Origin of the sequence: Micromonospora sp. NPDC049523, assembly GCF_040676775.1 — a bacterium.
In the GTDB taxonomy this organism is placed as follows: domain Bacteria; phylum Actinomycetota; class Actinomycetes; order Mycobacteriales; family Micromonosporaceae; genus Micromonospora_G.
Map to the genome: position 1 here is coordinate 1 of NZ_JBFAPP010000024.1, position 57,671 is coordinate 57,671.

Sequence of the window (57,671 nt, forward strand, 5' to 3'; positions counted from 1 at the left end):
GCGGCGGTGGTGGTGGCGGGTAAGGGTGAGGACGCCCGGCTGGTGGGTTATGTGTCGCCGGCGCCGGGTGAGGTGCCGTCGGGGCGGTTGTTGCGTTCGTATCTGGCGGAGTTGTTGCCGGGGTACATGGTTCCGGGGCAGGTGGTGGTGTTGGACGCGTTGCCGTTGAACACCGCCGGGAAGATCGACCGACGCAACCTCCCCACCGAACTACCCGACGCCGACGCCCGCGAGCACGTTCCACCCTCCACCGAAGTCGAGGAACTGGTCGCGGCGACCTGGGGTGAGGTGCTCGGGCGGGAACGGGTCGGCGCGCTGGACGACTTCTTCGACCTCGGCGGCCACTCCCTGCTCGCCACCCGAGCCGTCGCGCGGCTCGGCGCGGCACTGGAAATGGAAATACCGATCCGCACACTGTTCGTCCACTCGACCGTGGAAGCCTTCGCGGCGGTGCTCGAAGAACTGCTCGTCGCCGACCTCGAACAGCTCTCCGACGACGAGGTCGTCCGGATGCTCGACGGGGGCGTGAACCCGTGACCGACCTCGAGAGCCAGGTGAACAACGACTCGGCGCCGGTGCTGACCCCAGTGGCGCGAGCGCGTACGGAGCGGCTGTCGGAGCAGCGCCGGGCCCTGCTCGCACAGCGGCTACGCAGGGGAGCCGGGGCAGCGGTACGGGCACCGGAGATCCCGCGGCTGCCGGACGGCGTCGAACCACCCATCTCGTTCGGGCAGGAACGCCTCTGGTTCATGGAGCAGCTCGAGCCCGGCACGGACGCGTACGTCATGCGCGGCGCGGTACGGCTACAGGGAGAGCTGCACCTCGACGCCCTACAGCACGCCCTGGAAGACGTCGTCGAACGCCACGACACTCTCCGTACCCGCTTCCCGGTCGACGAGAGCGGACGGGTGTCGGCCGTCGTGGTGGACCGCGTGCAGGTGCCGTTCCGCGTCGTACCGCTCGATCCGGACGCCGGCCAGGACCCACTCGAACAGGCGCAGACCCTGACCACCCGGGACTGCGGATCGTTCGACCTGACCGTGGCGCCGCTGCTGCGGGCGATGGTGGTGCAGCTCGGCCCCGACGACCACGTGGTACACGTCGCGATGCACCACATCGTCGGCGACGGGTGGTCCTGGCCGGTGTTCTTCGCCGACTGGGCCGCGCTCTACGCGGCCCGGCTCGACCGGGCACCGGCCCCCGTACCGTTGCCGATCCAGTACGGCGACTACGCGGCGTGGCAGCGGGAACGCCTCGCCGGGCCGGCGGCGGAACGGGATCTGGCGTACTGGCGGCAGGCGTTGCAGGGCGTGCCGCCGCTGGACCTGCCCATCGACCGTCCCCGCCCGGCGCAGCCGGGGTGGCGCGGCGACGGCCACCAGGTCCGCTTCCCGGACGAACTGGTCGAGGCGCTCAGGTCGCTCGGCCGGGAGCACGGCGCGACGCTGTTCATGACGTTGCTCGCCGGGCTGCACGTGCTGCTGCACCGGTTGAGCGGCCAGCGGGACTTCGCCGTCGGTTCACCGGTCGCGGGCAGGGTCCGCCCCGAACTGGAACGGCTGGTCGGCCCGTTCGTGAACATGCTGCCGCTACGCGCCGATCTCCGTACGGAGTTGACGTTCGCGCAGCTGCTGACGCAGACGCGGGACCGGGTGCTGGAGGCGCTGAGCCACCAGGAGCTGCCGTTCGAACGTCTCGTGCAGGAGCTGAACGTCGAACGGGACACCAGCCGCTCGCCGATCTTCCAGGTGCTGTTCGGCATGCACAACACCGGCGGGTCGGCCGGGGAGTGGCCCGACGGCCTGGTCCGGCAGCCGTTCGGCAGCCCGGTCACCACCACCAAACACGACCTGTCGCTGTACGTGGACGAGCACCCCGACGGCGTACGCGGCACCTTCGGTTACCGCACCGAACTGTTCGACGCCGACACCGTCGCCCGGTTCGCCGAGCACTACCGCCGGTTGCTCGCCGCGGCGGCGGCCCGACCGGACACACCCCTGGCCGACCTGGACCTGATGACCGAGGCGGAACGGTTGGCCGTACTCGGTCTGGGGACCGGGGCACCCGCACCGCAACCCGCCGACGGCACGCTCGCGGACGTGATCGCGCCGCACGTCGCCACGACCCCGGACGCACCCGCGATCGTCTACGACGGTGTCGCCACCAGCTACCGGGACCTCGATGCCGGGGCGAACCGGATGGCGGCCTGGCTGCGCGGTCAGGGCGTGAGCCGGGGCGCGCTGGTCGGGGTCTGTCTGGAGCAGTCGGCCGAACTGGCGATGGCGTTGCTGGGTGTGCTGCGGGCCGGTGCGGCGTACGTACCGCTGGACCCGGAACAGCCCCCGGCCCGGCTGGGCACGATCATGGCCGACGCCCGACCGGCGCTGGTGCTGACCACGTCGGACCTGGTGGACCGGTTCGAGTCCGTCGCCACCGTCCAACTGGACGAGGTACGCGACGAGATCGCCGCGTGCAGCCCGGTCGCGCCGGAACCGGTCGCGGAGCCGGACGACCTCGCCTACGTGATCTTCACGTCCGGTTCGACCGGGCGCCCGAAGGGCGTGGCGGTGGCCCACCGGCAACTGCGCAACTACCTCGACGGGGTGGCCGATCGGATCGAGGTGGTGCCCGGGGCCCGCTGGGCGCTGCTCCAGTCGCTGTCGTTCGACTTCGCGGTGACCGTCTTCTACCTCGGGCTGGCCAGCGGCGGTGCGGTGCATCTCGTGCCGCGCCGGTGCACCGGCGACGAACTCGCCGACTACCTTCGCGAACAGCGCATCGACTACCTCAAGATGACCCCCTCGCACCTCGCCGCGCTGGCGGTGGAGGTGCCGTCCGAGCGGCTGGTACCGGCGAAGGCGCTGCTCCTCGGCGGGGAGGCGTCCCGGCTGGACTGGGCTGCCGGGCTGGCCGCCGGGCCGGCAGCGGTGATCAACCACTACGGGCCGACCGAGGCGACCGTCGGCGTCACCACCTACCGGGTCGAGGCGTCCGACACCGGCACCGGCACCACGCCGATCGGGAAGCCGCTGCCGCACGCCCGGGTGTACGTACTCGACGAGCGGATGCGACCGGTGCCGGTCGGTGTGCCGGGCGAGCTGTACCTCGGTGGCGACCGGTTGGCCCGGGGCTACCTCGGCCAGCCGGGACTGACCGCGGAGCGGTTCCGGCCAGACCCGTACGCGGCCGAGCCGGGGGCCAGGATGTACGGCACCGGTGACCTGGCCAGGTGGCGCCCGGACGGGCAGCTGGAGTTCCTCGGCCGGCGCGACGGGCAGATCAAACTGCGCGGCTACCGGGTCGAGCTGGGCGAGGTCGAGGCCGCGCTGGTCGACTGCCCGGGGGTGAGCGCGGCGGTCGCGATGCTGCGCGGTGACCGGCTCGTCGGCTACCTGCAACGCGAGGCCGCGGACGACCACACCGGCTCGACCCCGACCGACCCGGACCCGGGTACGCTGCGCCGGCTGCTCGCCGGCACCCTGCCCGAGTACATGATCCCCAACCAGTTCGTCTGGCTGGACCGGCTGCCGTTGCAGGACCACGGCAAGGTGGACCGCCGGGCGCTGCCCGAACCGGTGGCCGCGACCGCCGCCTCCGGACTCGAACACGTCCCACCGGACGGGCCGGTCGAGACCACCATCGCGCAGGTGTGGCAGGAGGTGCTCGAGGTCGAGCGGGTCGGTGCACTGGACGACTTCTTCGACCTCGGTGGGCACTCCCTGCTCGCCACCCAGGTGGTGGCCCGGCTGCGGCGTACGCTCAGCACCGAGCGGCCGATCAGCGTGATGGACCTGTTCCGGTGCCGTACGGTGCGCGAACTCGCCCTGCTCGCCACCGGTGAATCCGGGCAACCGGCCGACCGGCTGCTGCACGAACTGAGCCGAGCGCCCCGCGGGGCCCGGATCCGTTCGTACGTCTGCGTCCCGTACGGCGGTGCGAACGCGGTGGTGTACCAGCCACTGGCCGACGCGCTCCCGGACGGCCACAGCCTGTACGCGGTCGCCGTACCCGGACACGACATCGGGCTGGCCGAGGAGATCGAGCCGATCGAGGTGACCGCGCAACGGCTCACCGAGGAGATCCTGAACACGATCACCGGCCCGCTGGTCGTGTACGGACACTGCGGTCCCGGTGGGGCGCTGGCGGTGGAGGTCGCCCGCCGGCTGGAGGAGGCCGGTCGGGAACTGGACGCCCTCTACCTCGGCGGGATCTTCCCCTTCGCCCGACCCGTCGGCGGGGTACTCGGCCGGCTCACCCGGCTCCGCCTCGGTGAACGGCTGCGCGGCGACCGGGTCTACGCGAACTGGCTGCAGGGCATGGGCGCCGACCTCGGCGCGCTCGACGCCGAGCAGCAGCGGTTCCTGATCCGGGCGATGCGCCACGACGGTGAAGCCGCCGAGAACTACTTCACCGAACTGCTGCACCAGCACGCCACCCCGCTGCGTACGCCGATCATCAGCATCGTCGGCGACCGCGACCCCGGTACGGAGTACCACCAGGAGCGGTACCGGGAATGGCACTTCCTCAGCGGCACCACCGCCCTGGTGGTGTTGCAGGAGGCCGGGCACTACTTCGCCAAGTTCCGCGCCGACGAGGTCGCCGACATCATCACCGCCGTGGACCGGGAGCTCGAACAGCCCGTCGCGGCGTACAACCCGGACCTGTCGTGGCAGGTCACCGCGGTTTCCAAGGGTGCCGAGCCGACGGCCGCGGCAACGACGGAACAGCCGGGGATGGGTCGCTTCCTGACCGTCGCCGCCGGGCAGCTCGTCTCCGGGATCGGGTCGGCGCTGACCACCTTCGCGGTGCCGCTCTGGACCTACCTGGAGACCGGGTCCCTGATCCGGTTCGCGCTGTTCGCGGTGTTGGGGCAGGTGCCGGGCATCCTGGCCGCCCCGGTCGCCGGTGCGATCATCGACCGCAGTGACCGCCGTCGGGCGATGCTCGCCGGTGACTTCGCCGCACTGACCGCCATCGCCTCGTTCGCCGCCCTCTACTGGACCGACCAGCTCCAGCCGTGGCACATCTACACCTTCGTCGGGTGGCTGTCGGTCGCGTTGACCTTCCAACGGTTGGCGTACATGTCCGCGGTGCCGCAGCTCGTACCCAAGCGCTACCTCGGCCACGCGAACGGCATGGTCCAACTCGGCGGCGGTGTCGCCCAGTTCCTCGTACCGCTGGTCGCGGTCGGCCTGATCGCCACCATCGGCCTGGGCGGCATCCTCCTGATCGACCTGGGCAGTTACCTGTTCGCGATCACCGTGCTGGTGCTGGTCAAGTTCCCCCGCGCGATGGCCCGCCGACGCCGGGAGAGCCTGCTCGCCGAGATCACCGGCGGCCTGCGGTACACCGTGCAGCACCGCAGCTTCCGGGCCATGGTGCTCTTCTTCGCCGCGTTCAACCTCTTCCTCGCGCCGCTGTTCCTGCTGCTCTCCCCGCTCGTGCTGGCGTTCGCCCCGCTGGAGTCGGTGGCGCAGGTGTCGCTGGCGGGCGGGGTCGGTGCGGTCGTCGGTGGCCTGATCATGACCGCGTGGGGCGGCCCCCGGCACCGGCGGATGCGCGGCATGCTGCTGCTGACGTTCGCGTTCGCCGCCGGTGGTCTGGTCACCGGTCTGCGCCCCAGCGTGGCGGTCGTCGCCGCGGGCGCCCTCGGGATGTCGCTGTCGCTGTCGGTCATCAACGGGATCTGGCTGACCATCATCCAGACCAAGGTGCCGCAGCGACTGCACGCCCGGGTCATCGCCCTGAACATGGTCATCGCGCTGTCGACCATGCCGCTCGGTCAGGCGGTCATCGCTCCGCTGCTGGTGCCGCGCTTCGAGCCGCTGCTGCTGCCTGGTGGCTCGCTCGCCGACAGCGTCGGGCAGGTGCTCGGTGTCGGGCCCGGTCGGGGCACCGGCCTGCTCTACATCCTGCTCGCCGTCTGTATCGCCGTGGTGGTGGCGGTGTCGCTGCGGGTCCGTACGCTGGCCCGGTTCGACGACGACGTACCCGACGCGCCGCCGGACGATCTCGTCGGACTGAGCAACTGGACCGCCCGCATGCAGTCCCGTACGGCCGCCGGCTCCCAGCCGGAGAGCGGGAGCGGCGGCTGACGGGCGGCGGTTACCAGTCGAGGGGCCTGGTGGCGAGCGTCGCGTCGTACCAGGCCCGGATCGCCTCGAAGCTCTCCGGCGGCAGTGGTGTGCCGGCGGCGGCGATGCTGCTCCGCAACTGGGCCAGGGACCTGGTGCCGGGGATGACGGTCGACACCGCGTCGTAGCCGAGCAGGAAACGCAGCGCGCCGTCGAGCAGGCTCACCCCGTCGGGCAGCAACGCCCGGAACTCGTCCACCAGCCCGGCGCGCAGGGCGACGTCGGCGCGGGTCCAGCGCTCGCGTACGTCGGTGAAGACGCTGTCCGCGTGGTACCTGCCGGAGAGCCAGCCGGACTCCAGTGGCACCTTGACCAGGGTCCCGACACCCCGGTCGCGGGCCCGGCCCATCGCCTGCCACGGTTCCTGGTAGAGGGCGGACATCCGCACCTCGAGCGCGTCCGAGTCGCTGGTGTTCAACACCGTGTCGACGTCGGCGCCCCAGTCGACCGACGCCCCGTACGCCCGGATCGTGCCCTTGTCCTTGAGTTGCTGCAGGACGCCGTAGTGCTCGCAGCGGCTGCCGTCGATGATCTCCTGCGGCGGGCTGTGCAGTACCACGATGTCGACGTGGTCGACGTTCATCCGGCGGGCGCTGCTCTCGACCGACGCCTCGATGGCATCGGGCGCCCAGTTGGGACTGCCGTCCGGGTGGTAGCCGACCTTGGTGCAGATCAGCACCTCGTCGCGGCGCCGGCCGGTGAGCGCCCGGCCGATGTTCGACTCGCTGCGCCCGTCGGCGTAGCCGGGGGCGGTGTCGATGAGATTGACACCGGCGTCGAGTGCGGCGTGCACGATCCGCACGGCTTCCGCCGGCTCGGGTCCGTCGGGCCACTGGGCCGAGCGCCCGAGCTGCCATGCGCCGAGCCCGATCGCGCTGACCCGCAGGCCGGTGGTGCCGAACTCCCTGATCTGCATGCCGATGTCCCCCCTGTCGACCGCTGTACGGCGGTGCTGCCAGCGTATCGACGGATGCCGTCGACCGCCGTCCCGGTTGGGTCTGATCCGTTACAGACTGATCAACAGATGCGCACCTTTGGTTGACAGCGGATCATGACTCAACGAAGATCTACTTCGTGCGGAGCGTCCATCTGACAAAGCGGGGTCACATCGACCTCCTGCGTGTCGCCAGCGCCGCCTGTCGACGCTCAATCTGACGCCGGGCTCCCCCTTCCCCGCCCGCTGCTGACGTTCTCCCCAATCCCCGTGGGTCTCCGGCCCTGCGGTGACGTCTGCCCGCGTGCACTGTCCTCTCTCGACAGGAGATCTGTCTTCCATGGTCAGGAAACTCTCGAGGATCGCCGCGGCAACGGTTGCCGCGTCGCTCGTCGGCACGATGGCTTGGGCTGGGCCGGTGAACGCGTCCGCGTTGCCGTCCGTACCCCCGTCCGGCATCGACTTCTGGGGCATCACGGGCTTCCCCGTACAGAACGTGCTGCCGGTTTGGGCGGACAACCCGAACGACGCCTCGATCCCGATCGGCGTCACCCCGTACGACGAGATCGCCCCGAAGCTCAACGCCCTGCAGGCCGCCAGCAACCGGGTGTCTGCCCGGGTCGCCGGCAAGTCCTCCGGCGGCTACGACCTGTACGCGGTGACGGTGACCGCGCCGGAGACCCAGGACGAGGCACGGCGCCAGGAGAACTGGCGGCGACTGATCGAGAACGAGCCGGCGACGGCGCAGCACGACCGGCGCCTCATCGAGGGTTACAAGACCCCGCTGTTCGTCAACGCGAACATCCACGGCAACGAGTGGGAGGGCACCGACGCGGCCCTTCGGGTGATCGAGGAGTTCGCGACCAGCACCGATCCCCAGATCGCGCAGCTGCTCAAGCGCAACCGGCTCGTCTTCAACGTCACCTCCAACCCGGACGGTCGGGTGGCCGGAACCCGGCAGAACGCGGCCGGCTACGACCTCAACCGCGACCTGACCATCGTGTCGCAGCCCGAGACCAACCTGATCCGTGAGCTGATCGTCGACACCAAGCCGATCATCACGCTCGACCTGCACGGCTACGTCAACCCGACGCTGCTGCACCCGAGCACCCCGCCGCACAACGTCAACAACGAGTACGACCTCTACATCAAGCACGGCCTGCCGAACGCGTTGGCGATCGAGCAGGGCCTGAAGGCCCTGGGCTACGCCGAGACGCAGCGGGCGCGGATCCCGTTCCGCGACGACGAGCCCGGCGTGTGGGACGACTTCCCGCCGATCTACGTGCCGTCCTTCGCGATGCTGCAGAGCAGCATCCCGTACACCATCGAGGCGCCGCTGAACCCGCGTGGCAACCTCACCCCGCAGGAGAAGCTTCGTCGGTCGGGCATCAACACCGACGTGCACGAGGTGGCGATCAAGACCTCGCTGCAGTACATCCAGGACCACCGGACCGAGGTGCTGTTCGACCAGGCCGAGGTCTACCGCCGTGGTGCGGCCGGTGAGCCGCTGCGGGACATCCCGGACGGCTACGTGCCGGGCTGGGGCCCGGAGGACAACTACAACACGGTCTTCCCGCGCTCGTACGTCATCCCGGCCGGCTCCGGTCAGCACTCCGCGCCGGCCGCGGCCCGTCTCGTCGACCTGCTCATCGGCAGCGGCGGCCGGGTGTGGCGGGCGAAGAGCAACTTCACCGCCAACGGCAAGTCCTACCCCGCCGGCTCGTACGTGATCGACATGCACCAGCCCAAGCGCGGCCTGGTCAACTCCCTGCTCGAACCGGGCGTCGACATCACCGACCGGGTGGACGACCTCTACGCCGGGCCGGCCGCCTGGAGCCAGGGGCTGACCTGGGGAGCGACCGTCGACACCCTGTGGGACCAGTTGCCGGGTGTGGGCCTGGAGCGCGCCTACGACGGCAAGGCCGAAAGCTCGGTACCGGGTGGCACGCCCGACCTGCGGCTCGACATCCAGGACGCCGCCGACCTGCTCGCGGTCAACGCGTTGCTGGACCAGGGGGTCAAGGTCTACCGGCTGGCCGACGGTTCGGTCGCCATCCCGCACACGACGACCAACCGCAGGCTCGCCGCGGCCGAGTCCCGTAAGCACGACGTCGCCTTCGAAGCCGCCCCGGCGGGTTGGCAGGGGACGCTGCTCGACAAGGTCGTCGTCGGTTACCTGGGTACGGTCGAGGAGCGCGACACGCTGCGCGACCTCGGCTTCGAGGCGCGTACGGTCACCGCGGCGACCCTGGCCACCACGCTGACCGCCGACGTCGACGTACTGCTGGTGGCGAGCAACCTCAACCTGGCGAACCTGACGGCGGAGAACCGCGCCGCGCTGGATGCCTTCCTCGCCCGTGGTGGTGGGGTCATCGGTCTGGACACCGCTGGCGCGAACTTCAGCAACGCCGCCGCGCTGCTGAGCGTCACGGCCACCGCCGGTGCCTCCCTGGCCAGTGGTGTGGTCAACATCGTCAACAGCCAGGGCCCGGTGACCTCGGGTGCGATCCCGCACTCGTTCATCAACCAGCCGGTCTGGTTCACCAACCTCGGTGCCGGCGTCACGGTGGAGCAGTCCTACACCGCCGACCCGCTGCTGTCCGGCTGGTGGGCGGCGAACGCGGCCGGCACCAACGGTCCGGCGGCGGCGGCCAACCAGGCCAGCATCGTCCGGGGCGTGAGCGCCGGGGGCAACGGCGTGGTGCTCTTCGGTACGGACCCGACGTACCGCACCCACCCGAAGGGGCTGCAACCGCAGCTCGGCCGGGCCGTGCTCTGGGCTGCCCAGCGGTAGTCCCGACCCGTGATCCCGTGAGCGGATGACAGGTCTCGTAAGCGGATGACAAACGAGGGCCCGGATGCGGTGAGCATCCGGGCCCTCGCCCGTCGTACCGGTCCCCTCGGTGGGGCCGGAGGTCACGCCGCGGTGCGGATGGCCGGGGCGTGCCAGTCGGGAATCGTCGCGCCGGCGGCGGTGAAGGACGTGAAGTCCGTGGTGGCCCGGAACGCGGGCAGGGTGTAGAGGTCCCGGGCGTACGCCCACAGGTGTGGGTACTCGTGTAGGCCGGGGTTGATGGCACGGGTGGCGTTGGGTCCGACGTCGTAGCGCACCAGGGTCACCCAGAGCCGGATGTCGGCCTCGGTCAGCGTCGGCCCGACCAGGTACCGCCGGGTGGCCAACCGCTCGTCGAGTACGGCGAACGCGTCGAGCAGCGCGGTTCGGGCGTGTGCCCCGTCCGGGCCCGGCCGGGCGGCGGCACCGACGCCGTGGTTGACCGCCGGATTGAGCCACTCGTCGAGTTCTTCGATCTCGTCGCGGTAGCGCTCCGGATAGGTGTCGACGATCGGGGTGGCGAGATGCCGGAAGCTGGTGGCGAGGTCGATCCCGATGGTCTTGAAGTTGTTGCTGACCACACCGGCGGTGGCGCGATCCCAGAGCGTCGGCACCGAGATGTGGCCGTCGAAGCCCTCTTCGGTGGCCTCGTATGCCTGGCGCAGCAGGGTAAACCCGTTCACCGGGTCGGGCCCGTACCGCTCGCGGAAGGCCCAGCCTCGGCCGTCGCGCTGGTTGTCCACGTAGGAGACGCTGACGACGTCTTCCAGTCTGGCCAGGGCACGGGTGATGGTCACCCGCTGTGACCAGGGGCAGAACCATCCCGCGTAGAGGTGGTATCGGCCGGCACGCGGGGTAAAGCCGGCCGGGCTGTTGTCACTCAGGCGGGCCGAGAAACGGTAGAGGGGGCGTGGGTCGTCGGGCCGGCGGACGATGCGGTACTCGCCGTACGTGTCGAGGTCGACGGGAGTGGCCAGCCGGCTGAAGGGTGACAGTCCGGGCACGGGATACCTCCGAGGGAGTCGGAGCGTTACAACCGGATGAAATCCTACTTGGTTGATAGGTTTTGGGGCCAGGGTCGAGCTGGTCGGCGGGGGCGGCTCACGGTCGGGGTTCGGGGCCGAACGGCGCCAACGCGGAGTACGGCAACTGAGTCTCGAACGGCAGGTACGGCAGCATCGCCCGGTCGGCGTCGAGGTCGTAGCGGGGGTGGTAGCCGAGATTCAGGTAGAGCGCCTCGGCCTCCGGCTGGCGTGGACCGGTGGTCAGCCAGATCCGGCGGTACCCGCGTCGGACCGCCTCGGCCTCCAACTCGCGCATCACCCGGCGGGCCAGTCCCTGGCGGCGGTGCGCCGAATGGGTCCACACGCGCTTGATCTCGGCGGTCTCGCGGTCGTACCGGCGGAAGGCCCCACCGGCCACCGCTGCTCCGCCCGGGTCGAGCAGCAGCAGGAAGGCGCCGTGCGGGGGCGCGAACTCCGTCGCCGGATACCGCGACATCTCCTCGTTCGGGCCGTAACGGGTCCGGTACTCGTGGGTCAGTTCGTCGAGCAGCGGGCGGGCCGCCGGGTCGGTCGGGCTGGTGTAGTGGACGGTCAGTTCCCTTGACGTCATCGATCAGCTCCGGAGGCTGGACGGGACCGGCTCGGGCCCCGGTCCAGGCGGTGACACCGGGACCGGGGCGATGGGTCATTTCCGGGGCAGGCCGGGCGGGTTGATCTGGGCGGCGGGAATCGCCTCGCTGGCGAGCCCCCAACGGGACAGCACCCGGGCGTACGAGCCGTCCTTGATCACGGCGTTGAGTGCGTCGTTGAGCGCCTCGACGAAGCCGTTGCCCTTCTTGGTCATCGCGGCGATCTGGGCCGGAACCTCGCCGCCACCAGGCACGATCCCGACGATTTTGGTTTTGCCGCTGACCGCGACGTGGTACGCCAGCGCCGGGTTCGGCCCGAAGTACGCGTCGATCCGCCCGGACAGCAGGGCAAGCTGGTAGTCGGCCGGGTTCTGGTAGTAGGTGATGTTGACCGGGGCGAGGCCGGCGGCCTTGTTCTGCGCGTCCCAGCGCAGCAGCACCTGCTCCTGGTTGGTGCCCGAGCCGACCGACACGTTGAGTCCGGCGATGTCGGCCGGCTTCTCGATCTTGCTGATCTTGCCGTCCGCCTTCACCTCCCAGCCGAGCGAGTCGACCCGGTAGGTGGCGAAGTCGTAGATGTCCTTGCGTTCTTCGGTGACCGTGATGTTGGAGAAGCCGACGTCGTTCTGGCCGGAGCGGACCACCAGGAACAGGTTTTCCCACGAGGTCGGCTGCAGGTCCAACTCCAGCCCCAGCACGTCCGCCACCAGCTGGGCGATGTCCGCCTCGACCCCGATCAGCGTACGGTCGTCGTCGGCGCGGAAGGCCAACGGCGGTGACCCCTCGGCGCTGATGCCGACCCTGAGCTTGCCCCCCGCTCCGATCGTCGGCGGCACCTTCGCCGCAACCGCGTCGACCTTCTGCGCGCGGATCCGTTTCTGGTCCGGGCTGGTGTTGATGACCGCGGCCGCCGAGCCGGACGGGTCGGCGGCCAGGGCGGCCGGTTCGTCGTCGGGCGAGCCGCAGGCGGCCAGGGTCAGCAGGGTGGTCAGGGCGAGCACGCTGGCGAGGCGGCGGAAAAGCCGATTGCGGGGCATGCGGAACTCCTTCTCTGGGGCTGTTTCGGGTGGTCGGGAGTACCTGGGGCGGGCGGTTCAGAGAACCTTCGCCAGGAACGACCTGGTCCGTTCGTGCTGCGGTCGGGTGAGCACCTCGTCCGGTGGGCCCTGCTCGACGATCACCCCGTCGTCCATGAAGACGACCCGGTCGGCGACCTCGCGGGCGAAGCCGACCTCGTGCGTGACGACGATCATCGTGGTGCCGGCCCGGGCCAGGTCCTTCATCACCTCGAGCACCTCACCGACCAGTTCCGGGTCGAGCGCCGAGGTCGGTTCGTCGAAGAGCAGCACCTTCGGCTCCAGGGCCAGCGCCCGGGCGATCGCCACCCGTTGCTGCTGGCCACCGGAGAGACGGCGCGGGTAGGCGTCCGCCTTGTCCGCCAGGCCGACCCGGTCGAGCAGCCGGGAAGCCGTCTCCAGCACCTCCCGCCGGGGCCGTCCCTGCGCCGACACGGGTGCCTCGGCCACGTTGTCGAGCACGGTCAGGTGGGGGAAGAGGTTGAAGTTCTGGAACACGAAGCCGATGTGCGTACGCTGTCGCAGGATCTCGCGTTCCTTGAGCTCACGCAGCCGGTTGCCGGTCCGGCGGTAGCCGATCAGCTCGCCGTCGATGCGTACCGAGCCTCGGTTGACCTTCTCCAGGTGGTTGATGCTGCGCAGCAGGGTCGACTTGCCCGATCCGGACGGGCCGAGGATCACCACCACCTCGCCGGTACGCACGCTCAGGTCAACCCCGCGCAGCACCTCCAACGGTCCGAAGCTCTTGTGGATGCCGCGCAGTTCCACCATGACCGCGCCGTCGGGGCTCATCGGGGCACCGCCAGGTCGGCGGCGAGCTGGTCGCGTACGGCCTGCCGTTGTCGACGCGCCGCCAGCACCCGGCCGACCAGCCGGCGCACCCGCTGCAGCGGGGTCGGTGGCAGCACCCGTACGGCGCCGCGGGCGTAGTGCCGTTCGACGTAGTACTGCACTGTCGACAGCACGGTGGTCAGCAGCAGGTACCAGATCGCGGCCACCAGGAGCAGCGCGATCACCCGTCCGTTTCGGGCGTAGATCACCTGGACCTGGTAGAAGAGTTCGGGGATGGCCATGATGTAGACCACCGAGGTGCCCTTGACCAGGCCGATGATCTCGTTTCCGGCGGTCGGGATGATGGTGCGCATCGCCTGCGGCAGCAGGATCCGGCGGATCTGCCGGGTCCGGGGGATGCCGAGGGCCGCCGCGGCTTCGAGTTGTCCCTGGTCCACCGAGAGGAAGCCCGATCGGACGATCTCCGCGCAGTAGGCCGCCTGGTGCAGGGCCAGTCCCAGGGTCGCCGCGGTCATCGGGCCGATCAGGTCCATGGTGCCGACGTCGAAGAACGACGGTCCGAAGGGAATCCCGAACGAGATCCGGTCGTAGAGCAGCGCCAGGTTGAACCAGAACAGCAGTTGCAGGATCAGCGGCACCGACCGGAAAAGCCAGACGTAGCCCCAGGCTACGGCCTGGAGCAGCGGGCTCGCCGAGAGCCGCATCAGGGCGATCACCGTGCCGAGCAGGAAACCGAGCACGATGCCGAGCACGGTCAGCCGCAGGGTGACGCCGACCGCCCGGAGCACGGTCTCGTAGAACAGGTACTGGCCGACGAAGTGCCACTCCCAGGCGGGATTCGTGATCAGCGCATTGGCCGCCATGGCCAGCAGCACCAGCGTGACGGCGGTGGCGGCCCAGCGCCACGGATGGCGGGCGGGCACCACCTTCAGCGGTTCGTCGGCGGGTGCCCGAGTGGTGTTCTCCACGGTCGCCGGGGCGGGTGACGGGGCGGTCACGGTGACCTCCAGGGATGGGCCCGGGGGGCGTTCGGCCGTGTCGGTGGCCCACGGTCCGACGACGGCGGCGGGCGCCGGGTACGGCGGGAGAGGGAGACGCGACGGGCCGGTGGAAGGCTCAGTCGCGGTGGAGCCGAGCGCGGTGGGCTGTGTCGCCGCCTGCGCTCAGCGCGGACACCGCCCGCCTGCGTATCGAACTAGATCGATAACAAGGCGGGCGGTCAGGAGGACCCCGGTGCGCCGCATGTACTGATATTGATCAGTGGAATGAGGCGTGTCAATGGCAGTCCACATTGTGGTACGCCCAGGCCTAGGTGAGCCCCTAGTAAGAGCTGAGCTGGAATTATCGACGCTCATCTCCCACGGGCTTAATAGGAAATGATGATGTTACGAGAAAGTGGTTATTGGTCTCGTGCGACAGCATCCTGGCCCGGAATGGCCGCGAGTAGTTCACGGGTGTACGGATGAGTTGGGTGGTCGAAGAGTTCCTCGGTGGTGGCCGTCTCGACGATCCGCCCGGCCCGCATCACGGCGACCCGGTGGGCGATCTGACGCACCACCGCAAGATCGTGCGAGATGAACAGGTACGCCACCCCGGTGGTCGCCTGTAGCTCGGCGAGGAGTTCGAGCACCTGAGCCTGTACGGACACGTCCAGTGCCGACACCGGTTCGTCGCAGACGACGAGTTCGGGGGAGAGGGCGAGTGCGCGGGCGATCGCGACCCGCTGCCGCTGACCGCCCGAGAGCTGTGCCGGCCTGCGGTCGAGCACCGAGACCGGCAGCGCCACCCGTTCGACGAGTTCGCGGGCCCGGGCGCGGCGGGACGCCCGGTCGCCGATCCCGAACACCCGCAACGGTTCGACGATCACCTCACGGATCGAGAACCGTGGGTCCAGCGACGCGTACGGGTTCTGGTACACGAGTTGGGCGCGGCGGCGCAGCCGGCGCAGGGCCGTACCACGGGCCGCGGTGATGTCGTCGCCGTCGAGGAGGATCCGCCCGCCGTCCGGCTCGGCGAGTCGCAGCACCAGCCGTGCGGTGGTCGACTTGCCCGAACCGGATTCGCCGACCAGGGCCAGTGTCTCGCCCCGGTCGATCGTGAAGCTCACCCCGTCCACCGCCCGTACGCTCCGCCGGCCGGCGCCCGCGCCCGGCAGGGGGAAGTCCTTGACCAGGCCCTCGACCGCAACCAGCGGCGGTTGTGCCGGTGCCCCCGACGGCCGGCTGCGGACCGCTGGCGCCGGACGTGTCGCGGCCAGACTCGGCGCACTGCGCAACAGTTCGCGGGTGTATTCGTCGGCCGGGTCGCGCAGCACCTCCCGGGTGGGCCCGGTCTCGACCACCCGTCCCCGTGACATCACCACCAGCCGCTGCGCCCGGTCCGCGGCGATGCCCAGGTCGTGGGTGACCAGCAGCACGGCGGTGCCGAGCTCTTCGGTCAGGGTCTGGATGTGGTCGAGGATCAGCCGCTGCACGGTGACGTCCAACGCGCTGGTCGGCTCGTCCGCGATGATCAGACGGGGCCGGGCCGCGATCGCGATCGCGATGAGCACGCGTTGCCGCATGCCACCGGAGAGCTCGTGCGGATACTGCCGTGCCCGGGTCCCCGGATCGGACAGACCCGCCCGACGCAGGAGCTCGACCGCGTCCAGTGCCGCGGACCGGCCATTGGCCAGCCCGTGTACGCGCAGCACCTCCGCGACCTGCTCGCCGATGCGTTTCACCGGGTTGAGCGATACGGCCGGGTCCTGCGGGATGAGCCCGATCTGCGCGCCCCGGAACGTACGGAGTTCCCGCTCGGAGAGACCGGTGAGGTCACGTCCGGCGAACCGGATGCTGCCGGTGTCGATCCGCCCGCCGGCCGGCAACAGTCCGATGATGGCGTGCGCGGTCGTGCTCTTGCCCGAACCCGACTCGCCGACGACGGCGACGACCTCACCCGGGCGGACGTCGAAGTCGACGCCGTCGACCGCCTGCACCGGTCCGGACCGGGACTGGTACGAGACGCGCAGTTGCCGGACCTCGAGCAGGTTCCCGCCCCCGTCGGAGGCATCCCGTCGTCCCGTCATCGCTGGCTCGCCCACTCCCCGTCGACGGCCCGGGCGATCCGGTTCGTGGCCAGCACCGTCGCCGCGACCGCCAGACCCGGAAGCGTCGAGAGCCACCACGCGTTCGCCAGGTAGTTGCGCCCGGTCGAGATCAACGTTCCCCATTCCGGTGCGGGCGGCGCGGCCCCGTAGCCGAGGAAACTCAGTGACGACACGGCCAGGATCGCCGTACCGAAGTCGAGGGTGGCCAGCACCAGCACCGGGCCCATCGCGTTCGGCAGCACGTGCCGCAGCAGGATCGAGTGCCAGCGCGCCCCCGAGGACCGGGCCGCCTCGACGTAGGTGGCGTGCCGTACGCGCAGCACCTCGGCGCGCATCACGCGGGCGAAGCCGGCGACGCTGGCGATGCCGACCGCCACGGCGACCTTCACCGTGCCGAAGCCGAGCGCGGTGACCAGGGCCAGGGAGAGGAACAGGGCGGGGATGGCGAGCAGGACGTCGACCAGCCGCATCAGCAGGTCCTCGACCCAGCCACCGACGAACCCGGCGACCAGGCCGATCGCCCCGCCGACGACGAACGCCACCGCGACCGCGATCAGGGTCGCCTTCAGTGAGAGCGCGGCTCCGTGCACCACCCGGGCGTACACGTCGCGGCCGATCTCGTCGGTGCCGAACCAGTGCTGAGCGGCGGGGCCCTGGAACCTGTCGCTGGGCACCCCCAACAGTGGATCTCGCGCGGTGAACAGCGTCGGCCAGAAGGCGGCCAGCACCACCAGGGCGACGACCGCGATCGAGAGGACGAGCCCGGGACGTCGTAGCAGGAACCGTGCCAGCCGGTGCAGGTCGAGGCCACGGGCAGGGTTCCACCCGGTCGCCTCCGATCGGTCCCGGGGATCCGGCTCCGGCACGATGTTCAGCGCCGGGTCGCCGACGACTGTCTGACTCACACGAGACTCCTTCGTCGGGTGGCCGAGGCCACGACGATCCGTGGATCGAAGAGCGGATAGACCAGGTCGACGACGAGGTTCGCGCACACGAAGACCAGCGCGCCGAAGACCACGACGCCCTGGACCACGGGTATGTCCTGGACCGTGACAGCGCTGACCGTCGCCCGGCCGATGCCGTTGCGGGAGAAGACGGTCTCCACGACCACGGAACCGGCCAGCAGGTTGCCCACCAGCAGCCCGACGATGGTGAGTGCCGGCAGGGCGGCGTTTCGCAGGGCGTGCCGCAGGTGCACCCGGGCCCGTCCCGCTCCCTTGGCCCGGGCGGTCTGCACGTACGGCTCGTCCAGCGCGGTGAACAGGCTCTTCGCCAGCACCTGGGCCAGCAGTGCGCCGGTCGGTACGGCGAGCGTGACCGCGGGCAGGATCAGACTGGCGATCCCGTCGTTGCCGAACGCCGGCAGCAGCCGGAGCCGGAACGAGAAGAGCTGGACGAGCATCAGCCCAACCCAGAACGTCGGCAGTGACACACCGAGTGAGGGCAGCGACAGCAGCAGTTGCCGCAACGCCCGCGCGGACGTGTACGTGGCCGCCAGCGCCAGCCCGGTGCCGAACACGACCGCCAGCACCAGCGCGGCACCGGTCAGTACGAGCGTCTGCGGTAGGGCGTCGCCGATCACCGAGGTGACCGGTTGACCGGTCGCGACCGAGTTGCCGAAGTCTCCCTGCACCGCCCGGCCGAGATAGTCGGCGTACTGGACCAGGACCGGTTTGTCGAAGCCGTACTCCCGCTTCAGCGACTCCAGTTGGGCCGGGTCGACGGAGGCCTGGTCGAGACCTCCGCCGGCCATCGCCGACACCGGATCACCGGGCAGGAAGTCCAGTACGAGAAACGACAGGGTGTAGGCCGCCCACAGCACCGCCACGGCCTGTGCGAGACGACGGAAGACGTAGCGACGCACGGTCGGTTCCTTCCCTCCGGTGGTCCGGTCGTTCCTGTTCGGCGCGTCAACTCTGCTTCGCGCGTCAGCTTTTCCAGGTGTCGTGTAGCTGGATCCGGCTCGACGCCTCGAAGTCCAGGTCGTGCACCTTCTTCGACACCCCGAGCGCGGTGGTGAGCTCCACCACCGGGATCACGTGGGCGTTGCGTACGATCAGGTCCTGGGCCTGGTTGACCAGCGCCTGCCGCTTGGCCGGGTCGACCGTCGCGGCCTGTTCGGTCAGCACCGGGTCCAGCGCGCCGGCCGTCAGCCGGTACGTGTTGGCCAGCGCGGTCGAGTACGTGCTGCGCAGGATGTCCGGGTCGGCGCGGGTGATGTTTCCCCAGAGCGCGTCGAAGTCGCCGGACTGCTGCACCTGGGTGATCTGCGCGATCTGGAGTTCCTTCAGGGTGATCTCGACACCCACCGCCTTGAGCTGCTGCTGGATCAGCTCCAGGGTCGGCTGGTTGGTCGCGGCGTTGGCGAACCAGCCGACGGACAGACTGAGCCGGGTGCCGTTGCGGGTACGGATGCCGTCACCGCCGACCTGCCAGCCGGCCGTGTCGAGCAGCGACTTCGCCTTCGCCGCATCGAAGGTGAGCTGTGGGCTGACGTCGCCGTAGTACGGCGTGGTGTGCGCCAGGATGCTGGTGGCCGGTTTGCTGCCGGTGGGGTAGACGGTGTCGACGATCTGCTGCCGGTCGAGCGCCACCTGGATCGCCTGCCGTACGGCGACGTCCTGCAGCAGGGGCTTCGAGTTGTTCAGTCCGAGGTTGAACACGACGCCCGGGTTTGCCCGGGTCTGGAGGTTGACGGCCCCGCCCGCCTTCAGCGCCGCCTCGTCGGCGAGGCTGACGCTGCCGATGGCGTCGACCTGCCCCGACACCAGGCTCCCGGTCCGCACACCGGCCTCCGGAACGACGGTGAACAGCACCTTGTCCAGGTAGGCCTCACCCGTTTTCCGCCACAGCGACGAACCCCAGTCGTAACCCTTGCGCTTGACCAGGGTGATCGACTGGTTGGCCACGTAGCCGCCGAGCACGAACGGGCCGGAGCCGACGACTCCGTCGGTGCACCGCTGGTCCGCTGTCTTCCGTACGCTCGAACCGGCGACCAGGCCGAGCGAGAAGGTCGAGGTCGCCTGCAGGAACTGGGCGTTGGGCTGTTCGAAGGAGACGACCGCGGTGAGGTCGTCCGGTGTTTCGGTGCCGACGTATCCGCTGAGGTAGCCGGTTGCCAGGCTGGCCTTGGCGCCGAGTTTGCGGGCCGCGTCGAAGTTCTCCTTGACCGCCTGGGCGTCGACCGCTGATCCGTCGCTGAAGGTGACGCCCGGCCGGAGGTGGAAGGTGAAGGTTTTCGCGTCCGCGCTGACCTCCCAGCGTTCCGCGAGCCAGGGCACGATCTTTCCGGTCGAGGGGTCCTGGTCGGTCAGTGAGTCGACGATCTGGCGCAGGGCGTAGATGGTGTCGTTGCTGGCCACCTGGTGCGGGTCGACGCAGCCGGCGTACGAGCCGACGGCGAAGGTCAGCGTGCCCCCGGACCTCGCGGTACCGTCCGCCGCGCCGCCGTCGGTGGTGCCACTGTCACCCGAACCGCAGGCGGTCAGGGCGAGGGCGGCCACGACGGTCAGCACAAGCGACCCGCGGGCGCGTCCCGAGCGCGAAGTTGATCTCACGAGATTCCCTTTCTGTGAAGGTCGGCGTGGCTGTGCGGGCTCGCCGCACAGCCGTGGGCACCCGTGCATAGGGCTCGATACGGTGCGGCGGGCGACGTCGGCGTCGCGGTGGGGGATCGGGGCGGCGGTGCCCCGTACGGGGACGACCCTCGCGGGGCGACGTCTCGCCCGGCCGGGCCTGCGACCGCTCGGCTGCGACAGAGTGAGCTGGTGACCCGTCGCGAACCGAGGTGGCGGCGGGAGATCAGGTTAGCGAGGTCCGAGTATTCAAGTCAATCCCTATGGGTCAAGTAGGAATTATGTCCGTCGGCGACCGCGGTCAGGGGTACGCCTGCGGCCCGACTCGACCGTCACGCCGGCTCCTCCAGCGGGGGCAGGTCGAGGTGCTCGCGCAGGGTGCTGCCCTCGTACGCGGTCCGGTAGGCGCCGCGCTCCTGCAACTCCGGCACGAGTTTGTCGACGATCTCGTCGACGGATCCGGGTATCAACTGCGGGACGATGTTGAAACCGTCGACGGCACGGGTACGGACGTAGTGGACCCACTCGTCGGCGACCTGCCCCGGCGTGCCGACGAACAGGTCATGCCCGGGTGCGACCTCGATCGCCAGGTCCCGGATGGACAGTTTGCGCCGCTCGGCCAGCTCACGCCACCGCGCGATGACGGCGAGCTTCCCGGTGCGCAGCTCGATCGGAATGGTGCCGCGGGACGGGTCGAGTTCGTCCGGCGTCGGATCGATGTCGGGCAGTGGCCCGTCCGGGTCGTAGCCGGAGAGGTCCTTGCCCCAGTACTGCTCCAGGAAGGCGATCGCTCGGGGCCCGCTGGTCTGCTCGCGTCTGATCCAGGCCGCCCGCTCCCGGGCCTGCGCTTCGGTGTCGCCGAGGACAACCGACGTACCGGGCAGGATCCGCAGCGAATCGGGCGCACGACCGTAGCCGGCCAGCCGGGTCCGGATGTCCCGGGCGTAGGCCACTGCCTTGTCGTACGTGGTGTTGGCCGAGAAGACCACGTCGGCATGGCGTGCCGCCAGGTCCCGCCCACCGGGCGAGTCGCCGGCCTGGAACAGCACCGGTCGGATCTGCCGGCTGCGCGGCAACGTGGCGGTGGCCCGCAGCCGGACCAGATCCGTGTGCCGCTCGACGCTGCGGGCGCCACCGGGTCGCAACCACGATTCGTCGTCACCAGAGGTGGCGACCGCCCCGGTGTCCCAGGACGCCCAGAGCGCCCGTGCCGCCTCGACGAACTCGCCCGCGCGCTCGTAGCGCCGATCGTGGGCCAGCCAGCCGCCGTGCCGGAAGTTCTCGCCGGTCCAGGCGTTGTCGGTGGTGACGATGTTCCAACCGGCCCGCCCCGCCGAGACGAGGTCGAGGCTGGCCAGCCGGCGGGCCAGGTCGGCGGGGTAGTTGTAGGTCGTGTTCTGGGTCGCGACCAGGCCGATCCGGGTGGTGGTCGCGGCCAGCGCCGAGAGTTGGGTGATCGCGTCCGGCCGGCCGGCGACGTCGAGGGCGTGCACCCTTCCGCGGTTCTCCCGTACGCGCAGGCCCTCGCCGAGGAAGAACGCGTCGAACAGCCCGCGTTCGAGGGTCTGTATGACCCGGACGAAGGTGTCGATGTGGGTGTGCGGGGCGGCGTCCGGATCGGTCCAGACGATCTGGGGGCCGACCCCGGTGTAGAACAGGCCCAGGTGGACACGGGCTTTCGGGTCGTACCCGATGGGGTTCGGTTGGCTCACGGCGCGTACCTCTCAGGCGGTCGTGGCGGCGCTCTGCGGTCAGGAGGTTGTCGCGGCGCCGGCCGCGTCGACGAACCGGTTGCTCGGCTGGGGGAGTCCGAGGGTGGCGCGCAGCGTCGCTCCCGCGACGGGCGCGACGTGCAACCGGTCGGCGGCGAGCGCGGGCAGCACGCGCTCGGCCAGTACGGGCAGGTCGACGGTCAACACGGCAGGGTGCAGGCGGACGCCGTCGACCACGGCGGCGAGTTGCCGCAGCAGCGTGGTCAGCCCGTCGGTCGAGCCGACGTGACGCAGCCGGTCCGTTGCGCCCCAGGGGCTCGCCCGGTCGAGCGCGGCAAGCCGCTCGGCGGCCGGCTCGGTCGCGTCGAGCAGCACCTCGACCTCGGCGAACACGAGCGGGACGTCGTCCTCCCGTACCCGCCGGGCCCGTTGCGTGACGTCCGTGAGGTCGCCGCCGCCGACCAGGGCGATGTCGACCTGCCCGGTGACACCGAGGGTGTCGGCGGCGATCACCACGACCTGGCCCTGCGGCGGCCGCGGGGTGATGAGCGGCCCGACCACCGAGAACGAGCCGCCGGTGAAGTTCACGTGGTGCACCCGGTCGGGATCGAGGAACCGGCCGGTGGTCGGGTCTCGGATGATCGCGTCGTCCTGCCAGGAGTCCCAGAGGCAGCGGGCGACCTCGATCACGTCGGAGACCTCGCCGCGCAGCCGGTCGGGCTCGTACGGCCCCGTCCCGCCGATGGTGGCCAGGGCCTCGGCGCTGTTCGTGGCGCCGACGACCCATGCGGCTCGACCTCGCGAGGCGTGGTCGAGGCTCGCGAGCTGGGTGGCCAGGTGGAACGGTTCGGTGGTGGTGGTGTGCAGGGTGGGCGCGAGCCCGATGCGATCGGTCAGGGTCGACAGGTACGCGGCCCGCACGCCGGCCTCGATCCGCCCCGCCGCATCCCGGCCGGTGCCCGGAGGCAGCGGCGAGTCGGCGAAGGTGACCAGGGCGAATCCGGCTGCCTCCGCGTACGCGATGGTGTCCCGCAGGGCTGGGACGTCGAGCACGGCCGCGGGCGGCCGGCCGCTGACGCGCCAGGACGCCGGATGGGCGCCGTCGCCGTCGGCTTCCACGGCCAGGTGCAGCCGGCATCCGCTCGGTATCCGGTTCATGCTGCCGACTCCGTCCGCCTGCGGTGTGGTCGCCGGCTGGGCTTCGTCCGTGCCATCGGCTCAGACCTCCAGACCCGTCGTACGGGCGGCGTCCGGTTGCCCGTACGGGTAGCACCGCGTCGCCCGGCCCTCCGTGGTATTCCTATTATTCCTATAGTGTTAGCGGGTTTTTCGCAACGAGTACGGGGACGGGAGCGCGGCGCGGATGGGCACGGGTGGAGGATGGGCTGGTCCGCGAACGGGCTGCGATCGAGGTGAACCGGTGACCAGATGGTGTCCGACGTACGAGCCGGGGCTTCCCACGGCAACACCGGCTCTCCCCGGAGCCGGCGCATGACCGGGTCTGCTGCCGTCACCGAGGTTGTCACGCTGGCCAGCGAGTTGATCGCGATCGACACCAGCAACACCGGCGACCCGGGCGTACGGAGCAACGAACGGGCCGCCGCCGAGTACGTGGCCGAGAAACTGGCCGAGGTCGGCTACGAACCCGTCTACGTCGAGTCCGGCGCACCCGGCCGGGGCAATGTCGTCGTCCGGCTGCCCGGAGCGGATCCGAGCCGTGGGGCGCTGCTGGTGCACGGCCACCTCGACGTCGTACCGGCCGACGCCCGGGAGTGGTCGGTGCACCCGTTCTCCGGCGAGGTGCGCGACGGGTACGTCTGGGGGCGCGGTGCGGTCGACATGAAGGGCATGGTCGCGATGACCCTGGCCGTCGCCCGGGCGTTCAAGCGCGACGGCGTCGTCCCGCCCCGCGACATCGTCTTCGCGTTCCTCGCCGACGAGGAGGCGGGCGGTTTCTACGGCGCCCGGTGGCTGGTCGAGAACCGCCCGGAGCTGTTCGAGGGCGTGACCGAGGCGATCAGCGAGGTGGGCGGCTTCTCGGTGACCCTGCGCGACGGCGTACGCGCCTATCTCGTCGAGACGGCGGAAAAGGGCGTCGTGTGGCTCCGGCTGAGGGTGCAGGGCACCGCCGGACACGGCTCGATGCTGCACACCGACAACGCGGTGGCGAAGCTGGCCGCCGCCGTCACCCGGCTGGACCGGCACCGGTTCCCGCTGATCCTCACCGACCCGGTACGCGAGCTGCTGACCGGCGTCGCCGAGATCACCGGCGTGCCGTTCGACGAGGACGATCCGGAGACCGCGGTCGCCCGGCTGGGCAACCTCGCCCGGATGATCGGCGCGACCCTGCGGGACACGGCCAACGTCACCATGTTCGACGCCGGGTACAAGGCGAACGTCGTCCCGTCGGAGGCGCGCGCGACGGTCGACGGGCGGGTACTGCCCGGCCGGGAGCGGGCGTTCGAGGCCGAGATCGCCCGCATCCTCGGCCCGGAGATCGAGCGCGAGTGGGACAGCCTGCCCCCGGTGCAGACCACCTTCGACGGCACGCTGGTGGACGCCATGGTGTCCGCGATCGGCGTGGAGGATCCCGGTGCCCGGGTGCTTCCGTACATGCTGTCGGCCGGTACGGACGCCAAGTCGTTCCAACTCCTGGGGATCCGCCACTTCGGGTTCGCGCCGCTGAGGCTGCCGCCGGACCTCGACTTCTCGGCGCTCTTCCACGGCGTGGACGAACGGGTGCCCGTCGACGCGCTCACCTTCGGCACCCGGGTGCTGGACCGGTTCCTACGCGACTGCTGAGCACTCAACGAAGCAGCGGCGCGACGTCCTCGGCGAACCGGTACGCCTCCTCCAGGTGCGGGTAGCCGGACAGGACGAACTCGTCGATTCCCGCCGTTCGGTACTCCGCGATCCGCTCCGCCACCTCGTCGTGGCTGCCGACCAGGGCCGTGCCGGCTCCACCGCGTACCAGGCCGATGCCGGCCCAGAGGTTGGGTGCGACGACGAGCCGCTCGCGGGAGCCGCCGTGCAGGTCGAGCATGCGCCGCTGACCCACCGATTCGAGGGCACGCAGCCGTTGTTGCCCGGCGGCGATGGTGGCGTCGTCGAGACCGGCGATCAACGCCTCCGCGTCCTGCCAGGCCCGAGCGCTGCTGTCCCGGCTGATCACGTGGATCCGCAAGCCGAACCGTACGGTCCGTCCGCGTGCGGCGGCGAGTTCCCGTACCCGGTCCACCTTCTCCGCCACGAGTGGGACCGGCTCGCCCCAGGTCAGGTACGTGTCGGCCTGACCCGCGGCGAGGTGCAGCGCGGGCTGTGACGACCCGCCGAGGTAGACCCGGGGAATCGGCACCGGTGGCTGCCGCAACCGCGCGTCACCCAGTTGGTAGTAGGTGCCGTGGTGGTCGAACCGGGCGCCGGTCCACGAGGTGCGGACGACCTCGAGGAACTCCTCGGCCCGCCGGTAGCGCTCGTCGTGCGGCAGCGGGTCGCCGTAGCCGCGCTGCTCGGCGTCGCTGCTTCCGGCGACGACGTTGAGCAGCAGCCGTCCCTGCGAAAGCTGTTGGAAGGTGGCCGCCATGTGCGCGGCGAGCGCTGGTGCGATGAGTCCGGGCCGGAACGCGACGAGGAACTTCAGCCGCCGGGTCTGGGCGATGAGCGCCGCGGTGACGATCCAGGCGTCCTCGCAGTGGGCGCCGGTCGGGGTGAGTACGCCCTCGTAGCCAAGTGTGTCGGCGGCCCGGGCCAACTGCGTCAGGTAGTCGAGCGAGGCCGGGCGTTCGCGCCCGTCCGTCTTCCCCGTCCGCGCTGCCGTACCGCCGATGTCGAGACCGTGTACGGAGCCGCCCAGTCGCCGGCCGTCGCCGCCGGTCGGCAGGAACCAGTGGAACACCGGACCCGTGGCGCTGCCCGCCGTTGCTGTCATGCCATCTTTCTTATCACGCTATCCCTAGCGGAATAGTGGGCAATATTATGTCGTTGTACCGGCCGACAGTGCTCGCTCACCAGCGGGTCTGTGCAGGCAAAGCCCACTAAACCTGTAGGGATAGACAACTTCAGGTGGGCCGGAGTAGTCTCCGGAAAGGACCTAGATCCACAGGAGGTGACGACCGTGCACCCGATCACCCGCCGTACCGTCGTCATCGCGTCGACACCGCGACCTGCCGGTGTTCTCCTGGTCACCCGGCGACACATCGACCTGCAGCGCGTCGCCGGCGCACTCTGTCCCCGCTGACCTGACACCAGTCCCTCCACGCAACGGCGCCCCGGACCGATCGTCGGCCGGCACCCACGAGTCGGTCCGTGGCAACATCCCAGCAGGAAGCGGAGCATCGTCATGTCCGATTCAGGAAGCTCACTGCATCTCGCGGTCGCCCTCGACGGCGCCGGTTGGCACCCCTCGGCGTGGCGTGAACCCGGGGCCCGGCCGACCGAACTACTCACCCCGCGCTACTGGTCCGACCTCGTACTCGAAGCCGAACGAGGGCTGTTGGACTTCGTGACGATCGACGACTCGCTCGGGCTGCAGTCGTCGAGTCGTACGGAGCCGGACCGGCGCACAGACCAGGTGCGCGGACGCCTGGACGCGGTGTTGACCGCCGCCCGCGTCGCGCCCCTGACCAGCCACATCGGACTGGTGCCCACGGTCGTGGTCACCCACACCGAGCCGTTCCACATCGCCAAGGCGATCGCCACCCTGGACTACGTCTCGTCCGGCCGGGCCGGGGTGCAGGTCCGGGTGTCGGCCCGACCGGACGAGGCGGCCCACTTCGGCCGCCGCACCCTGCCGCCGATCAGCTTCGACGACCTCTCCACCCCGCAGGCGCAGGAGCTGATCGTGGAGCTTTTCGCCGAGACCGCCGACTACGTGGAGGTGGTACGGCGGCTGTGGGACAGCTGGGAGGACGACGCGGAGATCCGGGACGTCGCCAGCGGGCGCTTCGTCGACCGGGACAAGCTGCACTACATCGACTTCGAGGGACGCTGGTTCAGCGTCAAGGGCCCGTCCATCACGCCACGTCCGCCGCAGGGACAGCCCGTCGTCACCGCGCTGGCGCACCAGAGCGTGCCGTACCGGCTCGTCGCCGGGTCCGCCGATATCGGCTACGTGACACCGCACGACGCGACGCAGGTGCGGGAGGTCACCGACGAGATCCGTACCGGGCAGGCCGACGCCGGCCGCTCCGGGGAGACCGTGCACGTCTTCGGCGACCTGGTGGTGTTCCTGGACGACACCGCCGAGGCAGCCGAAGACCGCAAGGCACGGCTCGACGAACTGACCGGCAGCCCGTACGTCAGCGACGCCGCGGTGTTCGTCGGCACCCCGGCGCAACTGGCGGACCTGTTGCAGGAGTGGCACCTCGCCGGCCTGTCCGGCTTTCGTCTGCGCCCCGCCACCATCCCGCACGACCTGGAGCGGATCACCCGGGCACTCGTGCCGGAACTGCAGCGTCGGCAGGCGTTCCGGACCGGGTACGCCGCCAGCACGCTGCGCGGACTGCTCGGCCTGGCCCGGCCCGCCAATCGTTACGCGGCCATCTGATCGTCGGCACCGCGAAGCCGGAAGGACCCCTTTCGATCATGAGCAGACCCCTCAAGCAGATCCATCTCGCCGCCCACTTCCCCGGCGTCAACAACACCACGGTGTGGAGCGACCCGAAGGCGGGAAGCCACATCGAGTTCAGTTCGTTCGCGCATCTCGCGCGTACCGCCGAGCGGGCGAAGTTCGACTTCCTGTTCCTGGCCGAGGGCTTGCGGCTGCGGGAGCAGAACGGCCGGATCTACGACCTGGACGTGGTCGGACGACCGGACACCTTCACCGTGCTGGCGGCACTCGCGGCGGTCACCGAGCGCCTCGGCCTCGCCGGCACCATCAACTCCACCTTCAACGAGCCGTACGAGGTCGCGCGCCAGTTCGCCAGCCTCGACCACCTTTCCGGTGGCCGGGCCGCGTGGAACGTAGTCACCTCCTGGGACGCGTTCACCGGCGAGAACTTCCGCCGGGGAGGATTCCTGCCGCAGGAGCAGCGCTACCGGCGGGCACGCAACTTCCTGCAGACCGCGGGGGAGCTGTTCGACTCGTGGCACGGCGACGAGATCGTGGCGGACCAGGCCACCGGCGTCTTCCTCGACGATCCGGACGCGGGCACGTTCGCGCACCACGATCCGGACTTCGACATCTCCGGCCGGTTCAACGTCCCGCGCAGCCCGCAGGGCCGGCCGGTCATCCTCCAGGCCGGTGACTCGGAGGAGGGGCGGGAGTTCGCCGCGTCCTCGGCCGACGCCATCTTCAGCCGGTACGCCACCCTGACCGAGGGACAGGCCTTCTACACCGATGTCAAGGACCGGCTCGCCCGCTACGGGCGTACCCGCGACGAGTTGCTCATCCTGCCCGCAGCCACCTTCGTGCTCGGCGACACCGACGCCGAGGCCCGCGACCTCGCCCACGAGGTACGACTCCAGCAGGTCAGCGGCCAGACCGCGATCAAGTTCCTGGAGCAGCTCTGGAACCGTGACCTGTCCGGCTACGACCCCGACGGCCCGTTGCCCGAGATCGACCCCGATCCCGGCGAGAACACCATCGCCCGCGGACGGGCCAGCGTACGGATGTACCGCGACCCGATCGCCACGGCCAGACAGTGGCGTGAGCGCGCCACCGCGGAGAAGCTCTCCATCCGTGAGCTGATCATCGAGGTCACCGGGCGACAGTCGTTCGTCGGCGCACCCGCGACCGTCGCGGACGCCATCGACGAACTGGTCCAGGCCGACGCCAGCGACGGGTTCATCCTCGTCCCGCACGTCACCCCGGGCGGACTCGACGGCTTCGCCGACACGGTCGTGCCGCTGCTGCAGGAACGCGGCGTGTTCCGTACCGAGTACCGGGGCGAGACCCTGCGCGACCACCTCGGCCTGGGCGCGCCACGGCGTGCCGGCGAGGCGCTGCGGGTGGGGTCATGAAGTTCCTGGCGATCACCCTGATCGTGCACGCCCCGCATCCGGTGACCGGTGAGCAGAAGTCGACCGCCGACCGGTTCCGTGAGGTCGTGGACAACGCCCTGCTTGCCGAGCAGCTCGGGTTCGACGGCTTCGGGGTGGGGGAGCGGCACGAACGGCCGTTCATCTCCTCCTCGCCACCGGTCGTGCTGAGCCACGTCGCCGCGCTCACCTCGACGATCCGACTGTTCACGGCGGTCACCACGCTGAGCCTGCTCGACCCCGTCCGGGCGTACGAGGACTACGCGACGCTCGACCACCTCTCCGGTGGCCGGCTGGAGCTGATCATCGGCAAGGGCAACGGCGCCGCGCAGCGGGAGCTGTTCCACGTCACGCCCGACGACCAGTGGGACCGCAACGCCGAGAGCTACGAGCTGTTCCGCCGGATCTGGCGGGAGGACAGGGTCACCGCGTCGCCACGGTTCCGGCCGGAGCTGGATCGGGCGGAGGTCTGGCCCCGCCCGTTCCAGCAGCCGATCCGGGTCTGGCACGGCAGCGCGACCAGCAGGGAATCGGTCGAGCTCGCCGCGCGTTACGGCGACCCGCTCTTCTCGGCGAACGTCACCAACCCGATCGAACCGTACGCCGAACTGGTCCGCCACTACCGACAACGGTGGGCCGAGTACGGCCATGACCCGGCCGCTGCCGTGGTTGGTGCCGGCACCGCCGGCTACTACGCGGCCCGCCGGTCCCAGGACGCCGTCGCCGCCTACCGGCCGGTCTTCGAGGGCCAGCTCGCGTTCCAACGGCGACTCGGGCTCGAACCGGTGTTCACCACCCTGGAGGACTACGTCGAACGCAGCTCGGCGCTGATCGGCAGCCCGCAGCAGATCGTCGAGAAGGTCCACCGGTACCACGAGCAACTCGGCCACACCGTCATGCATCTGCACGCCGACGCGGGCGGGCTGACCGACGCCCAGCACCGCGAGTCGCTGGAACTCTTCCAATCCGATATCGCCCCGGTGCTTCGCCGGGACATCCCGGATCCGCCGTGGCCCTGGGGAGCGGTCGTCCCCGAGCCTGTTTCCGCTGTCCGAGAAGGGTGACGCCGATGGCTACCACTCCGTTGGCCGTGCTGGACCTGGTCCCGATCTCCTCGGGATCGACCGCTGCGGCCGCACTGCGCAACAGCATCGACCTCGCCCGGCAGACCGAGCGGTTCGGCTACGCCCGGTACTGGTTCGCGGAGCACCACCTCAATCCCGGTGTGGCCGGAACCTCACCCGCGGTCCTGCTGGCGCTCACCGCGGCGGCGACCTCGACGATCCGGATCGGGTCCGGCGCGGTGCAGATGGGGCACCGGACCGCGCTGGCGACGGTCGAGGAGTTCGGCCTGGTCGACGCGCTGCACCCCGGACGCCTGGACCTCGGCCTCGGCCGGTCCGGCGGCCGCCCGCCCGAGCCGGCCCGGGAACCGGCACTCGTCGGCGGCACCGGCGTGGTCGACGGCCGGGCACCGAACGGGCTGCTGATACCGCCCAAGTTCTCCTTCGCGCACCTGCTCGGCTCGCCGCGCTTCGCCCTGCAGAAGACGCTGCTCCAGTTGCCCGGCGCGCAGTCGCAGGACTACACCGAGCAGGTCGCGGACATCCTCGACCTGCTACGCGGCACGTACCGTTCCGCCGAGGGCGAGGAAGCCCACGTGGTGCCGGGTGAGGGCGCGCAGCTGCAGGTCTGGATCCTCGGCAGCAGCGGCGGTGAGAGCGCGAACGTGGCCGGCGCGAACGGCCTGCGCTTCGCCGCCAACTACCACGTCAGCCCGGGTACGGTGCTCGAAGCGGCCGAGGGCTACCGGGCCGCCTTCCGCCCGTCCGCCGAACTGGACCGTCCCTACCTCAGCGTCTCCGCCGACGTGGTCGTCGCCGAGGACGAGGCCACGGCCCGCGAACTGGCTGCGGGTTACGGCCCATGGGTACGCAGCATCCGCACCGCCGAGGGGGCGATCCCGTTCCCGACTCCGGCGCAGGCGCGTGCCCACAACTGGACCGACGCGGACCGGGAGCTGGTGGCCGACCGGGTCGACACCCAGTTCGTGGGCACCCCGGCACAGGTCGCCGATCGGCTCGAACAGTTGCGCGACGCGACCGGTGCCGACGAACTGATCCTCACCACTGTCACGCACGACCACGACGACCGGGTGCGCTCGTACCGGTTGATCGCGCAGGAGTGGGAGCGTAGGCAAGGCTGATCGGGAACCGGGGCGAGGGGGCAGTCATGGAATTCTTCTGCGTCGTCGGTGCGTCCGCGCCGGGTGGACGCGCGTACGGGGCGATCGGGAGACTCGGATGAGTCTGGGACAGGCGTTGGAAGCGCGCGAGCTGCGCCGGGTCTTCTCGGCCTTCCCGACCGGGGTGGTGGCCATCGCCGCCCTCGCCGGTGGTGCGCCGGTGGGCATCGTGGCGAGTTCCTTCACGTCGGTGTCGCTCGACCCACCGATCGTGTCGCTCTGTGTGGCGCACACGTCGACCACCTGGCCGGTCCTGGGCGCGTCCGCGCGTTTCGGTATCAGCGTGCTCAGCGCCGCACAGGAGCAGGCCTGCCGGCAGTTGAGTAGCCGGGGCGTCGACCGGTTCGCCGAGCTGGGCTGGCGGGCGTCGGACCAGGGAGCGGTGTTCCTCGACGGCGCGAGCGCGTGGCTGGAGTGCACGCTGTTCGAGCAGGTCACCGCCGGTGACCACGACATCGTCCTGCTGCGCGTGCACGACCTCGACAGCGACCCGGAAATCTCGCCGCTGGTCTTCCATCACAGCCGGTTCCGCCGACTCGAACGGTGAGCCCGGACCGGGTGTCGATCGGTCGGGATCGCTCGGCCGATCCCGTCCGTACGAACGGGCACTTGACCGATCCGCTCGCGCAGTCCACTCTTCCTATCAAACAAGTAGGAATACTGTGGATTGGATGACGATGAGACGTCCCCCGTACACCCGGACCGGCCGGCTGGCCGCCATCGCGGTCATCACCGCGGCGATGCTGGGCGCCACCGCCGCCTGCGGTGGTGACGACGGCGGGACCGGAGAGGGTGGTTCCTCCGGCCCGGTGACGCTGCGCCTCGGCTACTTCCCGAACATCACCCACGCTCCCGCCGTGGTGGGCGTGGAAAAGGGGATTTTCACCGAGAAGTTGGGCAGCAACGTCAAGCTTGAGACGTCGACCTTCAACGCCGGCCCGGCGGCGATCGAGGCGATCTTCTCCGGCGCCCTGGACGCCACGTACATCGGCCCGAACCCGACCGTGAACGCGCACTCCAAGTCCAAGGGCGAGGCCGTACGCGTGGTCTCCGGCGCGGCCTCGGGTGGGGTGGCGCTGGTCGTCAAGGCCGGCATCAACTCGGCCGAGGACCTGCGCGGCAAGAAGATCGCCACCCCGCAGCTCGGCAACACCCAGGACGTGGCGATCCGATACTGGCTCAAGGAGAAGGGCCTGAGCACCAACAAGGAAGGCGGCGGCGACGTCTCGATCGTGCCGCAGGAGAACGCGCAGACCGTCGAGACCTTCGGCAGCGGCGCCATCGACGGCGCCTGGGTGCCGGAGCCGTTCGTGTCCCGCCTGGTCAACGCGGGCGGCAAGGTCCTCATCGACGAGCGCGACCTGTGGCCGGACAAGAAGTTCGTCATCACCAACCTCATCGTCAGCACCAAGTTCGCCAAGGCCCACCCGGACGTGGTGAAGCGGCTGGTCGAGGGACAGGTCGCGGCCAACGACTTCGTCAACACCAAGCCGGACGAGGCCCAGCAGGCGATCTCCGAGCACATTGGCAAGATCACCGGAAAGCCGCTCGACCTCAAGCTGATCAAGCAGGCGTGGCCGACCCTCCAGTTCCTCAACGACCCGATCGAGTCGTCGCTGAAGACCGGGCTGGACCACGCGGTGGCGGTCGGCCTCACCGAGCCGGTCGACCTCAAGGGCCTCTACGACCTGTCCTACCTCAACGAGGTGCTCAAGGCGCAGGGCAAGGCCGAGGTCCCGCTGACATGACGTCCGTATCCACGGCGCCGGACAGCGCGACCACCTCGGTCGCGCTGTCCGGCGTCAGCAAGGTCTACGGCCGTGGCGAGAACGCGGTCCTCGCGCTGGACCGGGTCTCCCTGGACGTCGCCCCGGGGGAGTTCGTCTGTCTCGTCGGTGCCTCCGGCTGCGGCAAGAGCACACTGCTCAACCTGGTCGCCGGGCTCGACACGCCGAGTGGCGGCACGATCCGGGTCGGCGAGGACATCGCGGCATCCGGACCGGAATCGCCGGGTCGCCCACCGGCGTCGTCCGGTCGGCTCCCGTCGCCCGGCCTGATGTTCCAGGAGCCCGCGCTCTTCCCGTGGCTGACCGTGGCGGCCAACGTCGAACTGCCACTGAAGCTGCGTGGCCTGTCCCGTGCCGAGCGGCGCAACCGGGTCGCCGAACTGCTGGACACGGTGCATCTGGGCGACTTCGGCCGGCGGCGGCCGCACGAACTGTCGGGCGGCATGCGCCAGCGGGTCGCGCTGGCCCGTACGTTGGCCCTCGACACCCCGGTACTGCTGATGGACGAACCCTTCGGGGCGCTCGACGCGATGACCCGTGACCTGCTGCACGACGAGTTGGAGCGGATCTGGACCGAGCGCCGGCTGACGGTCCTGTTCGTCACGCACAACGTACGGGAGGCCGCCCGGCTCGCCGACCGGATCGTGCTGCTCTCCAGCCGACCGGGCCGGATCATCTACGAAACCCGGGTGACCACACCCCGTCCCCGCCGGATCGACTCCGCGGAGGTCGCGGCCGTCGCCGCCGAGGTCACCGACCGACTGCGTACGGAGGTGGGCCGACATGGCCGGTGACACCATAACCACCAGGCGGGAGGAGGCGGAGACCCTCTCCGGCCTCGACGCGCTGGAGATCGCCTCCCGGCAGAAGGTGGCTGGCGGCGGCCGTCTGCTCTGGGCCGCGACCTGGCCGAAGCTCGCCGCGATCGGGCTCGCCATCGGCATCTGGCAGGTGGTCGTCTGGACCGGTTGGAAGGACCCCTGGGCACTACCCGGCCCGGGACCCGTCTTCACCGACCTCGGGCAGTACCTGCTCACCTCCGCGTTCTGGGACGGGCTGGCCACCACCGCCCGGCGAGCCGCGGTGGGCTTCCTCGCGGCCGTCGCGTTCGGACTCGTGCTCGGCCTCGCGGTGGCCAGAAGCCGCATCCTGCGGGCCGCACTCGGCTCGATGATCACCGCGCTGCAGACCATGCCGTCGATCGCCTGGTTCCCGCTGGCGATCCTGTTGTTCCAGCTCAGCGAGCAGGCGATCTTCTTCGTGGTGGTGCTCGGCGCCGCGCCGTCGATCGCCAACGGCGTCATCCACGGCGTCGACTACGTGCCGCCGCTGCTGCTGCGGGCGGGCCGCAACATCGGTGCCAAGGGACTGAACCTCTACTGGTACGTGATCGCCCCGGCCGCGCTGCCGGCGATCGTCGCGGGACTCAAGCAGGGCTGGGCGTTCGCCTGGCGCAGCCTGATGGCCGGCGAGCTGCTGGTGGTGATCGCGACCAAGACCTCCATCGGTGCGCAGCTCGTCTATGCCCGGGAACTCTCCGAGGCGGAACGGCTGATAGCGATCATGATCGTGATCCTGGTGCTGGGTCTGTTCGTCGACGCGGCGTTCGGTGTGGTGGACCGGGCCATCCGGCGCCGCTGGGGCCTGCTGCAATCACGACGCAGGTAACAACACGCTCCTGGGGAGGCAGCGGTCCATGTACGTCTCAGCCCGCAGCGACTACGCGATCCGCGCCATGTTGGCCATCGCGGCGGGAACCCGTGCCCACCCGACTCCGGGCGGGCCGGGTGACGTTCCCACCACCGCCATCGGTGAGATTGCCGGCGGCGCTGGTGGGCCGGTCAAGGCCGCCACGCTAGCGACCGCACAGGAGATCCCGCTGAGTTTCCTGCACGGCATCCTGCACGACCTGCGTCGGGCCGGGCTGTTGCTGAGTTACCGGGGTGTCGACGGCGGTTACCTGCTGGCCCGTCCGGCCGCCCAGATCAGTGTCGGGGACGTCCTGCGCGCGCTGAGCGGCTCGCTGACCACCGTACGCGGGCTGCCGACCGAAGCCGCCGCCTATCACGGGGTCGCGACCGAACTCGGCAACGTCTGGCTCGCCGTACACAGCGCGATCGAGGAGGTGGTGGACCGGACGAGTCTGGCCGACCTGCTCGCGCCCCACCTGCACGCGCCCGAACCCGGTGCCGTCCACTGACCGGCTGGGAGGTGGGCGGTTGGGAGGTGAGCGGTTGGGAGGTGAGCGGTTGGGAACTGGGGCTCGCCGTTGTCCTCGGTGCACTCGCCGCGGCCATCGGTACGCCGACCGGAGTCTCCGGCGGTCTGCTCCTGCTACCGCTGCTGCTGACCGTCTTCGGGCTGGGCGGCACCGTCGCCAGCGCCACCAACCTGCTGTTCAACATCGTGTCCACACCGATCGGGATCGCCCGGCAGCGGCGGGTCGACGTCCAGCTGACGCTGCTGCTGGTCGGCTCGGCCGCTCCGGCCGCGGTTGTCGGCGCGCTGGTGAACGTCTTCCTGCTCGGTGACTCGACGGCCTTCCGGGCCCTGGTCGCGGGCCTGCTCGGGGTGGTCGGGGTCAGCGTCCTCGTGCCCCGACCGCAGCTGTCCGGCACCGCCCCGCTGACCGGGCCCGGGCGCTCGGCGATACTCGTCGTGGGCGCCGCCAGCGGGCTGCTCGGCGGGTTCTACGGCCTCGGTGGGGCGGTCCTCGCCGCCCCCGCGACGCTGCTGCTCACGGGGTGGCCGGTGGTCCGGGTTTCGGGTGCCGCACTGGTCGCCACGTTCGTCGTCTCGGTCACCGGGCTGGCCACGTACGCCGGTCTGAGCCTCGCCGGGTACACGGCGGTGAACACTCCACACTGGCCGCTCGGCCTGTCCCTGGGCGCGGGTGGCGTCATCGGCGGTTACTGGGCGGCCAGGTACGCCGCGCTGGTGCCGGACCGGCTGCTCCGGACCGTGCTCGCCGCCATGGTCGGGCTGGGCGCGGTCCGCCTCGTCCTGAGCTGACCTCCACGCACCGCTGACCCCGGCGCGGCCCGCTTGTTCGCAGTGTCGGCGGTCGATGGCCCGAGGATCGAACGGATGGTGAATTGGGGCTTGCTATTCCTATCGACCAGATAGGAATATGGGCCCGTGCTCATCGAGGTCCATCTCACCTCCCGCCGGGTCGTCGACCTGATGCGGGTCGCCTCCGGGCTCTGTCGCCGCTGCGTCCTGGTCACCTCCTGACCGACCTCCGGTCCCGGCGCTAGCCGCCGGTACTTCGGCGGCACCACCGAACCGACCGGCCGGATCCGCGCACCAGCCTCGCCGTACGCCGGTCGCGGTTCCTCGGCAACAGCGCTGACGAGGCGGTCGCCGCCGCCCGAACAACCATCCATTCCGGCTCCGCGGTGGAGCCGCCGTACCCCGAGGAAGACGATGAGCGACGAATCGCAAGCCCGCCCCGACCCGTCGGCATCCCCACCGACCGCGTCCGAGAGCAGGCTCGCCTTCAACGAGGACTGGGCCGCCACCATCCTGGGGCTGGTCCTGCTGGTCCTGGTCCTGGTCGGCGTGATCCCCACCGGGCTGGTGCCCTGATGACCGCCGACGCGACCCGGGCTCCGAGCGAGGCCCGCGACACCGACTCCGTGACCGCCACGGAGGGTACGAGCACCGCCCCCGCCACCTCGGCGGCAGCTGCGACGCCGAGCGAGCCGACCGACGGGGGCACCACGTCAATCCGGTCCGGCGCGTTCTGGGGCTGGACCGCGCTGGGACTGCTCGTGGTCCTCGGGTTGGCCGCGCTGACCCGGTATCTCGAGCAGAACGTACCGGTCTTCTTCGAGGACACCGCGGTGGAGGACATCGCCGGTGCGATCGAGTACCCGGTGTACGCGATCCTGCTCGGTCTGCTCGGCAACGTACTGGTCACGCTGCTCGGATTGCGGGACCGGATCGCCGCCGCGTTCCGTACCGAGTTCTTCATCAAGACCGGGCTGGTGCTGCTCGGCGCCTCGATCAACCTGTCCGTCATCGCCAGTGCCGCCGGTCCGGCGATCGCCCAGGCGATCCTGCTGATCAGTGGCGTCTTCCTGTTCACCTGGTGGCTGGCGGGCAGATTCGGGCTGGACGACAAGCTGCGTGCGCTGCTTGCCGCCGCGGTGTCGATCTGCGGGGTCAGCGCGGCCATCGCCGCCGCGGGTGCGGTCCGGGCCCGGCGGGAGCAACTGGCGTACACCGCGAGTCTGGTCATCCTCTTCGCGTTGCCGTCGATCTTCATCCTGCCGTGGCTCGCCGACGTGTTCGGACTCGAGGACGCGGTGGCCGGCGCCTGGATCGGCGGCAACATCGACACCACCGCGGCGGTCACCGCCGCCGGTGCGCTCGCCGGTGAGGAGGCACTGCAGATCGCCTCCATCGTCAAGGTCACCCAGAACGCGTTGATGGGCGTCGTGGCGGTGGCACTCACCGCCTACTTCACCCTGCGGGTCGAGCGGCAACCGGGCGCGGCCCGCCCCGGGCTCGGTGAGGTCTGGCGGCGCTTCCCCAAGTTCGTACTCGGCTTCGTCGCCGCGTCGGTCATCGCCACCTGGTACCTCGACGGTGCCGGCGCGGACGGCAAGGCGGTCATCGGTGTCGTCAACGACCTGCGGGTCTGGTTCCTGATCCTGGCATTCGTCAGCATCGGGCTGGAGTTCCGGGTCGCGTCGCTGCGGGAGGCGGGTTGGCGGCCGGTCGCCGTGTTCGCCAGCGCCACCGTGTTCAACCTGCTGCTGGCGTTGGGACTGGCGTCCCTGCTGTTCCGAGGCTTCGACGGCTGAGCGGGCAGGGGCCGTACGGCCACCGGTGGGCCCGGCGATCGGAGGTGTGCCGATCGCCGGGCCGCCGCGTACCCGGTCAGACCGTGACCGACCACGGTGGCCTCAGTCGCCGGACCGGTCCAGGGCGAGCTGCTGACCCTGTTCGAGTGGTCCGGCGTCCTGCTCGTCATCGGGTTGCTGTGGCTGGCTGGCCGGGTCCGGCACCACGTCGAGCGGGTGGGCCAGTTCGTCGCGGGGCATCCTCGCCAGGACGATCGCCAGTACGGCGATGACCGCCGGCAGCAGGCCGGCGAGGGCGAAGGTGCTGCGCAGGCCGAGGGCCGCGCTCACCGGCCCGGCGATCGCCATGGACAGCGGCATGAAGATCAGCGAGACGAAGAAGTCCAGGCTGGACACCCGACCGAGCATGTGCGCCGGCACCCGGCGCTGCAGCAGGGTGCCCCAGATGACCATCGGCGCGGAGAAGCAGATGCCGACCACGAACAGGGCCACCGCGATCAACCACGGGTGGGTGGCGAAGCCGACCAGGGCCAGCGGCAGGCAGCCCAGGCCCCAGAACAGGTTCATGATGGTCAGGTAGCGCCGGGGCATCCGCAACGCGGCCATGCCCAACGCGCCGATCGCGCCGCCGACCCCGAACGCACCCAGCACCAGGGCGTGCGCGCCGGGGCCGCCGCCGGCCCGGTCCTTGATGGCGAACGGGACCAGTACCTCGATCGGACCCATGATCAGCAGGATCAGCAGCGACGCGTACAGCAGGGTGGCGAGCAGCCACGGTGTCCGTGCCATATAGAGGAAACCGTCACGCAGGTCGACCAGGGTGCCCCGGACCGGATGGCTGGTGCCGGCCGGGCGATCGCTGCGCAGTGGCACCGGGCGCAGGGCCAGCAGGAACACCACACCGAGCGCCTCCAGCAGGGTCACCACCAGCAGCGCGGCGCCCGGAGACCAGGCGGCGATCAGCGTGCTGGCCACCGCCGGCCCGGCCGCCTGCATGATCGTCGGCCGGAGCATGCTCTCGACGCCGTTGGCCGCCATCAGGTCACCGGTCGGCAGGATCGAGGGCAGCAGTGCCGAGTACGCCGGATAGGTGAAGCCGTTGCCGGCGCCGATCAGCAGCGACACGGCCGCCAGGTGCCACAGGTCCAGCAGTTCGGTGAGGGCCAGCGCGGTGACCAGCCCGACGGCCAGCGTACGGGTGGCGGCCACGACGAGCAGGATCCGGCGCTGCGGGATCCGGTCGGCCAGCACACCACCCAGCAGTGCGGTGACCAGCATGCCGCCGGCCATCGCGGCGGAGACGAAGGAAAGCTCGGAGGGGCCGCCGTCCATCGCGATCACCTGCCACACGATGGCGATGATCCAGACCCCGGAGGCGAACAGTGACATCGTCAGTGAGCCGGCCAGCAGACGGTACTGGCTGCTGCGGAACGGGCGCAGGGGGCCGCGAAGCCACCCCGGTCCGGCCGCCCCCGTAGTAGCAGTCACTGCCTCTCCCTCCGTACGCGCGGTCGTCTGGGGTCATCGTGCCCGAAGGGACTGACCAAAACGCGCTCATTCCCCACCCGGCAAGCCTGCAACCTCAACGGTTGTTGAGGTCAAGGGTGGTTGTCGGCAACGGCGTCGGAGGACTCAGCCGCCGCCCAGGATCCTGGCCGGGGTGATCGGCAGGTCGCGTACGCGCACGCCGACGGCATCGAAGACCGCGTTGGCGACGGCCGCGGCGACCCCGGTCGCACTGAGTTCTCCGATGCCCTTGGCCCCCAGCGGTCCGGCCAGTTCGTCGTGCTCGTCGACGAAGGCCACGTCGACCAGCGGCGGGATGTCGGCGTTGACCGGCAACGCGACCCCGGACAGGTTCTGCGAGTGCCAGCGGCCGAGTTCCGGCTCGAAGTGGCTGGCCTCCATGGTGGCCTTGCCCCAGCCCCAGACGATGCCGCCGACCATCTGGGCCCGCGCGGTACGGGTGTTGATGATCCGACCAGCGGCGTAGACGCCGGTGGCCCTGCGTAGCCGGACGAGCCCGAGGTCGGGATCCACCCCGACCTCGGCGAGAACCACCCCGAAGGTGCGGACCGCCACGTCGCTCGGCCCGGCATCCACCTCGGCGCCGCCGGGCAGGCCGAACGAGCCCTCGACCACCAGCGGTGTGCCGTGCCGGGACAGGAGCAGGGCCACCGCGACGGCTTCCGTTCCTCGGCGCAGTTCGCCGTCGGCGCAGTGCACCTCCGACGGAAGCCAGCCGGCCAGTTCGGCGAGGCAGTCCCGCAGGCGGGTGGCCGCGTCGAGTACGGCGGCGCCGACCCCGATCGTGGTGGACGACCCGTAGCTGGGCGGGGCGAGGGGCAGCGAACTGTCGCCGCTGCGGGTCCGGATCTCCACCGGTGGGATCCCGAGCACACTCCCGGCGATCTGCGGGAACACCGTGTGCGGCCCCTGACCGATGTCGGCGAAGCCGCCTTCGAGGGTCAACCTGCCGTCGAGGTCCATCCGTAGCCGTGCCCGAGCGGGGAAACGGAACTGTCCCTGGGTCGCGTCCGCGATCCCGCACCCGATCCGCCAGTGCCCGTCCCGGGTGCCGCCCCGCGGCCGGGTACGCCAGCCGAACCGGCGCGCGCCCTCGCCGTACGCCTGGACCAGCTTCTTCGACGACCACGGCTTGCCGGTGGACGGCTCCCGGTCGGCATGGTTGATCAGCCGCAGGTCGATGGGATCGATGCCGGTGGCGCGGGCGAGTTCGTCCATGGCGGCGCCGAGCGCCCAGGTACCCGGTCCGTCGATGGGGGAACGCAGGAAGGTCGGCAGGTTGACGTTGCCGCGGCGTACCCGCTGGGACAGGGTGATCGCGGGGGCAGCGAACAGGGCCCCCGCGGTGACGGATCCGAACTCGACGTAGTCCTCGGTGAGGGCGGTGGTGTTGACCACGTCGTGCCGGATCCCGGTCAGTGTGCCGTCGTCTTGGGCGGTGAGTGTCACCTCGTGCTCCATCAGCGGCTGGTAGCCGACGATCGAGTACATCTGCGCACGGGTGAGCACCAGCTTGATCGGCCGGCGAAGCACGCGGGCGGTCATCGCGGCGAGGATCTCGTGTGGCCAGACGTACGCCTTCGCGCCGAAGCCGCCACCGGTGTAGTGGGAGATGACGTGCACCCGCTCGGCGTCGACGCCGAAGACGGCTGCGAGGGTCGCTTGGACACCGAAGATGTGCTGTACGGCGTCGTACACGGTGAGGTCGTCGTCCGCCCAGACGGCAAGGATCGCGGACGGTTCCATCGGGTTGTTGTGTCGTGCGGGTTGGGTGTAGGTCCCGGTGACGGTGGTGGCGGCGGTCCGGACGGCGGCATCGAGGTCGCCGAGTCCGACGTCCAGCGGCGCGAGTCGCGCGTAGCCCGTATCGAGCGACGGGGTGCCGATCGGCGCCGTGTCGGGAACCGCGAACGGTGCCGGCTCGACGCGGACCACTACCCGGGTAGCGGCTTCCTCCGCGGCCTCCAGCGAGTCGGCCACCACGATCGCCACCGGTTGCCCGTGGTACAGGATCCGGTCGTCCTGCACCGGCACGTGCCTGGTCGCCAGCGGCGGAATCGGGGCCCGCGCGAAGTCCGCGGCGGGTGGTGGCAGGTCGCCGGAGACGAGAACGGCAACCACCCCGGGTACGGCCAGCGCCGCCCGACGGTCGATGCCGGTGACCCGCCCGGCCGGTACGGGTGCGCCCACCAGTACCGCGTGCAGTTGCCCGTCGAGGTGGTGGTCGGCGGCGTACCTCGCCGCGCCGGTCACCTTCGCCGGTCCGTCGAGCCGGGCGACCGGGTCTCCGATCCGGGTCATGGTCGCATCGCCGGTTCCCCGGCGGCTGCCCGTTCGATCGCCCGGAGCACCGCGTTGCGGGCCAGCGGGATCTTGTGCGCGTTGTGCGGGAGCGCGCGGGCGTCGTCGAAGCCGGCGGCGACTGCCGCCTCGACCTCGGTCGAACCGATCGTGCTGTCGATCAGGAGCTGTTCGGTGCGGTGCAGGCGCCAGGGCCGCATCGCGACGGATCCGAGGGCGATGCGGGCGCCACGGATCGTCGTACCGTCGATTTCGAGGGCGACGGCGGCGGCGACGATGGCGTACTCGTAGCTGGCACGTTCGCGGACCTTGACGTACGCCGACCGGCGGGCCGCGCCCGGTAGCTCGATCCGGGTCACGATCTCGTCCGGCCGCAGCACGTGGTGCGCCGTCGGATCCTGCGACGGCAGGACGTGCAGGTCGCGGGCGGGTATTCGACGGCCTCCCCGAGCCGACTCGGTGACCAGGACCGCGTCCACCGCCGCCAGCGCGGTCGCCGGATCGGCGGGCTGCACGGCGACGCAGTCGTCCGTCCAGCCGAAGATGGCGTGCTGGTCGTTGATGCCGTGCCGGGCGGCGCAGCCGGAACCGCGTCGGCGCTTGTTGCACGGCGTCGGCGCCTCCGACCGGAAGTACGGGCAGCGGGTCATCTGCAGCGGGTTTCCGCCGATGGTGGCGAGGTTGCGCAGTTGGGCCGAGGCCGCCTGGTGGATCGCCTGGGTCAGTACGGGAAACCGGTCCCGGACCAGCGCGTGCCCGGCGACGTCGTTGAGCCGGGCGAGTGCGCCGATGTGCACCGTGTCGTCGGCGAGTTCGATCGCGGACAGGTCCGGAAGGCGGTTGATGTCCACGACATCCGAGGGACGTGACACCCCGAGTCGTATCCAGTTGACCAGTTCGGTGCCGCCCGCGAGCACTGCGGCGCCGTCGGCGTCGGCAGCGGCCATCGCGTCGCCAAGAGTGTCGGCCCGATGGTAGGTGAACGGGTACATGCCCTCACCCCGCCGACGCGGCCCGGACCGCGGCGGTGATCTGCGGATACGCCGAGCAGCGGCAGATGTTGCCGCTCATCCACTCGCGGATGTCGTCGTCGTCGCGGGTGTGGCCCTCGCTGATGCAGCCGACCGCGGACATGATCTGACCGGGTGTACAGAAGCCGCACTGGAAGGCGTCGTGGTCGATGAACGACTGCTGGACCGGGTGCAACCGCTCGTCACGGGCGAGGCCCTCGATCGTGGTCACCCGCCGTTCGTGCAGCGACGCCAACAGGATCATGCAGGCGTTGACCCGCCGCTCGTCCACGAGCAGCGTGCAGCTTCCGCACTCGCCGCGGTTGCAGCCTTTCTTGGTCCCGGTCAGGTCTAGCGTTTCCCGAAGGAAATCCAGGAGCGTCGTGCGGCAGTCCGACTCCCGGTCGACCTCCACGCCGTTCACGGTCAACCGGGTACGCACCGTGGGTGGGGCGCCTGGCGTGGACTGCGCGGCCAACCTCTGCTCCCTTGCCGGACCGGACGCGGCCCAACGTGAAGGGGTGGAGGCCGCGCCAGTCGACGATATCGGGAACAGAATGCCAGTTTGGTCACTTAGCGAATTATCGCCGGTTTATCCCGAGCTGGGGTATTGCCAGCGGCCCTACTAGGCCTGGCGGCTCTTCCACCGAGGGTTGGCCCGGTTGAGCACGATGACCCGGCCACGGCGGCGAACCACCACCGAGCCCGGCCGCTGCTTCAGGGACCGTAGCGAACTGCGAACCTTCATGACTGCCTCCATCCGGTTCCGGAACCGACCTGATCGGCCCGTCCGCCAGAGACAACGCCTCCGGCACTGTCAAGATTCCCTGGTGAGCAGGGGCGGACCGGGCATGGGTGCGGTGGAGCGGATGGGTGGAATGTCGGATTCCGGCGGCTCCGTGCCGGTGCGGCGGAACGGGCGGATCGGTGACTGACTCCTCCTCGTCGCGGATGCGGGGACGGACCGTACGCACTCGCGAGGTCACCGCGCCGCTGCGTACGTTCATCCGTACCGAGGCGGGCAGTGCCGGTGTGCTCGTCGTGGCCATCGTCGCGGCACTGGCCTGGGCGAACCTGGGTCCGGACTCGTACGAGGCGGTCTGGGGTACCAAGTTCGAGATCCGGCTCGGTGACTTCGGCACCGTCCACGAACTGCGTACCTGGGTCAACAGCGGGCTGATGACGCTGTTCTTCCTGGTGGTGGGACTGGAGGCGCGACGGGAGTTCGACCTCGGCGACCTACGCGACCGGCGACGGTTCGTCCTGCCGTTCAGTGCCGGCGTGGTGGGCATGCTGCTCCCGGTGCTGATCTTCCTGCTCGTCAACCGGGGCGGCCCCGGCGCGCACGGCTGGGGGGTGGCCATGTCGACCGACACCGCGCTCGCCCTCGGACTGCTCGCACTGCTCGGGCGGGGCGTACCGGACCAGGCACGGGTCTTCCTGCTCACCGTGCTGGTGGTGGACGACCTGGTCGCGCTGGTGGTGATCGCGGTCGTCTACAGCGACGACATCAAGCTGATGCCGATCATCGTCGCGGTCGTGATCTTCGCCGTACTGCTCGGTCTGCGGGCCCTGGGCCTGCGGCGCGGTGTCGTCTACGCCCCCTTCTGCATCGCCCTGTGGGCCGCGCTGCTGGCCAGTGGTGTGGATCCGGTAGTGGCCGGGCTCGCCATCGGGCTGACCGCGACGGCGTACGTGCCGCCACGTGGCGCCCTGGAACGGGCCACCGGGCTGTTCAAGCTCTTCCGGGAACAGCCGACCGCGGAACTCGCCCGCTCCGCCACCCTCGGCCTGACCCAGACGCTGTCGCCGAACGACCGGCTGCAACGCATGTACCACCCGTGGACGAGCTACCTCATCGTCCCGCTGTTCGGGCTGGTGAACGCCGGCATCGCCATCGACGGCGCCTTCCTCGTCCGCGCCTTCACCTCCCCGGTGACGCTCGGCATCCTGCTCGGGTACGTGGTCGGCAAGCCCGTCGCCATCCTCGGCGTCTCCTGGCTGCTGACCCGGCTGACCGCCGGCCGGGTCCGTCCCACGGTCGGCTGGGCGGCGGTCCTCGGCAGCGGCACCATCGCCGGCATCGGCTTCACCGTCTCGCTGCTGATCGCCACCCTGGCCTTCGACGAGCCGCAACTCGCCGAGGCGAAGATCGGCGTACTGGCCACGGCTGTCGTGGGGTCGGTGCTCACCTGGGCCGTGTACCGGATCACCAACTCGCTGCCGAAGCCGCGCCGGGCCCGCGCGCTGCTGGGCGACACCGAACAGCTCGTCGACCTCATCCCACCCGTCGACCCGGAGCGGGACCACGTACGCGGGCCGGCGGACGCCTCGGTCACCCTGGTCGAGTACGGCGACTTCCAGTGCCCGTACTGCGGGCAGGCCGAGCCGGTCGTACGCGAACTGCTCACCGACGCCGACCTGCGCTACGTCTGGCGCCACCTGCCCCTGACCGACGTACACCCGCAGGCGCAACTGGCCGCGGAGGCGGCCGAGGCGGCAGCGGCCCAGGGTGCGTTCTGGCCGATGCACGACCTGCTCCTGGACCACCAGGACAAGCTGTCGCTGAACGACCTGCTCGGATACGCCGACCAACTCGGCCTCGACCGGGAGCGCTTCCGCAACGACCTGATAGAGCACGAGCACGCCGGCCGGGTCGCCCGGCACCTCGAATCGGCCGACCTGAGCGATGTGTCGGGCACGCCCACCTTCTTCATCAACGAACAGCGCCACTACGGGGCGTACGACATCTCGACCCTGACCACGGCGATCCGGACCGCGCGTGCCCGCGCCCGGATCGGTGCCCGACCGAACTGAGCTTCCGGGCGCCGCTGCCCCTCACCGCGATTGTGCCGGGAGACTGGAGCGGCCGGTCACGGTCCGGTGTGGACCAGGGGAGCCCACAGCTCGGGTCGGTCTGGCTGTTCCTCCCGCACCCGGGCAACCGCCCGGTCGAGCGCGTACGCGGCGCCGCTCGCGTCGGGTTCACCACCGGCCGTGAGGTGGGCGTACACCGCCTCCGCGACCTGGGCCGCCACCCGGTCCGACACCGCCCACTGGCTGCCTATGACGTGTCGGTAGCCGGCGAGTTGCAGCGCCGCGGTCAGGTGGATCGCCTCGTCGGGCAGGTCCCGCCCACCGGCCGCGGTCCGGCAGGCCGACAGGTAGGCCAAATCCGCTCCGGCCGTCGCCCCCGCACCGGAGCGCGCGGCCAGGGCGGGGCTCGACGACAGGTCCAACACGCTGAGCCGGCCGTCGCTCAGGTGCAGGGCGCTGGCGCTCGGGTGGTCGAAGTCCTGCCGGGCATGGCAGGCGAAGTGTGCCCAGCTGTGCTGGCCGAGGGCGGCGAGGACCGCCGAGGTGGTCGCACCCGGCCCGCTCAGCAGACGTACGCCGGGCAGGTTCTCGCTGACCGCGCGGAGCTCGTCGGCGACCGCCGGCAGCGGTGCCTGACCCGGCGTCTGGGCCAGGCCGACCGCGAACACCCGGGCCGGTCGGGCCGGAGCGGGCCCGGACCGGGCCCGCAGCAACGCACCCAGGCCCGAGGTGTACGAGGAAACCAGTCGCGCCGTCACCGTCGGCCGGCGCCGCTCACGCAGTGCCCTTCCCGCGCCATACCGCCCGGCGGCGTGCAGCGGCAACATGGTCAGCGGCCCGGTCGGACACCACCACACCCGGCGCCGACCGGTAGGTCCGTCCTGCTGGGCCGGCCCGATTCCGGTTGGCGCCGGGCCGAGGATCTCGTCCAATGCCGCGCAGACCGGCTCGGCCAGCGTGTCCCACAGCCAGCGCTGGATCGAGATCAGGGTCTGCCGCAGGTGCGTACGCGCCAACGCGCCGCTGCCGGACTCGGCCTCCCGCTGCGCCGCGAGCAGCGCGCCAGCCCGGCTCTGTACGGTGTCGTGGTCCAGCCACGGCAACGGCACCGGGTGCACCTCGGTGGGCGTGATCACCAGCGCGTCGCTGCGCCACCGGGTGGTACTGACCATGATCACCGGCCCGTGGTCGGCGGCCCGCCGCAGCGTCTCGAACCGCGGCGCGGCGAGGAACTCCTCGAATCCCGGCTGGCTCCGGGCCTCGGCGAGCAGTCGCTCCCAGCGCTCCGCCAACCGACGCAGGCGGTCCGCCTCGCCGACCGTCGCGGAACCGGCACCGCTCGCCATGGTCAGCAATTCGAACCTGGTGCCCGGATCGCCGGTGTCCGGTGCGCCGGTCGACCAGGCCGCGCCCTCGCCGTCCAACGCCCGACGGGTCTCGTCCAGCCGCGCGGCCAGTTCCGGGGCCGCCGCCGCCAGCGCGGACAGGTCGCTGCGGGTCTGCACCGCCTGTGACCAGAGCACCTGACGCCCGTGTTCCAGCAACTCCACCGCCCGGCGGGGCTGACCGGCGGCGAGCGCCCAGGCCGCCGCGTCCGCGCCCAGTCCGGCCGACTTCGCGAGCCGCTGCTCCTGCACGGACCGCTCCAGCCCGCGCCAGGCCAGCACCGGCAGCAGTCCCACCGCGACCGAGTACGCCTCCAGCGCCAGCTTGGCGTCGCCGACATCGGTGGCGGCGGTCGCCCAGGCGGTCGCGGCCGCCATCTTCACCTCGATCGGTCCGATCCGCGAACCGACCGCCGCCCGCCACAGCCCGACCGCGGAGTCCAGGTCGGCCGTCGCGCCCGTGATCATGCTCCGGACCCGGAATGCCGTGGCCAGCACGCTCAGCGCGCGGGTCCGGTCCGGGTTGCCCGGGGACAGGCCGGACAGCGCGACCCGTCCGATTCGGACCGCCTCCTCCACACCGGCCGGGTCACTGCCGAGACGGGCCCGGACCAACACCATGTTGGCCAGGTTGGAGCGGTGGATGGCGAGCCTCGGGTCGTCCGTGGAGGCCCCCTCGACCGCCTCGCGGGCGGCCTGGACCGCCGCCTCCACGTGGATTCCGGAGTCACCCTTGAGGAAGTGCCCGAACAGCACCACCGCGTGGTTCGCCAGGAACTGCGACCTCAGCCGCGGGTACGTCGGCAGCATCGTGATCACCTCACGGCTGGTCCGGGTGGCCTCCTCCAGATCGGCCGCCGGACCGCCCCGCATGTGCCGCTGCCACAGGGCGTACGAGAGGTTGGCCTGGACAAGCACCCGCTCGACGTGGTCGGCGGACATCCCGGCCAATATCAGCCGGCACAGCTCCACCGCCTCGTCCACGTCGGCCATCCGGCCCAGTGCGGCGAACCTGGCGATCAGACAGATCGTCAGCAGGCTCTGGCTGACGAACAGACCGACCGGTTCGTCGACCGTGGCGACCGCCTCCTTGGTCAGCCGTACCGCCTCGTCCAGGTCGGCGAGCTGGCCGAACCGGCTGTACCGCAGGCGGCGGGCGTACCCGAGGTTCCGCAGCGCCCCCGCCCGGTTCGGGTGATCCGGTGTGGTGCCGGTGGAGGCCGCCGTCCCGGCGGCGAGTGCCTCGTCCAGGTCCGCGAGTTGTCCGGTTGCCTCGTACCGCTGGCACAGCGCCCAGCACAACTGTGAGCGGGTCAGTGGGCGCAGCGGGCTGTCCGCCGGCACGAGGTCGACCGCGGCCCGCGCCAATTCGACGGCGTGGTCCAGGGAGGCGCCGGGGGCGGAGTCCCGGACCCGCAGCACGATCACCTCGCAGAGCGTCAACAGCGCGTACGGGCGTTCGGGGGCATCGCCGGGCACCTGCCGCAGCAGCTCCTCGGCTCGGGCGATGGCGGCAAGATCCCGCTGTTCCCGGTAGCGCCCGATCAACTCGATCGCCCACGCGACGGGATCCTCACGCTCCTCCGACACGGGCACCCGACCAGTAGATTGAACGGAGCGTGTTACCGTCAAGACCCTTCGTCGAGGGAGTCTCTACAGTGGATCGTTCGCTCGTGGCGACCGAGCGGCTGACCCTGGCCTACCTCTGCACCCATCTGCCGGCCATCCGGGACCTGGCCGAGGCGGGCTCGTGGTCGGAGAATCTCGAGTGGGCGATCGGCAAGGTCCGCGACGGTGGATCCGCCACCGTGGCCTGCCGCGAACTCGGCCTGTCTCCCGAGGGACCGGGCGGCGTCGACGAGACCCGCCGCTCGGGGTCGGCCGGGCCGCCCGGCAGCACCGGTGGGCGGCTCGTCGGACTCCCCGAGGTGGTTCTCACCGGGCAATACCGCTGCCCCTCCGGCCGCTGCAGCCGTCGGGGGCAACGCGACGACCGGGGCCGCGTACCGTTCTGCGAACTGTCCGACGTCACCATGCTGTTCCACGCCGACCCGTGATCGAGATACTGCTGGGCGAGGTCGGCCGCCGCCTGTCCGACCGGTGGCTGGTCCGGGCGGTCGGCCCCGGCCTGCTCTGGTGCGCGGTGGCGGCACTCGGACTCTTCCTCGGCCACAGCCACCCGCTCGGGCTCGACGACGCGCTCTACCGTGCCGAGTCCGGCATCGACGAACTGCTCGGTCGCCCGACCCTGGCCGTGCTGAGCGCGGTGCTGGCCGTACTCGTCGCGACCGTGGTCGGCCTGACCGCGCGGGCCATCGGTGCGCTGGTGCGGGCCGGCTGGCTCGGGCAGTGGCGCGGGCCGCTACGCGGTACCGCGGCCCGGCTGGCCGGGTACCGCCGGCAACGGGTCCTGGCCCGGCTCGCCGCCGACCGGACCACCCTGCCGGCCGCGTACCTGCCGGAGCGGCCCACCTGGATCGGGGACCGGATCCGGCTGGCCGACGCCCGGGTGGGAGCGCAGTACGGCCTACGTCTGGGACTGATCTGGCCACGGCTGTGGGTGCTGCTCGACACCGAGGCCCGCACCCTGGTCCACGACGCGCGCGACCGGTTCGAGCAGGCCGGCACGCTCGTCGGCTGGGCGGTGCTGTACGCGACGCTGGCGGTCGTGTGGTGGCCCGCGCTCCCGGTCGCCCTGGTGCTCGCGAGTCATGGCTGGTGGCGGGGGAGGCAGGGCGCCGGGCTGTTCACGGACACGGTGGAGTCGATAGTGGATCTGCACCACCGACGGCTGGCCGAGGTGCTGGGGCATACCACCGAGGCGGGCCGGCCGCTCGCGGTGGCCACCGCCGACGCCATCAACGACCAGTTGCACAAGGGTGCCAGCCCTTACCGGCAGCGCCACGATTCCGGTGCGGTGAGCGAGGCCACGCCGAGTTCGGACTCGACCGGGGCGAGCGAGAGCCGGGAACGCCAGCACGCCGTGCGACCGCCGCTGTCCGGGGCGGTCTGAAACACGACGTTCGCCTCCGTCCGGCCACCCGAACCGGTCCGCAGCCCGATGAGGGTCGCCTTCGGGAACGGGCCGCGTCGCACCAGTTCGGCGAACCTGTTCCGTTGCGTCGCGTCGGGTGTCGCGCCGGCCAGCCCGGTGAAGGCCTGCTCCTGGTCCTCGGCGCTGATCGCGCAGAGGAAATCGGACGTGGCGAGCGCGGCCGCGCCCACGCGTGGGCTGTCCTTGGCGAGGCCGGGTCCGATCTCCGTCCGCAGTATGCAGATCAGCGGCAGCGGCAGGGTGAAGCCCGTCGGTGCCAGTCGCGACAGGTCCGGTATCCCCGGTAGGCCCGAGGCGGTCGGCAGCCAGCGGGGGAGTGCCGTCCGCTCCGGCAGCCCGGCCGGGTTCGGTAGGAGGGAACGGAACGGTGCCCCGGTCGGCACCCGGCTCGCCGAGCTGCCACCCACGTCGCTGCCACCACTGTTGACCAGTCCGGCGATCACCGCGACGGCGATCACGACGATCGGAATAATCCACTCCCAGGCCGGTCGTCGGATGGTGACGGTGGAGGCCCGCATCGGGGTTGTCGTGCCCGGTCCCTGCCCCGGTCGGAAACCGGCGGACCCCGGCGTCCGGCCCGCCGGTCCGGCACCCGCCCGGCCTGCCGCTCGGGCCGAGCCCGGCCGGTCTCCAGCCGGGTTCCGCCGCAACCCCGCCAGCCGGATCCGGCGCCGCAACGGCGGACGCCGGGGCCCCTCGGGAATGCGGTTGATGACCGAGTCCAGTTCGGTGATCCACTGCGCGGGCGGGACCCGTCGGGCCGGGTCGGCGTCCAGGCTGCGCGCGGCCAGCACGCGCAACGTACGCGGCAGGTACGGCGCCGCGGCGGCGGGATCACGCAGGTGCTGGTGCCCGGCGAACAGGCGCACGGCGAACAGCCCGAGCTTGTACGCGTCACTGGCCGGGGTCGCCAACTCCTCCGCCGGCACCGCCGGCCGCAGCGCGGGTCCGTCGGTACCCCCGCCGGTGTCTCCGGTCCGGTGGTGCGGACCGGACGGCCCGGGTACGTCGGTCGTCCCACTGTCACTCGTGCCGGCCGGATCGTCGCCTGCCCGAGTCGGCACCTGCCATTCCGGCGTCTCCGCCTGCGCCAGGACGGAGTCGCCGTCCAGTCGCATGGCGTCGCAGTCGATGAAGTAGCACCGGGGCCGGGCGGTCATGCTGAACAGCAGGTTGTTCGGGGAGAAGTCGCCGACGGCGATCCCGAGCCGGTGGAACAGGGCCAGCGCCTCCGCGGTGTCCCGGAGCAGTTCCATCCGCAGCCGGTCGCCGATGTCGAGCCCCCGGGCGTGCAGGTAGTCCTCGCTGTTGAGCAGGTACTGCGCCTGGGCGAGTACGGTCGCCGGCCCGCTCGGCAGGTCGAGCGTGATCCGGTAGTCGTCCGGCACCCGGGGCATGAGGAAGCCCCGGACCACACCACCCTTGCGTACGATCGCCACCGGCCAGGCGGCGAGTCGCCGCAGGACCTCGGCGTCCGACTCGTCGACCCGCTCGGCGAGTTGGACGAACCGGACCAGGGAGGCGACGTCGACGTTGTCGACGAACTGTGGTGCGTACTCCTTGAAGACCAGGTCCGGGGTCCGCTCCGGGGCGTACACGGTGCCCTGACCGCCGACACCGATCCGGGTCAGCGGGCCGAGCCGGGCCAGGTCGACCTCGGGCACGGGTGGATCCGCCATGACCGCCCCTCGCTACGGCTCGATGGTCGGGGTAGCGGCGACCGCCGGCCACACCGCTAGCACGGTCCGGTCGTCGTCGTGTGTCTCCCAGCTGAAGTCGAGCAGCCAGGCGAGTCCCGGCAGCGCCGGTGGGTGGGCGAGGTTCGTGGCGAACAGCTCGCCGACCGTCCCGGTTCCGTCGCCCAGCGGGTCCGCGAATCCGTCGGTGCCCAGCACCAGTACGTCGCCGACGGCCAGCTCGACCTCCACCGGCACGATCGCCGTCGGCACCCGGGGCAGCGCGTACACGCTGTCGGGGAGCAGCTCGGAATGGGGGCCGACCGCCGGGAACAGTGGCGTCCAGCGGGTACCGCGCAGCGTCCAGGCGGTGGAGTCGCCGACCCTGGCGAGCCAGCCGAGGGCGCGGCCCGGCCCGTCCGGTCGGACGTACGCGACCACCACCGTGGTCGCCAGTAGGCGTTCGGCCTCCTGTGGATCCGGCTCGTCGGCACCGAGCTGGCGGGCCGCGTACTCCGCCAGGGACCAGCCGGCGCAGCGCATCAGGTCCGGCCAGTCGAGTTCGGTCCCGTCGTCCAGCACCCGCGACAGATAGTCGACCACGGTGCGACAGACCATGGTGGCGCCGAGGTGGGACAGGGGAGCGCCGGAGACACCGTCGGCGACGACGGCGATCACCGCACCACTGGGATGGGGTACGACCGCACACTCGTCCTGCCGGGGCTCGCCCAGGTACCGGTGGCTGGCGCCGCGAACCGAGGCGCAGCGTACGGCGAAGTGGTCCGACGACCAGCCGTCCGCGATCATGTCGGGCCGGTACGGCCCGGCCGACGGGCCGCGGGCCGGGAAGGGGTCGGTGGGTCGCCCGATCACGAGCGGTGCCCAGACTGCCCCGGTGTCGACGTGGGTCACCTGTGGATCGTCGGCGCCGCTTCCGCCGGAAGGAATCGACCGCACACCCGTACCGCCCATGGTCTCCCGCACCCGTCTATACGACGTCCAGCGCCATTCGGAAGTTGTCGGGTCGCTCCACGACGAGTTCGGCGTCACCGCCGCCGAGGGCCTGGCCGGACTTGATCACGCTCTTGGTGAGCGCGGCGCAGAACTCGGCGATCGCCAGACCCACCTCGACGCCGGGGGTGGCGACGAACGCGAACTCCGGCCGGGTGGCAACCTCCAGGATGGTCGCCGCCCGGGCGTTGCCGATGCCGCAGGCGATGATGTTCGGTGCGGTCGGCGTCCGTTCCCGGTCTACCAGCCTGCGGTACGGCTCCTCCCACTGCCCTGGATCGGTGGGCTGCCCGTCGCTGAGGAAGAACACGGCGGGACGGTGCACCGAGAACCCCTCGCGTTTGAGCGCCCGGACGTCGGCCGGAATCCGGTCCAGCAGGACCGAGAAGGCGGCGCCGTAGCTCGTACCGTCCCTTACCGACAGTTGCGGCAGCGGGCCCTCCGTACGCAGGTCGGCGAGGGCGACGTGCACGATGATGTCGTTGGAGAAGCCCAGTACGGAGAACCGCACCTTCGCCGCCGCCATCGGCTCGCGCAGCAGCGCGTCGTGCAGCGAGTTGAGCCCCGCGTTCAGCTCGTCCACCACCGGTGACATCGACCGCGACTCGTCGGCCACAAGGTAGACCGGTAGCACCCGTCCGAACGTCTCCGACATCAATCCTCACCGATGGCTCGTAGGAAACCCGATGCACGTTGGTGATCGCCCACCGACGTGGCCGGCCGTAGGAGTCACCGACTGTATCATGACGATCACAACGGTCTATGCGCCGAGCGCGACCGCGCTCGGGGCCCCGATCGGTACCCCGGCCGCGTCGATCACCTCCGCCACCTCGCGGCGCGGAGTCGGCCACCCGGGCTGCCCGTACCCGATCCGCATGACCATCTGCGCCACCCCCGCGCGACCCAGCGCCAACCGCAGTTGTTCCCGCGCGGCGGGCACCTCGATCGGTTGGGACAGCATCGACACGGCCAGCCCCTCGGCGGCGGCGGTGAGCAGCACCCGCTGCAGCGCCTGCCCGGCGGCAACCTGGTCACGCGGGTGGTCACCGGCGCAGCCGAGCACCGCGACCAGCGGCTCGGGCTCGAAGTCCCGCCCGGGAGCCCTGGTCCGTACGCCGAACGCCCGTTGCGGGAGCAGGTCCTGGGGTTCGGCGGCAGGCCCGCCCGCGGTTGCCGGCACGCCGTCCACGGCGGCGTCCAGCCGGACCCACCGCGCCAGCTCCGCCTGGTAGTCGCGGTCGCGCTCGAGTACCCGGTGCGCGCCCCGGACGACCTCGGCCAGCGCCTGTACCGGTGCCGCACCGATGACCAGTTCGAGCCAGCCGTCCTCCGCCCGCGCGGCCTCGACCAACCGCCAGCGCGCCTCCGGCGGCACCGGCGTCGGCCAGAACGGCCGCCGGTTGCTGTGCCGCCGGGTGACGGCGGCATACAGCTCACGCTCGGTCGGGGTCGCCGGCCGGGGCCGGTCGGGCACCAGCCGCGCCACCACGTCCGGGTCCTCGGGGTACGGCCGCAGGCGTACCCGGGCCGGGGTGCCGGCCGAGGCCAGGGCCAGGCGAAGGTTGAACACGGCCGCGCCGCAGCCCATCCGGGCAGCCCAGCCGGAGGGGTCGCAGGCCGGAAGTTGCCGCTGCGGGTCGACCCGGACCTCGATCCCGCCGTGGCGCAACTGGAAGCGCCACGGCTGGCTGTTGTGCAGGGACGGGGCCCGGATCGCCGCGGCCACCGCCGGGCGCAGGTCACTGAGCGTGTACGGAGCGAGCGTCATGACATCTTCCCGGTGGTCGGTCCCGGTCTGCCGACCGGTGTGTCGGGTGTTCCTGCCTCCACCCTCCGTCCGGCGACCCCGGTCCGGGCAGGGGCATCGGTCCCGACCCGCCGGGTCGAGTGGCCCGACCCGCACCGGCCGATCCTCGACCCGCCGACCTGCGCCGTCGGGTAGCCGGGCCGGTCACGGGGTGACCCACGGCGGGACCTTCGGCCCTGTGCACGGGCCGATGCGGGCGGGTAGAAACGAGGGATGATCCGAGTCTTCCTCCTCGACGACCACGAGGTCGTCCGCCGTGGCCTGGCCGACCTGCTGCACACCGCCGGTGACATCGAGGTGGTCGGCGAGTCCGGGTCGGCGCGGGAGGCGACCGTACGGATCCCCGCGCTCCGCCCGGACGTGGCGATCCTCGACGCCCGGCTGCCCGACGGCAACGGCATCGACGTGTGCCGGGACGTGCGCTCGGTCGACTCGTCGATCCGGGGCCTGATCCTCACCTCGTACGAGGACGACGAAGCGCTATTCGCCGCGATCATGGCCGGCGCCGCCGGTTACGTGCTCAAGCAGATCCGCGGCACTGACCTGGTCGACGGGGTGCGCCGGGTGGCGGCGGGGCAGTCGTTGCTCGATCCGGCGGTGACCCAGCGGGTGCTGGAACGGGTCCGCAACGGGGTCGAGGCCCCGCGCGAGCTGAAGGCCCTCACCGAGCAGGAGCGGCGGATCCTGGAGTACGTGGCCGAGGGGATGACCAACCGGGAGATCGCGGCGAAGATGTTCCTCGCCGAGAAGACGATCAAGAACTACGTGTCGAGCCTGCTGGCGAAGCTCGGCCTGGAGCGCCGTACGCAGGCGGCGGTACTCGCCACCCGGCTACTGGGCCAGCGCCCCTGACCGGTTCCGGCGGGGCGGTGCGAGCAACGTCCCGCGCGCTCAGTCGCCCAGCGGCACGCGCCAGCGCACGCTGGTGCCGTACGGCTCCGCCGGCCCGATGGTGAACTCGCCGCCCAGCCGCTCCGCCCGCTCCCGCATGTTGACCAGGCCGCCCCGCGCCCGGTTCGGGTCCGGGGGGCCACCGCCGCCGTTGTCGTCGACGCTGAGCGTCAGCCAGCCCGAATCGACCTCCACCCGCACGGTGAGTCGGGACGCGGCGGCGTGCCGTACCGCGTTCGACAGCGCCTCACGCAGCACGGCGAGCAACTCGGGGCGGGTCGCGTCGGGTACCGCGCTGTCGACCGGCCCGACGATCTCCAGGCTCGGCCGGAAGCCGACCGCGCCGGCCGCCGAGTCGACCTCGGCCCGGATGTCCGTACGCAGCGTCGCGCTCATCGGCGTACGCAGCTCGAAGATCGCCCGACGGATGTCGCGGATGGTGGAGTCGAGTTCGTCGACCGCGGCGTTGATCCGCTGCCCGATCTCGGGCCGGGCGGCCAGCGGCACCGTGCTCTGCAACTGCAGCCCGGTGGCGAACAGTCGCTGGATCACCACGTCGTGCAGGTCGCGGGCGATCCGTTCCCGGTCCTCCAGCACCACCAGCAGCTCGCGTTCCTCCTGCGCCCGGGCCCGTTCCATCGCCAGGGCCGCCTGGGCGGCGAAGCTGGCCAGCAACGGCACCTCGTCGTCGCCGCGCTGCGCCGAACCCACCGGATATGCCACCACCAGCACGCCGTGCAGGGTGCCGGCCGCGGAGAGCGGGGAGACCATCGCCGGGCCGTCGGTGACCCGTACCGGCCAGGTGGCGGCCTTGGCCAGGCTTTCCACGACGGTGTGCCGGTGGTCGGTCACCGAGGCGGCGAACGACGCGTCGGCGGCCGGCAGGATCATGCCTACCGGTGGCGCCTCGTCGGGCTCGGCCGCGTCGACCACCTCGACCACGAACTGCTCGGCTTCCTCGTCGTAGAGCAGCACGAGGACCATCTCGGCCTCGGCGAGTTCCCGGGCCCGGCGGGCGACCAGGGCCAGCGCGTCGGTCCGCCGCACCTCACCCAGGAGCACCGAGGTGATCTCGGCGGTGGCGGCGAGCCACCGTTCCCGGCGGTGGGCCACCGCGTAGAGGCGCGCGTTCTCGATCGCCACCCCCGCGGCGGCCGCCAGTGCGACCGCGATCTCCTCGTCGTCCTGCGTGAACTCCCGCGCGGCCTGCTTCTCCGCCAGGTACAGGTTGCCGTAGACCTGGTCCCGGATCCGCACCGGTACGCCGAGGAAGCTGTGCATCGGCGGATGGTTCGACGGGAAGCCGTACGACTGGGCGTGCTCGGTGATGTCGGGCATCCGTACCGGGCGCGGGTCGGCGATCAGCAGCCCGAGCACACCCCGACCGCTGGGCAGGTCGCCGATGCGCGCGTGCAGCTCCGGGTCGATGCCGTGCGTGATGAACTCGGTCAGCAGCCGGTCGGGGCCGATCACGCCCAGCGCGCCGTACCGGGCACCGAGCAGTTCGCACGCCGCCTCGACGATCCGGCGCAGGGTGCTGCGCAGGTCGAGATCCGAGCCGATCGCCACCACCGCGTCCAGTAGCGCCCGCAACCGTTCGCGGCTGGTGACGACCTCACCGACCCGGTCGAGCATCTCCTGGAGCAACTCGTCCAGCCGTACCCGGGACAGCGGACTCAGCCCGAGCGAGGGAGTGTCGCGCCGGTCAGCGTCGGGATGTTCTGACGGGTGCATCCGCCGATGCTATCGGTGCAGCCGGTGATCTTGCGATTGGCCCGCGTGCGGAATCGGTCGTCGGCGGTCACAGTGTCGCGATCTCCACCAGACCGGCCGGGGAGATCCGCGGCGTCTGCGGCGGTCCGGGCTGGTCCGGGTCGGCGATCCCCAGGCGGAGGACCAGGTACGGGTGGCCGAGGCCGGACAGCAGCCGGCGCAGGATCTGCCGGGTGCCGGCGACCTCGATCGCCGCGCTCAGCGGCAGCACCGAGACGCCGAGCGCCTCCGCGGTCAGCCAGGCCGCCGAGAGCGCCTCGCCGGCCCGCAACCAACCCGCCGGCTCGTCGTCGTCGCCGTACAGCAGCAGGTAGGTCGCCGCCCGGTCGTGGCCGGACCCGACCACGAGCGTCCCGGCCCGGCCGAAGTCGCGGTCCGGCACCGTCGTCTGCGGCGCCCGCGCCGGCAGTACGCCGACCGGCAGGCCGACACCGCCCCGTTCCGAGCGACCGGTCCAGTACGCCAGCTCGGCGCGGATGGCGGGATCCGCGGACTCGACGGCGACCGCGACATCCGCCGCCGCGGCGAGGTCGATCACCTGTTCACGGGTGAGCACCTGCAGGCGGGCCCGACCGGTAACCGCTTCCTGGATGGCGGCCACGGCCTGGGCGGGCACCGGCTGGTCGCTGACCGGCCGGCGGTCGGTACGGCGGGTCGACGAGGCGTCGAACAGCTGCTTCGCCGTGGGCGTCACCGGCGTCCGGGCGCCTGCCGTCAGCGTGGCCAACAGGTCCGGTCGGTCCGGGTCGGCCGTCCGGTCCACCTCGGCGGTCCAGCCCTGCGCCCGCAGCGCCACCAGCGCGTGGTGCAGTGCCGCACC

Annotated in this window: 46 protein-coding genes (1 of these 46 running past the window's edge); 21 read left to right on the top strand and 25 right to left on the bottom strand. The window is 71.1% G+C overall.

The window, feature by feature from the left end:
* Together AB0J90_RS29190 and AB0J90_RS29195 are read left to right on the top strand one after the other, a co-directional pair.
* Positions 1-537 (top strand): phosphopantetheine-binding protein (locus AB0J90_RS29190; protein WP_363601262.1); only part of this gene is annotated, 537 nt, incomplete at its 5' end.
* A complete protein-coding gene (locus tag AB0J90_RS29195) occupies positions 534-6,095 on the top strand; it encodes an amino acid adenylation domain-containing protein (protein ID WP_363601264.1) in 5,562 nt (1,853 codons plus the stop codon). The genes AB0J90_RS29190 and AB0J90_RS29195, both read left to right, overlap by 4 nt.
* 10 nt (positions 6,096-6,105) lie before the next feature.
* Here the strand turns inward: AB0J90_RS29195 and AB0J90_RS29200 are convergent, their stop codons facing one another.
* Positions 6,106-7,050 (bottom strand): aldo/keto reductase, encoded by a 945-nt coding sequence (locus AB0J90_RS29200; RefSeq protein WP_363601266.1) that lies wholly within the window; start codon positions 7,048-7,050, stop codon positions 6,106-6,108.
* Positions 7,051-7,208: 158 nt separating this feature from the next.
* On the opposite strand from AB0J90_RS29200, the gene AB0J90_RS29205 reads away from it, so the two are divergent.
* Positions 7,209-7,289, top strand: a complete 81-nt coding sequence (locus AB0J90_RS29205; protein ID WP_350874228.1) for a putative leader peptide — start codon at positions 7,209-7,211, stop codon at positions 7,287-7,289.
* A 119-nt stretch (positions 7,290-7,408) separates the two neighbouring features.
* Positions 7,409-9,862, top strand: a complete 2,454-nt coding sequence (locus AB0J90_RS29210) for a M14 family zinc carboxypeptidase (protein ID WP_363601268.1) — start codon at positions 7,409-7,411, stop codon at positions 9,860-9,862.
* Between the two features lie 122 nt (positions 9,863-9,984).
* Here the strand turns inward: AB0J90_RS29210 and AB0J90_RS29215 are convergent, their stop codons facing one another.
* The 11 genes from AB0J90_RS29215 to AB0J90_RS29265 form a co-directional block, all read right to left on the bottom strand.
* Positions 9,985-10,905: a glutathione S-transferase C-terminal domain-containing protein gene (locus AB0J90_RS29215; RefSeq protein ID WP_363601269.1), complete on the bottom strand. Its 921-nt coding sequence runs from the start codon at positions 10,903-10,905 to the stop codon at positions 9,985-9,987.
* Positions 10,906-11,002: 97 nt separating this feature from the next.
* Positions 11,003-11,515, bottom strand: a complete 513-nt coding sequence (locus tag AB0J90_RS29220; RefSeq protein ID WP_363601270.1) for a GNAT family N-acetyltransferase — start codon at positions 11,513-11,515, stop codon at positions 11,003-11,005.
* A gap of 75 nt (positions 11,516-11,590) precedes the next feature.
* Positions 11,591-12,571, bottom strand: a complete 981-nt coding sequence (locus tag AB0J90_RS29225) for an ABC transporter substrate-binding protein (RefSeq protein WP_363601272.1) — start codon at positions 12,569-12,571, stop codon at positions 11,591-11,593.
* A gap of 57 nt (positions 12,572-12,628) precedes the next feature.
* Complete coding sequence (locus tag AB0J90_RS29230) at positions 12,629-13,402, bottom strand: amino acid ABC transporter ATP-binding protein (protein WP_363601274.1); 774 nt, start codon at positions 13,400-13,402, stop codon at positions 12,629-12,631.
* Positions 13,399-14,400 (bottom strand): amino acid ABC transporter permease, encoded by a 1,002-nt coding sequence (locus AB0J90_RS29235; RefSeq protein ID WP_363601276.1) that lies wholly within the window; start codon positions 14,398-14,400, stop codon positions 13,399-13,401. The genes AB0J90_RS29230 and AB0J90_RS29235 overlap by 4 nt, the downstream gene beginning before the upstream one ends.
* Before the next feature lie 401 nt (positions 14,401-14,801).
* Positions 14,802-16,469 (bottom strand): ABC transporter ATP-binding protein, encoded by a 1,668-nt coding sequence (locus tag AB0J90_RS29240; protein WP_363601277.1) that lies wholly within the window; start codon positions 16,467-16,469, stop codon positions 14,802-14,804.
* Positions 16,466-17,395, bottom strand: coding sequence for an ABC transporter permease (locus AB0J90_RS29245; RefSeq protein ID WP_363601279.1), 930 nt, complete (start codon positions 17,393-17,395; stop codon positions 16,466-16,468). The genes AB0J90_RS29240 and AB0J90_RS29245 overlap by 4 nt, the downstream gene beginning before the upstream one ends.
* The gene (locus AB0J90_RS29250) at positions 17,392-18,354 is read right to left on the bottom strand and encodes an ABC transporter permease (RefSeq protein WP_363601281.1); all 963 of its coding nucleotides are present in this window, start codon (positions 18,352-18,354) and stop codon (positions 17,392-17,394) included. The genes AB0J90_RS29245 and AB0J90_RS29250 overlap by 4 nt, the downstream gene beginning before the upstream one ends.
* A 64-nt stretch (positions 18,355-18,418) precedes the next feature.
* Positions 18,419-19,993 carry an ABC transporter substrate-binding protein gene (locus AB0J90_RS29255; RefSeq protein WP_363601283.1) on the bottom strand — a complete coding sequence of 525 codons (1,575 nt, stop codon included), beginning with the start codon at positions 19,991-19,993 and terminating at the stop codon, positions 18,419-18,421.
* A 404-nt stretch (positions 19,994-20,397) separates the two neighbouring features.
* Positions 20,398-21,777 carry an NtaA/DmoA family FMN-dependent monooxygenase gene (locus tag AB0J90_RS29260; RefSeq protein WP_363601285.1) on the bottom strand — a complete coding sequence of 460 codons (1,380 nt, stop codon included), beginning with the start codon at positions 21,775-21,777 and terminating at the stop codon, positions 20,398-20,400.
* Positions 21,778-21,816: 39 nt separating this feature from the next.
* Positions 21,817-22,935: an LLM class flavin-dependent oxidoreductase gene (locus AB0J90_RS29265; protein WP_363601287.1), complete on the bottom strand. Its 1,119-nt coding sequence runs from the start codon at positions 22,933-22,935 to the stop codon at positions 21,817-21,819.
* A 333-nt stretch (positions 22,936-23,268) separates the two neighbouring features.
* On the opposite strand from AB0J90_RS29265, the gene AB0J90_RS29270 reads away from it, so the two are divergent.
* Positions 23,269-24,579: a M20/M25/M40 family metallo-hydrolase gene (locus AB0J90_RS29270; protein WP_363601289.1), complete on the top strand. Its 1,311-nt coding sequence runs from the start codon at positions 23,269-23,271 to the stop codon at positions 24,577-24,579.
* Between the two features lie 4 nt (positions 24,580-24,583).
* Here the strand turns inward: AB0J90_RS29270 and AB0J90_RS29275 are convergent, their stop codons facing one another.
* The gene (locus tag AB0J90_RS29275; protein WP_363601291.1) at positions 24,584-25,705 is read right to left on the bottom strand and encodes an LLM class flavin-dependent oxidoreductase; all 1,122 of its coding nucleotides are present in this window, start codon (positions 25,703-25,705) and stop codon (positions 24,584-24,586) included.
* A gap of 186 nt (positions 25,706-25,891) precedes the next feature.
* On the opposite strand from AB0J90_RS29275, the gene AB0J90_RS29280 reads away from it, so the two are divergent.
* From AB0J90_RS29280 to AB0J90_RS29340, 13 genes are all read left to right on the top strand, one after another.
* Entirely contained in the window at positions 25,892-26,014 is a 123-nt protein-coding gene (locus AB0J90_RS29280; RefSeq protein WP_363601293.1) for a putative leader peptide, read from the top strand.
* 102 nt (positions 26,015-26,116) lie between these two features.
* Positions 26,117-27,322, top strand: coding sequence for an LLM class flavin-dependent oxidoreductase (locus tag AB0J90_RS29285; RefSeq protein ID WP_363601295.1), 1,206 nt, complete (start codon positions 26,117-26,119; stop codon positions 27,320-27,322).
* 38 nt (positions 27,323-27,360) lie between these two features.
* The gene (locus AB0J90_RS29290) at positions 27,361-28,737 is read left to right on the top strand and encodes an NtaA/DmoA family FMN-dependent monooxygenase (RefSeq protein ID WP_363601297.1); all 1,377 of its coding nucleotides are present in this window, start codon (positions 27,361-27,363) and stop codon (positions 28,735-28,737) included.
* The gene (locus AB0J90_RS29295) at positions 28,734-29,819 is read left to right on the top strand and encodes an LLM class flavin-dependent oxidoreductase (RefSeq protein WP_363601298.1); all 1,086 of its coding nucleotides are present in this window, start codon (positions 28,734-28,736) and stop codon (positions 29,817-29,819) included. The genes AB0J90_RS29290 and AB0J90_RS29295 overlap by 4 nt, the downstream gene beginning before the upstream one ends.
* A gap of 5 nt (positions 29,820-29,824) precedes the next feature.
* Positions 29,825-30,961 (top strand): LLM class flavin-dependent oxidoreductase, encoded by a 1,137-nt coding sequence (locus AB0J90_RS29300; RefSeq protein WP_363601299.1) that lies wholly within the window; start codon positions 29,825-29,827, stop codon positions 30,959-30,961.
* Between the two features lie 97 nt (positions 30,962-31,058).
* Positions 31,059-31,547 carry a flavin reductase family protein gene (locus tag AB0J90_RS29305; protein ID WP_363601301.1) on the top strand — a complete coding sequence of 163 codons (489 nt, stop codon included), beginning with the start codon at positions 31,059-31,061 and terminating at the stop codon, positions 31,545-31,547.
* Positions 31,548-31,677: 130 nt separating this feature from the next.
* Positions 31,678-32,748, top strand: coding sequence for an ABC transporter substrate-binding protein (locus AB0J90_RS29310; protein WP_363601392.1), 1,071 nt, complete (start codon positions 31,678-31,680; stop codon positions 32,746-32,748).
* Positions 32,745-33,581: an ABC transporter ATP-binding protein gene (locus AB0J90_RS29315; RefSeq protein ID WP_363601303.1), complete on the top strand. Its 837-nt coding sequence runs from the start codon at positions 32,745-32,747 to the stop codon at positions 33,579-33,581. Before AB0J90_RS29310 ends, AB0J90_RS29315 begins: the two co-directional genes overlap by 4 nt.
* A complete protein-coding gene (locus AB0J90_RS29320; protein WP_363601305.1) occupies positions 33,571-34,455 on the top strand; it encodes an ABC transporter permease in 885 nt (294 codons plus the stop codon). Before AB0J90_RS29315 ends, AB0J90_RS29320 begins: the two co-directional genes overlap by 11 nt.
* Before the next feature lie 28 nt (positions 34,456-34,483).
* Positions 34,484-34,987 carry an Rrf2 family transcriptional regulator gene (locus AB0J90_RS29325; protein WP_363601307.1) on the top strand — a complete coding sequence of 168 codons (504 nt, stop codon included), beginning with the start codon at positions 34,484-34,486 and terminating at the stop codon, positions 34,985-34,987.
* A gap of 26 nt (positions 34,988-35,013) precedes the next feature.
* Positions 35,014-35,799 (top strand): sulfite exporter TauE/SafE family protein, encoded by a 786-nt coding sequence (locus AB0J90_RS29330; protein ID WP_363601309.1) that lies wholly within the window; start codon positions 35,014-35,016, stop codon positions 35,797-35,799.
* Positions 35,800-36,213: 414 nt separating this feature from the next.
* On the top strand, positions 36,214-36,375 hold the full coding sequence (locus tag AB0J90_RS29335) for a hypothetical protein (RefSeq protein WP_363601311.1): 162 nt from the start codon (positions 36,214-36,216) through the stop codon (positions 36,373-36,375).
* Positions 36,375-37,598 carry a putative sulfate exporter family transporter gene (locus AB0J90_RS29340; protein ID WP_363601313.1) on the top strand — a complete coding sequence of 408 codons (1,224 nt, stop codon included), beginning with the start codon at positions 36,375-36,377 and terminating at the stop codon, positions 37,596-37,598. Before AB0J90_RS29335 ends, AB0J90_RS29340 begins: the two co-directional genes overlap by 1 nt.
* 102 nt (positions 37,599-37,700) lie before the next feature.
* Here the strand turns inward: AB0J90_RS29340 and AB0J90_RS29345 are convergent, their stop codons facing one another.
* The 5 genes from AB0J90_RS29345 to AB0J90_RS29365 all read right to left on the bottom strand — a co-directional run bounded on the left by AB0J90_RS29345 (position 37,701) and on the right by AB0J90_RS29365 (position 43,184).
* A complete protein-coding gene (locus tag AB0J90_RS29345; RefSeq protein ID WP_363601315.1) occupies positions 37,701-39,086 on the bottom strand; it encodes an MFS transporter in 1,386 nt (461 codons plus the stop codon).
* 144 nt (positions 39,087-39,230) lie between these two features.
* Entirely contained in the window at positions 39,231-41,426 is a 2,196-nt protein-coding gene (locus AB0J90_RS29350; RefSeq protein ID WP_363601317.1) for a xanthine dehydrogenase family protein molybdopterin-binding subunit, read from the bottom strand.
* Complete coding sequence (locus AB0J90_RS29355; RefSeq protein ID WP_363601319.1) at positions 41,423-42,418, bottom strand: xanthine dehydrogenase family protein subunit M; 996 nt, start codon at positions 42,416-42,418, stop codon at positions 41,423-41,425. The genes AB0J90_RS29350 and AB0J90_RS29355 overlap by 4 nt, the downstream gene beginning before the upstream one ends.
* 4 nt (positions 42,419-42,422) lie before the next feature.
* The gene (locus AB0J90_RS29360; RefSeq protein WP_363601321.1) at positions 42,423-42,914 is read right to left on the bottom strand and encodes a (2Fe-2S)-binding protein; all 492 of its coding nucleotides are present in this window, start codon (positions 42,912-42,914) and stop codon (positions 42,423-42,425) included.
* Between the two features lie 147 nt (positions 42,915-43,061).
* Positions 43,062-43,184, bottom strand: a complete 123-nt coding sequence (locus AB0J90_RS29365; RefSeq protein ID WP_326558172.1) for a 50S ribosomal protein L36 — start codon at positions 43,182-43,184, stop codon at positions 43,062-43,064.
* Between the two features lie 179 nt (positions 43,185-43,363).
* Here AB0J90_RS29365 and nhaA point away from each other — a divergent pair, with 179 nt between their 5' ends.
* Positions 43,364-45,253, top strand: coding sequence for a Na+/H+ antiporter NhaA (gene nhaA / locus AB0J90_RS29370; RefSeq protein WP_363601323.1), 1,890 nt, complete (start codon positions 43,364-43,366; stop codon positions 45,251-45,253).
* A gap of 56 nt (positions 45,254-45,309) precedes the next feature.
* Here the strand turns inward: nhaA and AB0J90_RS29375 are convergent, their stop codons facing one another.
* Positions 45,310-48,234 (bottom strand): CHAT domain-containing protein, encoded by a 2,925-nt coding sequence (locus AB0J90_RS29375; protein ID WP_363601325.1) that lies wholly within the window; start codon positions 48,232-48,234, stop codon positions 45,310-45,312.
* Positions 48,235-48,296: 62 nt separating this feature from the next.
* Here AB0J90_RS29375 and AB0J90_RS29380 point away from each other — a divergent pair, with 62 nt between their 5' ends.
* Positions 48,297-48,695: a hypothetical protein gene (locus AB0J90_RS29380; RefSeq protein ID WP_363601327.1), complete on the top strand. Its 399-nt coding sequence runs from the start codon at positions 48,297-48,299 to the stop codon at positions 48,693-48,695.
* Between the two features lie 832 nt (positions 48,696-49,527).
* Here the strand turns inward: AB0J90_RS29380 and AB0J90_RS29385 are convergent.
* The 4 genes from AB0J90_RS29385 to AB0J90_RS29400 all read right to left on the bottom strand — a co-directional run bounded on the left by AB0J90_RS29385 (position 49,528) and on the right by AB0J90_RS29400 (position 54,148).
* Positions 49,528-51,372 carry a hypothetical protein gene (locus AB0J90_RS29385; RefSeq protein WP_363601329.1) on the bottom strand — a complete coding sequence of 615 codons (1,845 nt, stop codon included), beginning with the start codon at positions 51,370-51,372 and terminating at the stop codon, positions 49,528-49,530.
* 12 nt (positions 51,373-51,384) lie between these two features.
* Positions 51,385-52,281, bottom strand: a complete 897-nt coding sequence (locus tag AB0J90_RS29390) for a protein phosphatase 2C domain-containing protein (protein ID WP_363601331.1) — start codon at positions 52,279-52,281, stop codon at positions 51,385-51,387.
* 76 nt (positions 52,282-52,357) lie between these two features.
* Positions 52,358-53,035: a hypothetical protein gene (locus AB0J90_RS29395; RefSeq protein WP_363601333.1), complete on the bottom strand. Its 678-nt coding sequence runs from the start codon at positions 53,033-53,035 to the stop codon at positions 52,358-52,360.
* A gap of 105 nt (positions 53,036-53,140) precedes the next feature.
* Positions 53,141-54,148: a nitroreductase gene (locus AB0J90_RS29400; protein WP_363601335.1), complete on the bottom strand. Its 1,008-nt coding sequence runs from the start codon at positions 54,146-54,148 to the stop codon at positions 53,141-53,143.
* Between the two features lie 252 nt (positions 54,149-54,400).
* Between AB0J90_RS29400 and AB0J90_RS29405 the strand changes: the two genes are divergently transcribed.
* Positions 54,401-55,039, top strand: a complete 639-nt coding sequence (locus AB0J90_RS29405; protein WP_363601337.1) for a response regulator transcription factor — start codon at positions 54,401-54,403, stop codon at positions 55,037-55,039.
* A 39-nt stretch (positions 55,040-55,078) separates the two neighbouring features.
* Here the strand turns inward: AB0J90_RS29405 and AB0J90_RS29410 are convergent, their stop codons facing one another.
* Both AB0J90_RS29410 and AB0J90_RS29415 read right to left on the bottom strand, forming a co-directional pair.
* Positions 55,079-56,812 (bottom strand): GAF domain-containing sensor histidine kinase, encoded by a 1,734-nt coding sequence (locus AB0J90_RS29410; protein ID WP_363601339.1) that lies wholly within the window; start codon positions 56,810-56,812, stop codon positions 55,079-55,081.
* Between the two features lie 67 nt (positions 56,813-56,879).
* Positions 56,880-57,671 carry the 3' portion of a nitroreductase gene (locus tag AB0J90_RS29415; protein WP_363601341.1) on the bottom strand. It continues 204 nt past the right edge of the window, so the window shows 792 of its 996 coding nt (coding positions 205-996); its start codon lies beyond the right edge, outside the window; its stop codon occupies positions 56,880-56,882.

Bases quoted from the DNA above. Each gene is read 5' to 3' on its own strand.
- AB0J90_RS29270 (WP_363601289.1), top strand. From the start codon at position 23,269: ATGACCGGGTCTGCTGCCGTCACCGAGGTTGTCACGCTGGCCAGCGAG.
- AB0J90_RS29325 (WP_363601307.1), top strand. From the start codon at position 34,484: ATGTACGTCTCAGCCCGCAGCGACTACGCGATCCGCGCCATGTTGGCC.
- AB0J90_RS29225 (WP_363601272.1), bottom strand. From the start codon at position 12,571: ATGCCCCGCAATCGGCTTTTCCGCCGCCTCGCCAGCGTGCTCGCCCTG.
- AB0J90_RS29300 (WP_363601299.1), top strand. From the start codon at position 29,825: ATGGCTACCACTCCGTTGGCCGTGCTGGACCTGGTCCCGATCTCCTCG.
- AB0J90_RS29285 (WP_363601295.1), top strand. From the start codon at position 26,117: ATGTCCGATTCAGGAAGCTCACTGCATCTCGCGGTCGCCCTCGACGGC.
- AB0J90_RS29290 (WP_363601297.1), top strand. From the start codon at position 27,361: ATGAGCAGACCCCTCAAGCAGATCCATCTCGCCGCCCACTTCCCCGGC.
- AB0J90_RS29240 (WP_363601277.1), bottom strand. From the start codon at position 16,469: ATGACGGGACGACGGGATGCCTCCGACGGGGGCGGGAACCTGCTCGAG.
- AB0J90_RS29365 (WP_326558172.1), bottom strand. From the start codon at position 43,184: ATGAAGGTTCGCAGTTCGCTACGGTCCCTGAAGCAGCGGCCGGGCTCG.
- AB0J90_RS29230 (WP_363601274.1), bottom strand. From the start codon at position 13,402: ATGAGCCCCGACGGCGCGGTCATGGTGGAACTGCGCGGCATCCACAAG.
- AB0J90_RS29200 (WP_363601266.1), bottom strand. From the start codon at position 7,050: ATGCAGATCAGGGAGTTCGGCACCACCGGCCTGCGGGTCAGCGCGATC.
- AB0J90_RS29320 (WP_363601305.1), top strand. From the start codon at position 33,571: ATGGCCGGTGACACCATAACCACCAGGCGGGAGGAGGCGGAGACCCTC.
- AB0J90_RS29335 (WP_363601311.1), top strand. From the start codon at position 36,214: ATGAGCGACGAATCGCAAGCCCGCCCCGACCCGTCGGCATCCCCACCG.
- AB0J90_RS29265 (WP_363601287.1), bottom strand. From the start codon at position 22,935: ATGAACCGGATACCGAGCGGATGCCGGCTGCACCTGGCCGTGGAAGCC.
- AB0J90_RS29315 (WP_363601303.1), top strand. From the start codon at position 32,745: ATGACGTCCGTATCCACGGCGCCGGACAGCGCGACCACCTCGGTCGCG.
- AB0J90_RS29305 (WP_363601301.1), top strand. From the start codon at position 31,059: ATGAGTCTGGGACAGGCGTTGGAAGCGCGCGAGCTGCGCCGGGTCTTC.
- AB0J90_RS29340 (WP_363601313.1), top strand. From the start codon at position 36,375: ATGACCGCCGACGCGACCCGGGCTCCGAGCGAGGCCCGCGACACCGAC.
- AB0J90_RS29210 (WP_363601268.1), top strand. From the start codon at position 7,409: ATGGTCAGGAAACTCTCGAGGATCGCCGCGGCAACGGTTGCCGCGTCG.
- AB0J90_RS29395 (WP_363601333.1), bottom strand. From the start codon at position 53,035: ATGTCGGAGACGTTCGGACGGGTGCTACCGGTCTACCTTGTGGCCGAC.
- AB0J90_RS29400 (WP_363601335.1), bottom strand. From the start codon at position 54,148: ATGACGCTCGCTCCGTACACGCTCAGTGACCTGCGCCCGGCGGTGGCC.
- AB0J90_RS29275 (WP_363601291.1), bottom strand. From the start codon at position 25,705: ATGACAGCAACGGCGGGCAGCGCCACGGGTCCGGTGTTCCACTGGTTC.
- AB0J90_RS29310 (WP_363601392.1), top strand. From the start codon at position 31,678: ATGAGACGTCCCCCGTACACCCGGACCGGCCGGCTGGCCGCCATCGCG.
- AB0J90_RS29405 (WP_363601337.1), top strand. From the start codon at position 54,401: ATGATCCGAGTCTTCCTCCTCGACGACCACGAGGTCGTCCGCCGTGGC.
- AB0J90_RS29350 (WP_363601317.1), bottom strand. From the start codon at position 41,426: ATGACCCGGATCGGAGACCCGGTCGCCCGGCTCGACGGACCGGCGAAG.
- AB0J90_RS29355 (WP_363601319.1), bottom strand. From the start codon at position 42,418: ATGTACCCGTTCACCTACCATCGGGCCGACACTCTTGGCGACGCGATG.
- AB0J90_RS29295 (WP_363601298.1), top strand. From the start codon at position 28,734: ATGAAGTTCCTGGCGATCACCCTGATCGTGCACGCCCCGCATCCGGTG.
- AB0J90_RS29410 (WP_363601339.1), bottom strand. From the start codon at position 56,812: ATGCACCCGTCAGAACATCCCGACGCTGACCGGCGCGACACTCCCTCG.
- AB0J90_RS29220 (WP_363601270.1), bottom strand. From the start codon at position 11,515: ATGACGTCAAGGGAACTGACCGTCCACTACACCAGCCCGACCGACCCG.
- AB0J90_RS29385 (WP_363601329.1), bottom strand. From the start codon at position 51,372: ATGGCGGATCCACCCGTGCCCGAGGTCGACCTGGCCCGGCTCGGCCCG.